We start from the raw sequence: 55,125 nt of genomic DNA on the forward strand, positions 1-55,125 counted from the left end.
CTGGTCTTCCTCCGTGGCGGCTTCGAGATCCCGGTGCCGGGACGGCCGCTGCTGATCCGCGCGGCGAACGTGCTGCGCCAGTACGACGAGGCCGAGGTGTCAGCCGTGTGGCGGCGGCTGTGCGCGCGGCTCGCGCCGGCCGACCCGGGGACGGGCTCGCGCGGCGGACTGCTGGTCGAGGGAACCTGCGACGAGATCGGACGCCGGCACGTGTGGGTCGCGCTCGGGCCCGAAGGGCCTCGCACGGTGACCTTCGCGACCCGGCTGGGTTCGCTGGAGCGCCCGTCGGACCTGGCCGAACGGCTGCCGAAGGCGCTCATCCACCGCAACGTCCCCGGCGAGCCGGTGCACGCCTTCCTGCGCGACTTCGACCGCGCCTGGGCGGCCGCCGCGCCCTACGCCTCGTACGGCGCCCGGCAGCGCTGGATCCGGACGGCGGGGGACCTCACGGCCGACTGGCCGGTGACGGACGGACCGGCACGGTGGCGCCAGGGGGAGATCACGGTGCGCTGGGAGGCACTGGCTCCGCGGGGATGACGCGGCGCCGGGGCCACCGAAGCACCGCCGGAGGAAGCATCACAGGGGAACGATCCCCGTGAGCCGTTCGTCGCATGGGCGGGGCGATCGCCGCGCCGGGCAATGACGGACGGGGAGAGGCGGGAAGCACTCCCTCTGTCGTTTCGCGCGCCGACATGGCAACATCCCCCCGACGACTGAATGTTACTGACGGTTAATCACGTGGGGGTCCGTCATGGGAGCAGGCAAGCGCGGGTTGCTCACGGCGGCCGTGGCCGTGGTCTGCGCGGTCACGGTACTGGCGGTGCCGGGCACCGCGTTCGCGGCGCCCACTCCCCCGTCGCCGCCTCCGGGCACGGCCGCGAGCGTCACCGTGGTGGTCACCGACCAGCAGCTCGAAGCCGTGCGCAAGAAGCTCGAGAGGCTCTACCGCGCGGCGGCCGTGGCCACCGAGGAGTACAACGCCGCCGAGGAGAAGGCGCAGAAGCAGTCGGCCGAGATCGTCCGGCTGGCGAAGAAGATCGTCGACGGCCGGGAGAAGCTGGCCGAGCTGAAGGCCCGCGCCGGCGCCGCGGCCGCCGCCCAGTACCGCGGTGGCGGGCTGCCGCCCGAGGCTCACCTCATGCTGAGCGACGATCCGCAGGACTTCCTCGACGGCGCGGGACGGGTGCGGCAGGGCGAGCACGCGACCAGAGGGCTGCTCGGCGAGAAGACCCGCGTCCAGCAGGACCTGGAGCAGTACGCGCAGGACGCGGACGCGCAGTGGAGGAAGCTGGAGGCGGGCCGCAGGGCGAAGGCCACGGCGCAGAAGAAGATCGAGAAGCAGATCGAGGCGGCCGAGAAGGTCGAGTCCGAGCTGGAGCAGGAGGAGAGGGAGCGCCTGCACCGGCTGGAGCGGCAGGCCGCCGACCGGGCCCAGGCGAGCTGGCTGGGCTCCGGCGCCCTCGCCGGGATCGACGGCAAGGCGACGCCCCAGGGCAGGAAGGCCGTGGCGTACGCCACCGCGCAGATCGGGAAGCCGTACCAGTGGGGCGCCGAGGGCCCGAACACGTACGACTGCTCCGGACTGACCTCGCAGGCCTGGATATCGGCCGGACTGGGCATGCCGCGCACCTCACAGGCGCAGTGGCAGCAGCTGACCCGGGTCGACGTGGGAGACATGCGCCCCGGTGACCTCATCATCTACTTCGGCGACGCAAGCCATGTGGGGATGTACGTCGGCGACGGCGTCATGGTGCACGCCCCGCGTCCCGGCCGGTCGGTGACGCTCGCGGGTGCCGGATCGATGCCGATCCTCGGGGTCGTACGGCCGGACCCCGCGGCGAACTGACCGTCGGGAGCCCAGCACGCCACCCCGCGCAGCACCAGCCCACAGCGCCCCGCTCCGCACCGCCTCACAGCCCCGCCGTGCCCACCCACGGCATCTCGATCCGCTCAACGGCCGGGCAGAGCAGGCAAAGTGACCCAAAGCACGTCGATCTTGCCGACAAACTCCCCGTGGACGTGACGTTCGTCATTTCCCCGTCACCTCCGGCCTGTCCAACTGCGGTAGCAAACGCGGCATATGACAGCGGCCGGCGGCACGGCGGCGTGGTTCACACCATTCCGCTGCGGCGCCGTCAACCGCTATCGTCCCCGTTCGAAGGGGCAGCCCCTGCTCGCACAGAGAGCCGCGAGCCGGGGACAGGGCCGAGATCCGTCGCCCCGCCATGCCCTCGGGGGGAGGGAAGGAACCCGTAACAATGCCCGCACCCGTACCGCGGCAGAGAGCGATCCCGGCCGCGGAAGGTGGTCAGGCGCCCGCCGCCGCACAGCAAGAAGGCTCCGCCCAGGTCTCCTCGGCGGCCGGCACGGCCGCCGCCGCGCGCCAGGCCACCGCCCCGTCCGGGCACAGCGCCGCGGACCGGACGGCCGGCACCGCGCCGGACCGGGCCGAGACGTCCGCCCACACCCACCTCACCCTGCTGCTGATCGAGGACGACCCCGGCGGGTCGCCGATCGTGCCGGACCTGCTCGACCCGTCCGGCAGACCTGTTCGCGTCCGCACCGCCCGCAACCTCACCGAGGCCGAGCGGCTGCTGACCGACGACGTCCACTGCATCCTGCTGGACCTCGCGCTGCCCGCGCCGGGCCGCACCGGCGACGACGAGCTGGCCGTGCTGAAGCGCGTGCTCGAGATCGCGCCCCGGCACGCCGTCCTCGCCCTGACCGGCGCCGACGACACCGAGCGCGGCGCGGAGGCGGTGCGCGTGGGCGCCCAGGACTATCTCGTCCGCGACGAGCTGGACGGCCGGCTGCTGAGCCGGGCGATCCGCTACGCGGTGGAGCGCAAGCGGTCCGACTCCGCCGAGCGGCGCCTCGCCGAGGGCCGCGTGCGCGCCCAGGAGAACCGCCGGCTGGAGCGCGGCCTGCTGCCGACGCCGCTGCTGGACGGCTCCCCGCTCCGGTTCGCCGCCCGCTACCGGCCCGGCCGCTCGCGTGCGCTGCTGGGAGGCGACTTCTACGACGTCGTCCGCACCCCGGACGGCACCGTGCACGCCATGATCGGCGACGTCTGCGGGCACGGCCCGGACGAGGCCGCCCTCGGCGTGGAGCTGCGCATCGCCTGGCGTGCGCTGACCCTGGCGGGGCTGTGCGGGGACCAGCTGCTCGGCACACTGCAGCAGGTGCTGGAGCACGAGCGCCCGGACGACGAGATCTTCGCGACCCTGTGCACGGTGGACATCGCGCCGGACGGCCGCCGGGCGGGCCTCTGCCTGGCCGGACACCCCTCGCCGCTGCTCGCCCGGCCGGGCATGCCCGCACGCCTGCTGCCGGACGACAACAACGGACCGGCGCTCGGACTGCTGCCGGGCGCCCGCTGGCCGCGGATGCAGATGGAGCTGGGCGCCGAGTGGAGCCTGATGCTCTACACCGACGGCCTGATCGAGGGCCGGGTCGGCGACACCGGCGAGCGGCTCGGCCAGGAGGGCATGGTGGACATGATCCGCAGGCAGCTCTCCGAGGGGCTGAGCGGCGAGCAGCTGCTGCGGACCGCCGTGAACGAGGTGCGGGACCTCAACGGGGGAGAGCTGACGGACGACGTGGCGGTACTGCTGCTGGACCGGGGGGCGTGAACCGCCCCCCCGGCCGGCCGCGCCGTCACCCGGAACGGGGGGACGGCCCGGCGTGCGTCAGCGGCCGCCGTTGTACGGGCCGTAGGGGCCGTCGCTGCTGGAGCCGCCCCGATGGGCGCGGCCGCCGCCGGGCAGGCCCCGCAGAGCCGGGCGGACGTCGACCATGTACACGATGGTCGCGATCAGTCCGATGATCGGCAGGAACGACAGGATGTTGAAGATCAGGTTCACCACGAAGGCGAGGGCGAGGATGATCAGCCAGAACGGCTTGGTCTTCTTGTCCGCCGCGCGGTAGGCGTCCTCACGACGCGTCGCGGCGTCGATCAGCGCGAAGCCGCTGAAAACGATCAGACCCATGCTCAGCAGCCACATGAACCCCGCGAAGCCCTGCATCAGCACAACGTCCACCACCCGATTCCGCTCGTCGTCTACGCCGTCACCGTACCCGCATCCCCCGGCCGGCTATCCGGAGAACGGGCCGGGACTCCGCAGAGTGCCCGGCCCGTCACACCATCCCGCTCCCGGCTTCCGCTCCCCGTGTCCTACTTCGCGGGCGGGGTCGTCTTCTTCGCGCTGGTCTTGCGCGCCGGGGCCTTCTTGGCGGCGGGCTTCTTCACCTCGGCACCGTTCGGGACACCGGCGGCCGGCTTGTCGTCCCTGACCTGGACCGGCTCGGGCCGGGCCGCGGGCTTCGGCTCCACGACCGGCTCGGCGACCGGCTCGGCAGCGGGCTCGACCGCCACGGCGATGTCCTCGATGCCCTCGGCGGCCTCGCCGCGCCAGGTCTTCACGGTCTGCTCGCCGCGCTCGGCGACCTTCTCGTAGGTCTCGCGGGCCTTGACCGCGTACTCGGCGGCGATGCCGACGCTGCGCAGCGCGAGGTCCTGGGCGTTCTCGCCGAGCTTCTTCAGGTCGGTGTCGAGCGAGCCGATGAGCTCGCCGACCTTGACCTGGAGGTTCTCCTGCGTCTCCCGGGCCCGGACGGTCGCCCGCTCCTGGACGGCCTTGGGGTCGGTGCTCCGCACCTTCTCGATGCGGGCCGGTGCCTCCGCACGCAGCTGCTCCACCAGCGCCGGCACCTTCTTGGCCTGCTGCAGCGCGAGATCGGCGGTACCGGCGGCGAAGTAGAGCGGGGTCGGGTCGCTGAGGGTCTTGCGCAGGTCGTCGGTGATGGCCATGGTGATGGTCCTCCCGGATATCGTTTCGGCTGAGGGTTGTATGTGCTCCGCGGCAGGCGGCCGGTGCCCTGGTCCGGCTCAGCCGGCCGTCCGCCGCGGATCGCTGTCACTGTCACTGTCGATGTCACCGGCCGCGCCGGGCCGGCTCCTGCCGGGCGTACCGCTGCGGGCCTTGTGGCTCCGGCGTATCACGGCATCGCTCTCCGGGACGTCCAACGCGCGGTCACCCGCATCTGCGGCCCCGGCCGCCTCGGACACCCCGGCCGCCTCCGCCACCTCTGCCGCATCCGCGTACTCGGCGCCGCCGAACCCGTTCTCCTTGCGGAACGACTCGTAGATCTGGAGCAGCACCTGCTTCTGACGCTCGGTCAGCGTGGGGTCGGCGATCAGCACGGCACGGGTCTCCATCTCGTCCCGGTCCCGCTCCGCGTCGAGGATGCCAGCCCGGACGTACAGCGTCTCGGCGGAGATCCGCAGCGCCTTGGCGACCTGCTGCAGCACCTCCGCGCTGGGCTTGCGCAGCCCGCGCTCGATCTGGCTGAGATAGGGATTGGACACCCCGGCAGCCTCGGCGAGCTGCCGCAGCGACAGCTGAGCGCTGCGCCGCTGCTCGCGCAGGTACTCACCGAGATTGCCGACGTTGAGCGAAGCCATGCCTCCACTGTGCCGCACCATGCTAACTATTGCAAGCAACCTGCTTGCAATAGTGCTCCACGGCACAGCACCGGGCTCGTGAGCCTGAGCACGCGCACGTTGAACCATCCGGACGGGCAGCACGTTGAGCCGATGGTCACCGACCGATGAAAGGACTGCCATGAGCCATCCGCATCAGGACGGGGCAGATTTCCAGATCCACACCGATCCGCCGATTCCGAGTGCTCGCGAGCTGGTGGACACGTACGGCGCCGACGCTGTCCGGGGTGCACTGCCCAGCAGCCTCCGACAATCCTTCGACACGGCGAACCCCTGGGCCAACATCGAAAGGGGTGAACAACTGGTCCAGACGCGAACGGACAGGCTGAACAACTTCGAACAGAACGTGCAGCAGGGCATCGACCGCCGGGGGTACACCCCTGCTGAAGCCGCAGCCGAGTGGACCCGATGGGCGCCCGTGCGACAGGAAATGCGGGATGCGGCGATTCGCTCCCTCGATGCAGTGCGAAACGCACACGACACCTACCGGACCCGCCTCGCCGAGCACGTCGAGAGGCACGGACAGACGTCGACGGTAGCGACCCGGCTGGGGCTTTACAGCACCGCACCTCTGAATACAGCGGCGGCCGCCGCCCTCGACTCGCAGCGGAACGGGCGAGGCAGGGAACGTGACCGGGATGGCCCGAGCGGCGGCAGCAGCCGTGCCCCCTTGGGATCGACCAGCGGCAACAAGCGACCACGCGGCAGAAGATGACGCCCCGGAGCCCGCGGGGCGCAACGGCAGACTGAGCGGTATGACTGCCGCAGCCGAAACCGCCGGGTCCGACCTCCGCCGCTACCTCCAGGAGGCCCGCGACGCCCTCCTGTGGAAACTCGACGGTCTCTCCGAGTACGACATCCGCCGCCCGATGACACCGACCGGTACCAACCTCCTGGGCCTGGTGAAGCATGCGGCCGGGGTGGAGCTGGGCTACCTCGGGGACACCTTCGGCCGCCCGTCCGGCGAGCCCCTGCCCTGGCTGGCGGACGCGGCGGAGACCAACGCGGACATGTGGGCCGCCACCGGGGAGTCGCGCGCGTTCGTGGTGGGGCTGTACCGCCGGGCGTGGGCGCACGCGGACGCGACGATCGCCGCCCTGCCGCTGGACACGGCCGGCAGGGTGCCGTGGTGGCCGGACGACCGGGACGGGCTGACCCTGCACCACGCCGTGGTCCGCGTGATCGCCGACACCCAGCGTCACGCCGGCCACGCCGACATCCTCCGCGAACTCCTGGACGGCTCCGTGGGAGAGCACGCGACCGCCACCAGCCTCCCGTCGACGGACCCGGCCTGGTGGGAGGCCTACCGCGGGCGGCTGGAGCGCGCGGCCCGGGAGGCGGACCGCCGGGCGTGACCGCCCCCCGGGGGGTCTCTCCGTCACCCCTTCACCGCCCCCGAGGTCAGCCCCTGGACGATGTGCCGGCTGGCGAAGGCGAAGAGGACCATGGTGGGGAGGATGGTGAGCACGGCCGCCGCGGACATCGAGCCCCAGTCGATGTTGAAGCTGGAGATGAAGCCGTTCAGAGCCGTCGGCACCGTCTTGTTGTCGTCGCTGTTCATCAGCGTCACCGACAGGAACAGCTCGTTCCAGCAGTTGACGAAGTTGAAGATGAACGCGGCCACGATCCCGGGCCGCATCACCGGCATCAGCACCCGTATCAGCGCCCCGAGACGCGACAGACCGTCGATCATGGCGGCCTCCTCCAGCGCGTCCGGGATGTTGGCGAAGAAGCCGCGCAGCATGACCGTGCAGAAGGGGACGCAGACGGCGATGTAGACGAGGATCAGGCCGAAGCGGTTGTCGACCAGCCGCAGGTCGGTCATCAGCAGGTACAGCGGGCCCAGCGCGATGAACGACGGGATCATCTGGGTGACCAGGGCCGCCATCAGCAGGGCCGACTTCGTGCGGAACTCGAACCGCGCGAGGACGTACGCCGACAGGGTCGAGATCGCCGTGGCGATCACGCCCGCGACCGTGGCCACCACCAGGCTGTTGACCAGGTACGTCCCGAAGTCCGCCTTGCCGAACAGACCTTGGTAGTTCTCCAGGGAGAACCGCTCGGGCCAGTAGGCGAGGGGGAAGGTGAAGATGTCGCCGGGCGCCTTGAGCGAGGTGACGGTGATCCAGTAGAGGGGGAAGAGGGAGAAGACCAGCCACAGGCCGAGGAACGTGAACTTGACCGCCCGGCCGGCCGTGGTTTCCTTGCCGATCACGCCCGCACCCCTCGCTTTCCGGTCTGCCGCTCCCGCGTCGCCAGCAGGAAGAACACCGCGAAGACCAGCAGGATGGCGACGACCAGGAGACCGAGGGCGGAGGCCTTGCCGTAGTCGCCCTGCTGCGTGATCTTGATCATCCAGGTGGTCACGATGTGCGTCTCGTTGTTCGGCCCGCCCCCGGTCATCCCGAAGATCAGGTCGGGGAAGTTGAAGATCCAGATGACGCGCAGCAGCACGGTGAGGGCCAGCGTCGTACGGATGTAGGGGATGGTGATCTGGAAGAGGGTCCGCGCCTTGCCCGCGCCGTCCAGTGCCGCCGCCTCGTACAGCTCGTCGGGGATCGACTGCAGCGCGGCCAGGATCATGATCGCGAAGAAGGTGACGCCGTACCAGACGTTGGCGATCAGGACGGCGATCATCGCGGTCTGCGGATCGGCCAGCCAGGCGATCGGCTCGTCGATGAGCCCCGCCTTCTGCAGCAGGTCGTTGACGACGCCGAACTCGCTGTTGAACAGCCAGCGGAACAGGATGCCGATGAGGAACCCGGAGATGGCCCACGGGAAGAAGATCAGCGCCTGGTAGAGCCCGCGGAGACGGAACCGCCGCCGCAGCCAGAGCGCGATCGCGAACCCGATCACCAGCTGCGGCACGATCGAACCCACCACCCAGAGCAGGGTGTTGTCGAGCACCGTGCTCCACGCGGGGTCGGTGAAGACGTCACGGAAGTTCTTCCAGCCCACCCAGGACGTGTCGGTGAGGTCGGTCAGGTTCCAGTTCCGGAACGCCATCTGGCTGCCGGCGATCATCGGGTAGTACGTGAAGACCGCCACGAAGACGGCCGCCGGTGCCATGAAAGCCGCGACGACCAGCCCGCGCCGGGTGGTGAACTCGCGCCGGCGCCCGGTCCGTCCGGGCGGGGCGCCCCCCTTCCGCGCGGGGGGCGCCTTGCGTACCTCGGAGGTGGACGTGGACATCGCTACTTCTTCCACTTCTCGGTCCAGTACGCGTCCCAGCCGGCCAGCAGCTCCTTCGGCGTCAGCTTGCCGAGGATCATCTTCTGCACGTCGGTGTCGGCGCGCTGCTGCCACTCCGCCCACCAGGCGACTCCGCGCGGCTGGGTGACGACGAGGTACCGGTCCGGATTCTCCGTCATGGTGACGTAGCTGGCCCACGGGCCGGTCCGGTAGAACTCGTCCTCGGCCGCCGACTTGAGGATCGGCACCAGGCTGTTCTTCTTGGTGAACGCCGTCGACGCCTCCCCCTCGGAGAGGAACTCGACCAGCTTCACCGCCGCCGCCTTGTTCTTGCTGCCGTCCGCCACGCCCCATCCGGCGGTGGCCAGCGGCTGCACGGTCTTGCCGCTGGGCCCTGCCATCAGCGGGGCGGTGCTCCACTGGTCCTGCTGGATCGACTTGGACTCCGAGACGGTGGCGATGACCTCGGGGTCCTGGAGCAGGAAGGCGGTCGAGCCGTTGGAGAAGCCCTCGACCATCTCCGGATAGCCCCAGGCCACCGACGACTTGGGCGAGGCCTCCTCGAACAGCTTCAGGTAGGTCTCCATCGCGTCCAGCGCGCCGGGCGCGGAGAAGATCGTGCTGCCGTCCTTCAGCAGGTAGCCGTTGGCCGGGTCGATGTCGTCGGCGACGTACGCCTCGATCGCGGCGGTGGCGTTGCTGTGCGCGTTGGCACCGCCCCGGAAGGCGTAGCCGTACCGGCGCTCGGACGGGTCGTGGATCTTCGAGGCCTGCTCGAGCAGTTCCTCCCAGGAGGCCGGCGGCTTGTCGAAACCGGCCTCCTCGATCAGGTCGGTGCGGTGGAAGAGGCTCAGCCCGTAGAAGCCGTAGGGCACGAAGTACGTCCTGCCCTCGCCGTCCTCGGAGGCCTGGACGGTGTTGTCGGTCAGGGCCTCCCAGCCCTTCCAGCCGGCGAGGTCCTTCTTCATGTCGTACAGCCAGCCGTTGTTCGACCACGGCCCGACGGTGATGTCCCGCACCTCCAGCACGTCGACGCCGCTGCCGGACTGGAGCATCTGCTGGATCTTCTGGTCGGCCTGTTCGGTGGGCGGCGAGACCAGGTTGACCCTGGTCTTCGGGTTCTGCTTCTCGAAGTCGGCTATCAGCTCCTTCAGCAGGTCGGAGCGGGCGGGGTTGGTCAGGCTCTCGACCATGTTGAGGGTGACTGTTCCGCTCTCACCGGGGCTCATGGTGGAACAGCCGGTCAGAACCATCGCGGCGGCGGTGCCGAGCGCGAGAGCTGCCGTCCTTCTTCTCATCGTGCTGACCTCTTCCTTCGGTGTACGGGGACGACGCCGGCGTGGGCCAGGGGAGTGCCGCCGGCGCGGGCTGGGCCTAGGAGGTGCGGTGCCGCTCGCGCGCCGCGCGGGCCCACTCGCCGAGCACGGGAACGCATCGCTCGGCGAAGTACTCGTAGTCCTCGGCGGTGTTGTAGACATGCGCGGAGAGCCGCACATAGCCGACACCGCCGAAACTGGTGAACGCGGCCTCGACGCCCAGTTCGGCGGCGGCCCGGTCCCGCAGGGCGTCGGCGGCCAGGCGGCTGTCGGCGAGGCCGTCGGGCAGCCTCACCAGCCGCATGCCGGGTACGGGCATGCCGACGTCGACGCGGGCGTCCGTGCCGGTCAGCCGGGTGACGGCGGCGCCCACGACCTGCTCGGCGTAGCCGGCCAGCTCGTCCATGTAGCGGCGGGCCGCGGGCCAGCCCCAGGTGCTGCCGACGAGGTCGAGGGCCGTCGCCGCGGCCAGGTAGTGGGTGGCGTCGACCGTGCCCTGCTGGTCGAAGCGGTCGGGGTAGGGGTCGTGGGCGCCCCAGGAGTCGATCAGCGGGTACAGCGCGTCGCGCAGCGGTCCACGCGCCACCAGGGCCGCCGTACCGCGCGGCGCGCAGCCCCACTTGTGCAGGTTGCCGGCCCAGAAGTCGCAGGTGAGACCATCGAGCGGGGCGGCGATCAGTCCGGGTGCGTGCGCGCCGTCGACGAGCAGCGGCACCCCGCGCCGCCGCAGCTCCGTCCCGAGCCGTCCGACCGGCAGCCGGCGGGCGGTCGCCGAGGTGATCTGGTCGGCCACCACGAGCGCCGTGCCCTCCCCCACCTCGGCCATCACGGCCTGGTACGCCCCCTCCTCGTCCGCGTCCAGCGGCACCCGGGCGGTGCGCACCCGGCCGCCCCAGCGGCGCGCCAGCCGCTCGGCGCCCATCGTCACGGCGCCGTAGCCGTGGTCGGTGACCACGATCTCGCCGCCGCGCCGCCGCTCCAGCCCGGCGTAGACGACGCTCACTCCGGCACTCGCGTTCGGCACCAGGGCGAGGTCGCCGGGGTCCGCGCCGAGGAAGGCAGCCAGAGCGACCCGGGCCGCCGCGAGCCGCGCCGGAAGCTCGGGGAACCACACCACCGGTGCGCGCTCCATCTCCGTGCGCAGTTCGTTCTGCCGCTGCTGTGCGGCGAGCGGTACGGCGCCGAACGAGCCGTGGTTGAGATGGCGCAGGGCGGGATCCAGCGACCAGGCCCGCGCCGCCGGCCGGCCGTCGGCCAGCAGCAGGGGACGCGGTGCGGTGGTGACCTCGGTCTCGCTCACATGACTCCCATCCGCGAGGGACACATCAGACCCTCAGGCCGAGACGTATGATGACTCGGGATGTTGGCACGCCTTTTTCGGCCATGACAAGCCCTGTGCAGCAAAGAAGTCGGATGACTTACGGCCGACACATCCAAGACATCTGATGACCCGCCTCGCTACAGTGCTCCGAGGGACGACGGGATCCGCCGGTCCCGCCAGGGGAGGAATCGGATGTCCGCAGTCGACAAGGCGTTCCACGGCCTACGGCACATGATCGCGACGGGGCGGCTCGGCGCCGGGGAGCGCATTCCCCCCGAGGCGGATCTCTGCGAGGAACTGGGCGTCTCCCGCGGCTCACTGCGCGAGGCGGTGCGCATGCTCGCGGCCCTGGGCGTGATCGAGCCGCGCCACGGCTCCGGCACCTATGTCTCCCAGCTCCGGCCCGAGGACCTCATCGGCAGCCTCTCGCTGACCCTGCAACTGCTGCCGCTGCCCGGCCTGCTGGAGGTCTACGAGATCCGGCGCGTCCTGGAGGCGCACGTCGCCGCCAAGGCCGCCGCCCGCGCGACACCCGGGACGATCGAGACCCTCTTCTCCCTCATCGAGGCCATGGAGGCCACCGAGGACCCCACCGAGGCCTCGGAGCTCGACCACCGCTTCCACGCCGAGATCGCCCGCGCGGGCGGCAACCCCACCCTCGCCTCGCTGCTCGCGGTCTTCCGCGCCCGCTCCCGCAAGTACCAGGTCTTCACCCTCCCCGAGGGCCCCGACCTGCGCCGCAAGAGCGACGCCGACCACCGCATCCTGGCCACCGCGATCGCCGACCGCGACCCCGGCACGGCAGCGGGCGCGGCCGAGGCCCACGTCGCCCAGACGGAACGCTGGCTGCGCGCGCTGATGCCGCCGGTGGAGGAGACGGAGCGGGACGACACCCCCTCCGCCTGACCGGGCCCACCCACTTTTTTGTGCGTACTTGGCGTCCGGCGCGGTGCGGGCGAACCTTGTGGTGAACCGACCGGGGCGCTCAGCGGAGGGAGGGAGTGCGGGCAGGCGTCGTCATGAGGCCGGAGGGCGGACCCCGCCCAGCTTCTCGAGGCGGCGATGGCCCCAGTCCGACAGGGGCGCCAGCGCCTCGGAGAGTTCACGGCCGAACCCGGTCAGCGAGTAGACCGTCTTCGGCGGCAGTACGTCGTGCACCTCCCGGTGCACCACGCCGTCCGCCTCCATCTCGCGCAACGCGTCGGTCAGCACCTTCTCACTGAGGCCGGGCACCCGTCGGCGCAGTTCGGCCGGACGGTGCGGACCGGACTCCAGCAGCCACAGCAGCGTGGTCTTCCACTTGCCCTCGATCACGGCGATCGCGGCGGTCACCCCGCAGACGTCCGGATCATGCCGCCGGTGCACCATGACGCGCCCCTTTCCTCATCAAATGACCTGCACTTCAACGGAGTCACCACCATGTCTTACACCACCGACCAGTCCGCCGCCGTGACCGTCCTCGGTCTCGGACCGATGGGCCGGGCACTGGCCGCGGCCTTCCTGGACGCGGGTCTGCACACCACCGTCTGGAACCGCACCCCGGGCCGGGACGGCGAACTGACCGCGCGGGGCGCGGTCCCGGCACCCACTCCCGAGGAGGCGGTCGCCGCAAGCCCGCTGACCGTCGTCTGCGTGGTGAACTACGACGCCTCGGACGCCGTACTGCGCCAGGCCGCCGTCACCACCGCGCTCAAGGGCCGGACGGTCGTGAACCTGAGCGCCGACACCCCGGAGCGCGCCCGTGACACGGCAGGCTGGGCCGGCCGGCACGGCATCCGCTACCTGGACGGCGCGATCATGACCCCCACGCCGGCCATCGGCACGGACGACGCGGTGTTCCTGCACAGCGGGCCCCGGGAGCTGTACGAAGAACACCGGCCGGTCCTGGCGGCGCTCGGCGGCACCCACACCCATCTCGGCGAGGACACGGGCCGGGCCGCGGCGTACGACATCGCGCTCCTCGACATCTTCTGGACGGCGATGGCCGGCTGTACGCACGCCCTCGCGCTGGCCCGCGCGGAAGGCGTCACCGGCGCGGAACTCGCTCCCTTCGCCCAGGGCATCGCCGCGATCCTGCCACCGATGTTCACCGAGTTCGCGGCCGACAGCGACACCGGCACGTACCCGGGCGAGCTCAACCCGATCACCTCGGCCGCGTCCACGATGACCCACATCGTGCACGCCTCCGAAGCCCACGGGATCGACGCGAGCGTCATGCGGGTGATCGAGGGCCAGGCCCGCCGGGGCATCGCCCTGGGGCACGGCACGGACGGGTTCAGCCGGGTGGGCGAGGTCATCGGCCGGCGCTGAACAGCCGCCCGCCCGCGGGTGCGCCGGTTCCGGCAGGTGCCTGGTCCTCCTGGACCAGGGCGCGGGCCAGACAGGGGTTCGCTGTGAAGCGGACCGGGAGACCCAGTGCTCCGGTGGCGACGGTCAGGGTCACCGCGTAGGAGTCCACCGCGCGGCGGACGTTGGGGGCGTCCAGGCCCGCGCCGGTCACGATGCGGTCGAGGTCGACGTACGCGGAGCGGACGATCTCCAGTCGGCGGTACGCCTGCCAGTCGTTCCGCCAGTCCCGGGTGTACTCGGATGGCAGCCGGCGCTCCCAGCGGCTGAACATCCGGTCACGGATCTCCGGGCGGGTCGGGGTGAGGTGCATGTGCCGGACCAGGTCGTAGAGGGGGTCGCCGATCAGGGCCATCTCCCAGTCGATGATGGTCAGCGCGTAGGGGTCGTCACGGCGTACCAGGTTCCACGGGTTCAGGTCGCCGTGCAGCAGGGACGGCTCACGGTGGCTCACCTCCTGCCGGGACAGGATCTGGTCCAGTCGCGCGGCGTCCGGCAGACCCAGTCGCCGGGCGAGTTGCCGCGACTTCCTGGGCAGCTCACGGACGAGACGGACGAGCTGGTCCGTGATCCACCGGTAGAAGCCCCGCTCTCCGGCCAGCGGATCCAACCGCCGGCAGTCCACCCGGGTCAGGGCGCAGAGCTGGTCCACGAGACCGTCCGCCTCGTGCGGCAGCAGCCCGTTCACGGGGTGGTTCGGAGGGCGGCCGATGTCCTGCGGGCCCACGTAGGTGTGGATGACGAAGCGGTCATGGGGGTAGCTCTCGCCCAGGGCCAGCGCTCTCGGCGCGGCCACGGCGACGGGGGCCTCCTCGATGCCGCGCAGCACGGCGTGTTCGCTGAGGAACCGCGGCTCCCTCCGGCACACTTCGGGCAGTCTGCGCCGTACGACGACAGGCTGGTCGACGCCCTGGACCCGCACCACGGTGTTGAGGTGAGCGGTGCCCTTGAAGACCCGTCCCGCCGGCGCCGCGCCCTCCACCGCGAGGGCGCCCAGGACGGCGGCCTCCGGGAAGTCCTCGGGCAGCGGCAGCCGCCGGTCCTGCCGCCAGCCGAAAGCCGGGTCCGCGGGACCGCGGCCGCCGCTGCCCCCGCCACGGCGGGACGTCAGCCAGCGGAACAGCGCGCCCTCGATCTCACGCGCCCCGGGCACACTCCGCAGCCGCAGCGGTACGGCGGCCGCCGCCAGCGCCCGGCCCACCTCCGCCGTCGCCTCGTCCAGGTTCTTCTGGGAGAACGCGGAGAACGATTGCTCCAGATTCCGGGCGGCCCGTATCACGTCCGGGAAGACGGACTGCGCCCGCTCGAAGGCCAGGTAGTGACCGAGGTCCTTCGCCAGTCCGTTGACGGCGGCGGGGCGAACGCGCCGCATGGCCTCCTCCCACGCGTCGATCACCTCCGGCCACTGGTGGTCCGGGTACCGCATGCGCACCAGATGGGTCGCCAGGTCGTGCAGCGGGTCGCCGTAGGTCGCCAGCTCCCAGTCGACGCAGACGAGCGGGAGCGTGCCGCCGCAGGAGACGATCAGGTTGTCGCGGTGCAGGTCGGCGTGGAGGAGGCTGTACGGCCGCCGCGCCATCACGGGTGCCCGCTCGGCCAGCCTGACCAAGGCGTCCTCCGGGATACCCAGTGCCGCGAACAGTCCACCGAAGACGGCCCGATTGGACTGCCGGATCTGCTGGTCCGCCAACCGCGCGAGCGTCCGCAGAAAGCCCTGGCTGTCGGTGTCGTTGCGGGGCCAGCCGGCCGGCAGCGGAGGCAGCGCGCTGCGCCGCACCTGGGCCATCTGGGCGAGCAGCCCGGCCAGCGCCTTGATGAGCAGCGTGTCCACGGGCTTCCCGATCCCGCAGACGCTGGACAGCGGTACGCCTTCCACATGGCTGTGGATGGCGAAACCGGCCCCCTTGGCGAGGCACCGCGGCACATGCGGCAGGATCCCCTCGACCGCGCCGAGGATCTCGTCCTCGTCGTCCCAGGTCCTGATCACGACCGGCACAACGTCGGACCGGCGGATCCGCACGGTCACGGGGGTTCCGGGCTCACGTCCGAGCAGCCGCGCCTCCGGCTCGGTCAGCGGGAGCACGTAGTTCCGGTTGTGGTGTCCGCTGCTGGCCACACCGCGCCGGGTGGCGAGTCCCACGAAGTCCCGGAGCCGGACGCCGGGCGCGGCGGGTCCCCCGAGGGCGGGTCGGGGAACAGGTGGTGCGCCCACTGGCCGCTCCGGGAGGTACGAGGGGGTCACATCTGAAGGTAGGCACGCGGCCTCCCCTCCCGCATGCGGAGTGCCGCGTGCGGGACCACGTCGGGGCGCGGTGTCACCCGTCTGCCCGACGCCGTGGAAGCCCGTTCGAGTCGGCTGATGTACCCCTGGGTACGAACGGAGGCGAGCGCTTGCTCAATCGGTGCGCGAATGGTAGCGCATGCCGGTCGAACCACCAGCGATCAGCATGACGCGAGCGGCCCGCTTCCCGCGCGGTCCGCCCGCTCGCCCCCGCCCTGCTGACAGGTCAGGCCTGACGCAGTTCGCGGACCAGCCGGAGGACGGGCTCCAGGGAGCCGACGACGGTGCCGGCGCCCGCGTCGCTCAGCAGCTTGCCCTTCTGCTCGTTGCGGGCGTAGCCGAGGAACGGTACGCCGGCCGCCCGCGCGGCGAGCAGATCGGACGGGGTGTCGCCGATCATCAGGGCGGCGGCGGGGGCGGCGCCGATCGCGTTCAGGGCGCGGTGGATGCAGTGGGGGTGGGGTTTGAGGTGGTTCAGTTCCTGGGTGCGGCCGTAGAAGTGGGGGGTGAAGCAGGGCACGAGGCCGCGGGAGGCGAGGTACCCGCGCACCACACGGGGGGAGTTGTTGGTGGTGATGGCCAGGCGGATGCCGACCGCGGTCAGGGTACGGATCAGCGGATCGGCGTACGGGGTCGGCATGGCGGAGGCGGTGGCCCGCAGCTCCTCCTGGGTCAGCCGCTCCTCCAGTTCCGCGACGAGATCGCTGCCGGGGTGCCGGCGGTCGACGGCGCGCAGGACGACATGCGGGTCCAGGGACTCGCGTTCGTCGTCCGTGAGCAGCCCGTGCAGACCTCGCCCCTCCAGCCAGGACGCCAGATCGCCTGCCACCCGCTCCGCGGAGTGGCCCGCGAACAGGCGGCAGATGGGGCCGTCGAAGTCCCACAGCACGACGCGGGCGTTTCCGATCAGGTCCCGCAGGTCACTCGGTTCCGGCTCCGGCTCCGGTTCCGGTTCCGGTTCTGTCCAGGTCTCGGCCTTCACCGCATCGGTCCGTGTCGTCTCAGAAGTCACTAGGAGAGTGTCAGGTCCGACGTGATGGTTTCCCAGAGGGCGTCGAACCACTTCTGTGATTCCTCCACGAACGCCTCGTCCCGCTGGCCCGCCTGTTTGAGGTAGGAGAAGAGCAGCGAGGTCGAGCCCAGGACGTCGTACATCTCCAGGGTGCGGCTCTCCCACTCCTCCTCGCGCCGCGTGAGCATGTAGTAGCCGAGCAGCGCCTCGTCCCCGTTGAGGAGGTACAGCTTCACGGGCGGGGTGAAGGGCAGCGCGCGGAACGAGACGCGTACGTCGATGCCGTGGGTGGCGCGCAGGGCGAGGAGGTTGTGCTGGAGCACGCGGGCCTGGGCGTTGCGCATCGCCAGCCAGCGCTCGTGCACCGGGTTCTCGCCGCCGTCGGCTTCGACGGGGACCGGGAAGGCCAGGTTGATGGAACGGGAGGGCAGGAGGATGCGTACGTCGACCGAGTCGGGGCGGATACGGCCCTCGTGAATGTGCCGGACCGGTTCGCTGAGCGCCAGCATGAGGCTTTCGGAGGTCAGGCAGAGCGCGTCGATCCGCACCCGGCCCGTCTCGAAGGCGCTCGCCAGGCGCGGCGCCAGGGCCACCATCGTCGGCTGGGGTTCCTCGCGGGCGGCCTGGGCGGGGGCGGGGTTCGCGATCCTCGGCGGGCTGCCCTTGCTGACGTTGCTGAGCAGGCCGTCGTCCTGGAGGGCGCGCAGCGCCTGACGGACGGTGCCGCGCTCGACACCGAACTCCTCGGCCAGCTCGGCCTGCGTGGGCAGCCGGTCGCCCGCCTTGAGCTCACCGGCCCGGATACGGTCCCGCAGGATGTCGGCGATCTCCTGCGGGGTGAGCCTGCTGCTGCCGTTCACTGCCACGTTCTCCTGGGTCACGACCAAACGCTACAACTTCGATCCATCTAACGGGAGTTGTTTGAAAGTTGTTTCCGAGTGGCAACCAAGTAGAGACAAGTGCTGCATAGTTGGTTGCCAACTCCGTCAGGTTGGTGTCACCGCTAAGGGGGGAAACACCATGCAGTTCCTCACTCTGGTCTCCGCGGTCCTCATCATCACCGTCCAGCAGCTCGTCGAGTGGAGGTTCGGGGTGGCCGGCCTGATCGGCCTGCTGATGCTCACCCTGGGCATCAGGGCCAACCGTCCGGGCATCAGCTCCGCCGGGGCGGTGCTGCTCGCGCTGCTGGTGTCGAGACCCGCCCTGTGAGAGGCCGCCCCGGCCCGGACACCCGGGGGAGACGTCAGCTCGTGAGCACCAGCTCCGAACTGATGGTCTCCCACAGTGCGTCGAACCACAGGTGCGACTGCTCCACGAACGTGGTGTCGCGCAGGCCGGGACCCTGCCCGAAGGCGAACAGCATGGACCGTACGCCCTGGGCGTCGTACATCTCCAGGCTCCTCTGGTCGATCAGCGCCTCACTGCGGGCCACCGTGTAGTAGGCGAACAGCGCCTCCACGTTGTTCAGCAGATACAGCTTCACCGGCGGGGTGAAGGGCAGCGCGCGGAACCGCACCCGTACGTCGATGCCGTGCGTCGCACGCAGGGCCTGCAGCTGGTGACGGAGCACCTGGCCCTGGGCGTTGCGCATCGACAGCCAGCGGGCGTGCAGCGGCCCTCCGGTGCCGTCGTGCCCCTTGACCGGCACCGGGAAGGCCAGGTCGATGTCCCGGCTGGGCAGCAGGACCCGCACGTCGACCTTGGCCGGTTTCAGTCGCCCCGCGTGGATCTGGCGCAACGGCTCCCCCATGGCGAGGGTCAGGGAGATGGCGGTCAGGCAGACGGCGTCGATCTCGACGTGCTCCGCCTCGAAGGCCGCGGCGATCCTGGGAGCGAGGGCGACCGTGGTGGGCAGCGGGGGTGCGGCGGGGCCGGCCCGACCCCCGACGGGGCGGTCGGCGACGGTCGCCGGAGCACCCTTGGAGACGTTGGTGAGCAACTGCTCGGACTGCAGAACGCGCAGCGCCCGGCGTATCGCGGGGCGCTCCACACCGAACTCGGCGGCGAGCCGGGCCTGCGTGGGGATGCGCTCGCCCGGTCGCAGCGCACCGGTCCGGATCCGTGCGCGCAGTTCATCGGCCACCTCGTGATGGGTCCGCTGTGGCCGCTGCGACGTATCCCGCGCCTTGACGGAGGCATGTTCCGGATCCACAGCCAAACCCTACAACTTCTCGCCATCTTCAGGGAGTTCGGCGGAGGGTGGTTATAAGCCTCTTCCAAGTGGAGATAACTAAAAACAAGTTGGTCACCAACTCGCACAACCTGGTCATCCCACTCAGGGGTTGGCCGCCAGGGTGGCGGTTGAGGGCCATGAACCAAGGGGGGACCGCCATGCCGCTCGTCGCCATCGCCCTCGCTGCCCTGGCCATCGGATTCGAACAGCTTGTCCAATGGAAATACGGGCCGATGGGCATCATCGCCTTCGTCGCCCTCACCGTGGGCATCAAGGCACGGAACGCCACGCTCAGCGGCATCGGCGCGGTCATCCTCGTGATGCTGCTCGCCCAGTCCGGCTGACAGCACCGCACCGACCACTGACCGGGCCCCCATCCGGAGGGGAGCCGGGAGCCCGGCAGAGGGCACTACCAGCACCACCAGCACCACCAGCACCACCAGCACCACCAGCACCATGTGTTCCACCCGCACAACAACCACAACCGAACAGCTCGCTACGGATGAGTGCTCACCCGTCGTCGGCGGAAGGAGGAAGCAGCAGGGGCGCGCACAGGGACACAGCGCTCAGAAGATGTCCGGGCACCACGGTCGCCTGGACGTACGCAGCAGGGCGTCGGCCTGACGGGCGGCGCCCGCTCGTTCTTCCCGCACCCGGCCCAGCGCCGCCAGCCGCACCGCCGACTCGTCCCCCAGCCACAGCACCGCCAGCTCGGCGACGTCCAGCGTCAGATCGGCGCTCCTGGTGGTCGGCACACAGGACCCGGCCCCGTCCGCCGACGCCTGAAGCCGGTACCGTCCCCCGGCGAACCCGCCGGCGTCGGCCACCTCCAGCACCAGCGACCCCGCCGCCTGGTACGTCCGCGCCTCCAGGGCCCGCACGACGTCCAGGATCCGCACCCAGAGCCAGTCCGCCTGGGTGGTCACGGCGGCCGCACGCGGGTCCGGCAGGAAGTGCGGGAGCAGATCGTCGGGGGCCCGCCAGCCGCTCTTCACCTTCACCACCCAGTCGATCGAGCACAGGTAGTGCCAGAGCGCGCGTTCGGCCGCCGGACTCACCGCGGTCAGCCACTTCACCCGCACGGTGTTCAACGGCTGTTTGGCATCGCCCCAGTTGTCGTCCGCCGTGTAGGCCACCATGCCCTCGACCTCGCCGCCGGCCGAGCGGTACACCGCGTAGAACGGCTCGTGGAAGCTCGGGTGGAAGCGCACGGCCCCGGTGGTGACCTTCCACCACAGCTCGTCACGGTCCACGGCACCCGGCAGCTCCCGGCACAGCCGCTCGTGCAGCCCGGGACCCAGCGTGCGGACGTCCTCCCCGTCCACCAGATCGATCCGCCCGCCCTCCTCCGGCCCGGACCAGCGCGGGTCGAGACCGGCGCGCGGCACGTCGACCGTCCACTCGGCCGCCGAGGTGGCCGGGCCGAAGCCGTAGCGCCCGTAGATCGGGTACTCGGCGGCGATCAGCGTGGCGACGACGTCCCCGCGCTCCCTGGCGGCGGCCAGGTCCCGCGCCATCATCCGGGTGAGCAGGCCGCGCCGCCGGTGGGTGGGGGCGACGGTGACGTTGGTGACGGCGTCGGCGGGGACGGCCGCCCCGCCGACCACCGTGAGTCGCTGCGCGAAGGAACGGAACGTCGCCACACACCGCCCGCCGTCGAAGGCCCCCACCGTCCGGCCGGGCGTGAACTGCGCCCGGCGCGCTTCGACGATCTCGTCGGGCAGCGTGGGTTCACGCAGGAACCCGATGTTCAACGCCCGGGTCCAGTCGGCGAAGCCGGAGTCGGTGACGGGGCGTACGTCGATGGCATCACGGGAGGTCATGGGCTCACGGTAGGTCGGCCGCGCGGCCGGTGTCGACGAGGTTTCCCCGTCCCCACCGGGGGCGCGGCCGGGCCCCCGGAAACGCCCCCGCCCCCCGTACGTCCCCCGCCGGCACTCACACGAGCAGGTCGTCGACCCGCGCCTCCCCTTCCCGGTAGCGGCGCGTGATCTCCGCACCGCACGCGTCGGCCGTACGCTGCAGCCGCTGCCGCCGCCGGGACACCTGCTGCTCGTACCGCACGAGCCGCCCCATCGCGGAGTGCAGCTCCCCGTCCGTGCGGGCGCCCAGGTCGGACAGCTCCACCTCGGCGAGCATCTCGGCCGCCAGCCGCCGGTACTTCTCGCTCTGCGGCGTCCCCAGCGTGACGTGACGGGCGGAGGAGCGGTGCCGGACCGGCCCGTCCCGCAGAATCTCCGACAGCCGATCCACGACGGCCGCGTCCCCCGTCGTGACCACCGCGGGCACGCCCTTCGGCGCCCGCCGTGCCAGCTCCGCCCGCAGGATGTCGATCCGCCCCTGGAGCAGCCTCCGCACATAGCTGAGATCGGCCTCGTCCCGCTGTGCGTCGCGGCGCACCGCGCGCAGCTCCGGCAGGCCGATCGCGGTCATATCCGCCCCCCGCCCCTCCTCGGGCAGCACCGGACTGTCGGTGCGCTGTGTGGGCGGCCGGCAGAACTCCCGCTCTCCGGCCCCCGATCGGTCCAACGGAACAACCGCGGGCGGCTGTCCGACTCCCGGTGTGCTCATGTGCTTCTACCGTCCCCTCGACCGGCGTGTGCCAGCATCGTGCCACCCCACGCGGCCGCTATGTGAGCGAGTGTCCCCGATCCGCCCCAGATGGGCGCTAAGGAGTAAAAATAGCCCGACCGGGGACCTGCGCGGGCCGGAGTCGGCCGGTTGTTCGCCGACCGGCATCATGGACGTATGCGAGCAGTGGTGCAGAGGGTCGACGGCGCATGCGTCGTGGTGGACGGCGAGACGGTGGGCGCGATCGAGGGCGAGGGACTGTGCGTCCTCGTCGGCGTCACCCACGAGGACACCAAGGAGAAGGCGGCGCAGCTCGCCCGCAAGCTCTGGTCGGTGCGGATGCTCCAGGACGAGAGGTCGTGCAGCGACGTCGGCGCCCCGCTCCTGGTCGTCAGCCAGTTCACCCTGTACGGCGACGCCCGCAAGGGCCGCCGCCCCACCTGGAACGCCGCCGCCCCCGGCGACCTCGCCGAGCCGCTGGTCGACGAGGTGGTCGCCCAGCTGCGCGCGCTGGGCGCGACGGTGGCGACGGGCCGCTTCGGCGCGCGGATGCGGGTGTCCCTGACCAACGACGGCCCGTTCACCGTCCTGCTGGAGATCTGAGCGCGCGGTTCTGCGGCAGAATGCCCTGGTGACATCGGAACACAGGGACGACTACCAGGAGCTGGTGGACGAGATCTNGCGGGGCCGCCCCCGGGGCGGGCCCGCGCGCACCTGCGGGCCCGCCCGCACGAGCCCGCGCACGCCTACGGGTCAGGGCTCGACGACGGTCTCCTGCGCGGCCGCCGTGTCCCCCGCGATCAGCCGCGCGTCCACCGGCACGTTCCGCTTCACCAGGGCCAGCGCCACCGGTCCGAGTTCGTGATGCCGTACGGACGTCGTGACGAACCCGATCTTCCGTCCGTCCGGGCCGTCGTCCGCCAGCCGGATCTCGGTGCCCGGCACCGGCAGGTGCACCTCGCTGCCGTCCAGGTGGAGGAAGACCAGCCGGCGCGGCGGCTTGCCGAGGTTCTGCACCCGGGCGACCGTCTCCTGCCCCCGGTAACAGCCCTTCTGCAGATGCACGGCGCCGCCGATCCACCCCAGTTCGTGCGGGATGGTGCGGTGATCGGTCTCGAAGCCGAGCCGGGGCCGCTGCTGCTCGACCCGCAGCGCCTCGTGCGCGAGCAGCCCGGCGGGCGGTCCGGCCTTCTCCGCGAACGACTCCAGTTCTCCCCGGGGCAGGAACAGCTCCCGTCCGTACGGCGTCTCGCGGACGGCGACGCCCTCCGGCACCTCCGTGATGGACCCGGCCGGCAGATGCACCACCGCGACGTCGGCGGTCCGGTCGGCGACCTCCACCCGGTAGAAGAACTTCATCGACTCCAGGTACCCGATCAGCGCGTTCTGGGTGCCGGGCTCGACATGCGCCCAGACCGTCTCGCCGTCGTCGACCAGATAGAGCGCGTGCTCGATGTGGCCGTGGGTGGAGAGGATCAGGGCCTCGGTGGCCTGGCCCGGCGGCAGATCACTGACGTGCTGGGTGAGCAGCAGATGCAGCCAGCCGAGCCGCTCCGGCCCGGTGACGGTGACGACCCCGCGGTGGGACAGGTCGACGAAACCGGTGCCGTCGGCGAGGGCGCGCTGTTCGCGGAAAAGGTCGCCGTAGTGGGCGGCCACGCCTTCGTCCACGCCCTCGGCGGGGACGGCGCCGGGCAGGGTCAGCAGGGGGCTCTTCATACGCCAAGCCTACGACTCGGCGGACGCGGCCTTCCCGGCGCAGTCCTCGCACCGGCCGAAGATCGCGAAGTGCTTCATGTCGGTGTCGAAACCGAACTGCTCACGCAGCTTGGCGGTGAAGCCGGCGGCGACCTCCACGTCCGCCTCGATGACGTCGGTGCAGTCCCGGCAGACCAGGTGCAGATGGTGGTGCCGGTCCGCGAGGTGGTAGGTCGGGGCGCCGTGCCCGAGGTGGGCGTGGCTGACCAGGCCCAGCTCCTCCAGCAGCTCCAGGGTGCGGTACACGGTGGAGATGTTGACCCCCGACGCCGTCTTGCGCACTTCCACGAGAATGGCGTCGGGAGTCGCGTGCTCCAGGGTGTCGACGGCTTCGAGCACGAGTTGCCGCTGCGGCGTCAGCCGGTAGCCGCGCTGCCTGAGGTCGCTCTTCCAGTCGGTGCTCACCACACCACGAGTCTAGGACCTACTTGAAGAAGGCGATCCCGTCGTCCGGCATGTCGTCGGGCAGGGCCTTGGCCCAGCGCTCGACCTCCTCGGGGGTGACGACCTTCTTCAGGTGCGCCGACATGTAGGGCCGCAGCTCGACCTCGGGCGTCTGCTTCTCACCGACCCACATCAGGTCGCTCTTCACATAGCCGTACAGCCGCTTGCCGCCGCTGTAGGGCCCCGACGCGGCGGTGCGCGCCACCGCGTCCGTGACCAGGTCGATCTGCGGCTTCCGGTCGGCCAGCTCGCCGTACCAGATCTCGATGACACCGTCGTCGCGGGTCATCGTCACCTCGACCTTGCGGCCGGCGTCGATCCGCCAGAAGCCGTGCTCGGACTCCAGCGGGCGGACCTTGTTGCCGTCATCGTCCAGCACCCACGTGTGGGAGCTGTACTCCAGGAAGTCCCGGCCGTCGTGGGCGAAGGTGACCTCCTGGCCGAAGTTGCACTTCTCGGCGCCGGGAAAGTCGTGCACACCCGCACCCGCCCAGTCGCCGAGCAGGAACGCGAGCGGGACAAGGTCCTTGTGCAGGTCGGACGGGATCTCGATCATGAGCGGAACTTCCTGGCGTCGGTGATCAGCGCTGGCCCTGGTACAGCTTCTTCACGGTCAGCCCGGCGAAGGCGAGAACGCCGACGGCGACGAGGACCAGCAGGATTTCGAAGAAGAGGATCACGGGGCGCTCCTTGAGCGGGGGTGCGAGGGTGTGCACAGGGCCGGGCCCCAGCTTACGCGGCGGGGGCCGGCCCCTGTCGTGCGAGGTCCGCCTCGCCGTGCCTCAGCCCAGCAACTGGCTCTGCAGCATCACCGTCTGGTGGAAGGGCACCGTGTGCGCGGTCCCCTTCCGGGACTGCAGCACGACGGCGAGCACGTCACCGGCGGCGAGGTACGCCTGCCGGTCGTGCTCGGCGCCGTAGGGCCTGGCCTCGTCGTAGACGGTGCGCTGGACGCCGGCGACTTCCGCCGTCTGCGGGAAGGTCTCGTCGCTGATGGCGCTCTCCGTGCCGGTCACGCGATACGCGGGTGCGGTGTACGGATAGAGCACACCGTGGAATCTGCCGTCCGCCACGGTCGCGGTGTCGAACCTCAGCAGGTAGATGCGGGTGCGGGTGCCGTCCTCGGTGGTCCAGCCGCGTGCCGAGATGTACCGGAGACCACCGTCGACGAGCTGCTGGCGGAAGGCGTCCCGGTCCGCCTTCCCCGCGATTTCCTCCAGGAAGACGTCCGTGGCCAGCCACCCGTCCGCACCACGCAGCGCCTTGTTCTCCTTCGCCCCCGCCGGAGCGGGCAGCAGGAGGGCGCGCAGGTCGGCGTGGTGGGAGCCGGCCGGGTTCGACTCGGCCTGCGGCCCGGGACTGCCGGAGGGAAGCGGCGGCTTCACCAGCCGCGGATAGTCCCACCGTCCGTCGGACTCGGTTGCCAGACCGGGTACGTCCGTACGCTCCATACGGGTGATCCCGTACGCCGTACCCGCGCCGGCCGCGACGAAGACGACGACGGCGGCGGTCCAGCGCAGGGCGGCGCGCAGCACCCGGCGGTCCTTGCGCACCGGCGGCTGTGTCCCGGCCGGCACGACCGGTCCCGAGGGAATCACCGGTGGCTCGGCGGGCGGGGCCGGGACAAAGGACTGCTGCTGCTCGGTCATACGGCCTTCCCCGGTTCGTCGATACGGTCGAGTTGCTCACGGACCAGGCCGGCGACGCTCTTGGTGTCGATGGGCGCCACGGCATCCGCTGTGACGGTGACCAGGACGTTGCCGACGTGGGCGGAGCAGAACATGGTGTCGATGGCCAGGTCCGCGCCCTTGGGCGGCAGGAAGCAGGCGGCGTTCTTGTGCCCCTTGATCTTCGGTCCCTTGCGCAGGATGTCCAGGGACTCGAGGAATTCGGTCTGGAACCGTGCGAGATCCCGTACGGCGGACCGGTTGTCCATCTGCGCGAGAACGATGCTCGCCGTGTAGGCGTCGTCCTGATAGATGCTGACCGACCCGCTGGTGTAGCTGCGCATCGCCATCCCGGTGATACGACGCCTGTCGACTTCCTTCTCCAGCCGTTTGCGCTGCGAGCGCGGCAGACCCCGCAGGGACTCCTTCTGCAGTGCGGTCGCCCGGGCACCACTGAGCTGGGCGTCCGAGCCGAACTCGCCGATGTCCGGCCCTCGTAGCCTGCCATCGTCGCCGTACGGGAGGAGCAGCCCCGCGAGGCCCTGCGGCGCCGGTACCTCCTCTCCGGCAGCGGTCCTGGGGAACTTCCACGACGGAACCCCGGGGTCCCGGTCGGCGCTCCTCACGGTCACGGCGGTGTAGCCCATACCGGCGACGACAGCACCGGCCAGCAGCACACATCCCACCACCGCGGCGACACGCGTGCCACGTCGCACGCGTCCGCGGCCCACCTCGTGCGACCGACCGGACTCGTCGGGTCTCTCACTCACAGTTGCTCCAACTGCCGCTTGGCCAGATTCACGATCGTCTTCCGGCTGACGGGCTCCAGCCCGGTCACCCACACGTCCACCGCGATGTCCCCACGCCAAGCATGCGCCCGGGCTCCGTACACAGGCACCTGCCCGGGCCCGGACTCCGGCTCGGTCATGACGTACGCCCGGCCGTTGCCGCTCCCAGGTATCTCCCAGTTCTTGTTCGCCACCGCCTCCGCCCAGCGCTGGGCGTCGTCGCTGGCATCGGCGGCCGCCGGGTAGTCCTCCTGGCGGAACTGGGCGAGGCGGATCTCCACGGTGTACGAGTTGTCGACCTCCCAGGCGGTCTCGACCGCCCGCCGGAACTCGTCCTGAAGGAGGTCTCCGAACGCCTCGTCGGGGTACGTGTAGTACTCGGCCAGGCCGGCAAGGTCCAGCCATCGGCCTGCTTCCCCCAGCCACTCCGCGTCCTTCGCGCCGCGCGGTTTCTTCAGGAGCAGCTTGCGCAGGTCGCCGTCTGTCCTCACACGCCGGTCCTGGGAGGCCGACAGGGGCTCGGGTCCCTCGCCCTTCGCCTGCGTGAGTACCGGCTGGGACAACGGTGGCAGCTTGGTCGGCTCACGGTCGGCCTGTACGAGATAGCCGGTGCAGGTACCGGCGACCAGCCCCAGCACCAGGGCGGCACCGATCAGCGCGGCGGTCCGCCCCCTTCGCCGGGGTCCACGGACCGCGTCCGGCGGCGCGAGGGCCGCGGCCCCGGCGGCCGGGACGGCCGGGGCCTCCGGCGCCGGGGCGGGCCGGGCTTCCGGCGCCGGGACGGTGTCCGGCTCGACGGCCGGCTCCGGTCTCGGCACATCCGCCGGTTCCGACACGTCCGCCGGTCCCGGCACATCGGCCGATCCCGGCGCATCCGGGGCTTCGGCTGTTTCTTCGGGTTGTTCCAAGACGTCCCCCCACAAAGGTGAAGCGCGCATTCCGAGTCCGCGCGCAGAGGAGACCCGTGGCCGGCGACCGAAGTTGCGGCGATCATGATTACGATTCGGTATGGCCAAGAAGCTTGTGATCAAGGTGACCGCGGGAACCGACGCTCCCGAACGCTGCTCGCAGGCGTTCACGGTGGCGGCGGTGGCCGCGGCGAGCGGTGTCGAGGTCTCCCTGTGGCTCACCGGGGAGTCCGCGTGGTTCGCGCTGCCGGACCGCGCCGCCGAGTTCGAGCTGCCGCACGCCGCCCCGCTGCCCGACCTGCTGGACTCGGTCCTGGCGGGCGGCCGGGTGACCCTGTGCACCCAGTGCGCGGCCCGCCGCGACATCACGGAGAAGGACGTCCTGGAGGGGGTACGCATCGCCGGGGCCCAGGTCTTCGTACAGGAGGCCATGACGGACGGCACCCAGGCGCTGGTCTACTGAGAACACCGGGCGGACTACCGGGGGCGTTTCCTGCCGTCCAGTTCGTCCCACCACTCGTCGGACTCCGGGTCGCCGGAGGGGTCGTCCCACCAGCGGTCGTCGGGGCCGCGCCGGTTGGCGACCACCGCGGCGAGCGGCGGGATGACCATGGCGACCAGGCACATCGCCACGGCGGCCGGCACCGACCAGAGCCGCACCACCCCCCACGCCAGGACGAACAGCCCGACGCAGGTGCCCATCATGACGAGGTACGTATGCCGCCTGCGCGCGTACATACGTCCAGCGTAGGTCCGGACATGCCGACGGGCCGCGTCCCGGGTGTCCGACCCGTGGGACGCGGCCCGTCGGCCGTCGCCGTGCCTCAGACCGCGATCGCGACCTCGGCCAGACCGCCCTGCTGGGCGACGACCGTGCGGTCGGCGGTGCCGCCGGGCACCAGGGCCCGGACCGTCCAGGTGCCCTCCGCCGCGTAGAAGCGGAACTGTCCGGTGGCGGACGTGGGGACCTCCGCCGTGAACTCGCCGGTCGAGTCCAGCAGACGGACGTAGCCCGTCACGGGCTCGCCGTCGCGGGTCACCGAACCCTGGATGGTGGTCTCACCGGGCTTGATCGTCGAGGCGTCCGGGCCGCCGGCCTTCGCACCGCACATGTCGTACTCCTGAGGGGTTCTGGAAAGGTCGGTGGGGAAGGGTTACTTGGCCGGGCCGAGCTCGATCGGCACGCCCACGAGCGAGCCGTACTCGGTCCAGGAGCCGTCGTAGTTCTTGACGTTCTGCACACCGAGCAGCTCGTGCAGCACGAACCAGGTCAGCGCGGAGCGCTCACCGATACGGCACAGGGCGATGGTGTCCTTGCCCAGGTCGACCTGCTCGTCCTCGTAGAGCGCCTTGAGCTCGTCGTCGGACTTGAAGGTGCCGTCGTCGTTGGCGTTCTTGGACCACGGGATGTTGCGGGAGCTCGGCACGTGGCCGGGGCGCTGCGACTGCTCCTGGGGCAGGTGGGCCGGGGCGAGCAGCTTGCCGGAGAACTCGTCGGGGGAACGCACGTCGACGATGTTCTGCGAACCGATCGCGGCCACGACGTCGTCGCGGAAGGCGCGGATGGACGCGTCCTGCGGCTTGGCCCGGTAGTCGGTCTTCGGACGCTCCGGCACCTCGTCGCCGGGGACCAGCTCGCGGGCGTCCAGCTCCCACTTCTTGCGGCCGCCGTCGAGCAGCTTGACGCTCTCGTGGCCGTACAGCTTGAAGTACCAGTAGGCGTACGACGCGAACCAGTTGTTGTTGCCGCCGTAGAGGACGACCGTGTGGTCGTTGCCGATGCCCTTGTCCGACAGGAGCTTCTCGAAGCCCGCCTGGTCGACGAAGTCACGGCGGACCGGGTCCTGGAGGTCCTTCGTCCAGTCGATCCGGATGGCGTTCTTGATGTGGTTCTTCTCGTAGGCGGACGTGTCCTCGTCCACCTCCACGATGGCGATGGTCGGGTCGTCCAGGTGCTCCTGGAGCCAGTCTGCGTCGACCAGGACGTCGCTGCGGCTCATGCTTTTCTCCTCCGGGGCAGGTGCGGCGGGGCGTGCGAGCGAGAGGTGCGCGGCCTGCGCGGGCCGGCGCACGGATGCCCTCAGCGGGGCGGGGTGGGGTGCGGACGTCGACGCGTCCGCTCAGAAAGGGCGACAGAGCATGGCGGCGACGCGACACAGGTCCACTGCCCGCCGCTTCGTGAGATCCGCCCGTCCCCTCGACTGGGGGACGCTTGTCTGCCGCTGCATGGGGTCGATCGTAAGGAGGACAGGGCAGGTGTGTCACCGGCGTGTCGCATCCTGAGACGAGATCGTCCGCCATTCGGGACAGAGGTCCCGGAAAGGCACGCCGCGTCCGCCCGGGACTCCCGGCCGCCCCTCGTCAGCCCGCCCTCTCATCTGCACTACGGACGCGCCCGTCTCGCCTGACGGACACGACCTCCGCCAAACCGTGCCTTACCCGACCAGACGGACGTCGGAACCCTTCACCGTGATGTCCACGCCGTTCCCGCCGGCCTCGACCTTGTCCAGGCGGATCCCGCCGGGCAGTCCGTCGATCGTCTGCTCGAAGTCCGTGATCCGCCGCACCCGCGACTCGGCCGGCGCGACCCCTCCGAACTCGGGCAGCGCGTCGGCCTTGACCCGTACGGTGTTGCCGTCCACGACCGTCACCGAGCTGAGCACGAAGACCGGTTCGGGCAGCTTGGTGCCCAGCACGGTGGCCTCGACGGCGACCTTGATCTTCCCGTTGCCGCCGTCGGAGAGACCGACGACCTCGGCGGTGACACCGGGGGCCACCTCGGTGGTCTCGGACTTGGCCGTCTTCAGCAACTCGTCGTAGGCGACGGTCGCCGTGCCGGTGGCGCTGTCGGCGACGGCGGAGCCGAAGTCGCTGGAGAACTCGACGCCGGTCATGTCGGCGCGCAGATCGCCGATGCGGATCTTCTCGGCGCCGTCACCGGTGGCGGCCTCGTAGCCCTCGATACCGACCTCGACCTCGTCGAGGGTGCCGCCGATCACCTGGGTCAGGAAGGGGAAGCCCTTGATGGACACATCGGGGGTGGTGGCGAGGTTCTCGTTCACCTTCAGCCGGTCCGCCGCCTCGCCTTCGGCGAGATTGACCGCGACACGGTCCACGATCACGAAGATCCCGCCCACGATCACGAGGACGATGAGCAGTATTCGCAGTGCGCGCATGCGATGTTTTCCCCCACCTGGGCTGTTACGACGGCATTCCCCGACGACCGGGTGGCCGTCCTGCGCGAGAGTAACGCGCGGCCGGGCGGCCTCCCGCGAATTGTCGATCACCTGTGACAGGCAGGCGGCGGAGGGAGCGGACCAGCCGGCCGCGTACCGCGGAAGGAGGCGGGGCGGGGGTGGCCGCCCGCAGCGGCGGGCGCGGACCCGGAACCCGCAGGCGCCGGACGCCCACGCCCCGCCCACCCGCGGACATCGACCGTCAACCGGCCACGCGGCCCAGCACGTACACCGCGGGGCCCGCTGTCGCCAGCGGCAGCGCGACGCCCGCCGTGAAGTGGACGAACCGCGAGGGATAGTCGTAGCTCGCGACCCGGTGGCCGATCAGCGCGCAGACGGCCGCGCCCGCGCCGAGACCCGCCCCCGGGGCTTCCATCCCCCCGACCGCGAACCCGGCCCCCGCCGCGGCCGCCACCGCGATCACCACGGACACCGCGGTCGGCAAAGGCAGCGCCCGCACCGCCACCGCCGCCGCCACGGCGACCGCGCCCACGGTCACCGCGTCCGCGTCCGCCGCCAGGTATCCGCCCGCCGCGATCGCCAGCGCCGCCGCGACGACCGTCGCCATCAGCCCGTACATCCGCTCGTCGGGATCCGCGTGCGACCTCAGCTGCATCACCAGTGCCAGCAGGACCCATACGCCGAGCGTCCCGAGGATCGCCGCAGGCGACCGGTCCGACGCCAGCAGCGCCGCGTCCGCGACCAGCGCACCCAGGAAGCCCAGCGCGATCCCCTGCCGGGCCGGCCACATCCCGTTCAGCCGGAACCAGCCCGCCGCCGTGACCGCCTGCAGCAGCACCAGCGGCACCAGCAGCGCGTACGTACCCAGCGCCGCTCCGCCCGCGAGCAGCAGTCCCAGCACCGCGGTGAGTACGGCCGGCTGCATTCCGGGCTCGATGACCGGCGAACGGCCCTCCGCCCGCGCCCGCTGCGCGTCGGTGACCCGCGCGTTGCCACCCAGGGTGGCCGGCCCGTAGTCCCGCCGCTGCGAGGGCTCCCCGCCGGCCACGGGTGCGGGTGCCGTGACCGGCGCGGACGCTGGTGCGGGTACGGGTACGGGTACAGGTGCCGGTTCCGGCACCGGCGGCTGCATCTGCGTCTCCCAGGTCTGCCCCTGCCACTGCTGGGTGTGCTGCTGATCGGCGTACGGATCGCCGTAGGCCTGCTGCTGCCCGGGCCACGCCTGCGGCGGCTGCTGACAGGGCTGCTGCGGGTGCTGCTGATAGGGCTGCGGCTGCTCCTGCTGATAGGGGTGCGGCTGCTGATAGGGCTGCGGCTGCTGATACGGCTCATACGGCTGGTGCGGCTCGTGGGACCCGTACGGCTGGTTCGTCATCGACACCCTCCTGCGAACGGCGGAAGCACCTCGACCGTGCCGCCGTCGGCCAGCCGTACCGCGTCGTGCGCGCGCTTGCCCACGGGATCACCGTCGACAAGGAACGAGCACCGCAGCAGTACACGCGTCAGTTCGCCGGAGTGCCGCGCACGGGCGGCGTCGAGCGCGCCGGCCAGCGTCTGCGCCTCGTACGCCTCCTCGGCCACCCCGGCCGCGGCCTTGGCGGCGGCCCAGTACCGCACCGTGACCTTTGCCATCTGCTCGTTCCTCGATCGGAAATCGGTTGACGGTGAACACCGTCAGGCTAGCCCGCCCGGGCGACCACCCAGTCCCCGATCCGCCCGAGCAGCGGCTCCGGCGCCGCGTTCTCCGCGTGACCCATGCCGGCCTCGACCCACAGTTCCCCGTGCTCCCCGGCGGCGGCCGCCAGCATCCGCGGGTGGTCGAGCGGGAAGTAGCCGTCCCGGTCCCCGTGCACGATCAGCAGCGGTGTGGGAGCGATCCGCGGCACCGCCTCGACCGGCGACAGCGGTACGGGGTCCCACCGCCGGTGATGGATCCGCGTACGCAGCCCGTACCTCCCGACCAGCCGGCCGGAGGGCCGGGTCACGAGCCAGTGCAGCCGCCGCATGGGGGCGGTGCCCCGGTAGAACCACCGCGCGGGCGCGCTCACCGACACCACGGCGTCCACTCCCGCCTCCCGGCCGGTCGCGGCATGCCGCAGCACCACGGAGCCCCCCATGGAGAACCCGACGGTGGCCACCCGCGCGTACCCCAGCGCACGGGCCCACCCCACCGCCGCCGCGAGGTCGAGGACCTCCCGGTCCCCCACGGTCGACCGCCCGCCCGACGCCCCGTGCCCCCGGAAGGAGAACGTCACGACACCCCCGTACCGCGCGAGGGCCCGTGCCACCCGTCGCACATGCGGCCGGTCCGCCTCCCCGGTGAATCCGTGCGCGACGACGAACACGAGATCGCACGCGGAAGCGGAAGACGAAGCGGAAGAGGAATCGGGCCCCGGTTCGTGTACGGCATCGATCGCCACACCGTCCTCGGTGCGCAGGAAGAGCCGCGACGGCGTACGGCCGCGCGTCACCTCACGCGTCGCGGGACACGGACCCGTGACGGACCGAAGGGTGGGCCGATCGGAGGATCGACCAGAGGCCTGATCGAGGGGCTGGTCGACCCCTGGACCGCTGGGTCGACCAGGGGGTTGATCCGTGGATCGCGCCACATGACCTGCCGGACCGGTGCTCATGTCGGCTATTCTGCTCCGAAGAGGACTCGGGCAGCGAAGCCCCCGGGTCCTTTTGTGCTTTCGGAAGCGTTGTATACGAACGCGGGAGACCGCGGGTGTACGAGGCCGTCGGACGCACGCAGCAATGCCGTAAACGTCCTCGCAGGGACCGAGGAGGAACCAGACGTTATGGGCGAGCGAACCGTGCACGACCACAGAACGGCCCCGAACCGAGCCATCCGGATCCTGGCAGGTGAGGAGAGTCGATGAGTTCTCTGCTGCTCCTGACCAACGCACTCCAGCCGTCGACGGAGGTGCTTCCCGCCCTCGGCCTGCTCCTGCACAACGTACGCGTGGCACCCGCGGAGGGTCCGGCCCTGGTCGACACCCCCGGTGCCGACGTCATCCTCGTCGACGGCCGCCGCGACCTTCCGCAGGTCCGCAGCCTCTGCCAGCTGCTGCGCTCCACCGGCCCCGGCTGCCCGCTCGTCCTGGTGGTCACGGAGGGCGGTCTCGCGGCCGTCACCGCCGACTGGGGCATCGACGACGTCCTGCTGGACACGGCGGGCCCCGCCGAGGTGGAGGCCCGGCTGCGCCTGGCCATGGGCCGCCAGCAGATCGTCAACGACGACTCCCCGATGGAGATCCGCAACGGCGACCTCTCCGTCGACGAGGCGACGTACTCCGCGAAACTCAAGGGCCGGATCCTCGACCTGACCTTCAAGGAATTCGAACTCCTGAAATATCTCGCGCAGCACCCCGGCCGGGTCTTCACCCGCGCCCAGCTTCTCCAGGAGGTCTGGGGTTACGACTACTTCGGCGGCACCCGCACGGTCGACGTGCACGTACGACGCCTGCGCGCCAAACTCGGCCCCGAGCACGAGTCGCTGATCGGCACCGTCCGGAACGTCGGTTATCGATTCGTTACGCCGGAAAAGGCGGAACGCGCGGCCGGCGAGACGAAGACCAAGGGCGACCGGCAAAAGGCGGCGGATACGGACGAGGCGCCCGCGGGAACCCCCGCCGAGGCACCGTCACGGACGTGACCGCCACACACATGAGCCTCGCGTCCGCGCATACGAGCCGTTTCCGCGCTGTTCGGAACCCTCTTCGCTCCCTGCCCGTCCCGGATATATCCGCGTAGACTCCGCGCGTGGCCAAGGTAACCAGGGATGATGTGGCGCGGCTGGCGGGTACGTCCACCGCCGTCGTCAGTTACGTCATCAACAACGGACCCCGGCCGGTTGCCCCGGCCACGCGCGAGCGCGTTCTCGGCGCGATCAAGGAGCTGGGGTACCGGCCCGACCGCGTCGCCCAGGCGATGGCGTCCCGGCGCACGGATCTCATAGGCCTGATCGTGCCGGACGCGCGCCAGCCCTTCTTCGGGGAGATGGCGCACGCGGTCGAACAGGCCGCGTCCGAGCGCGGGAAAATGGTGCTCGTCGGGAACTCCGACTACATCGGTGAGCGCGAGGTCCACTATCTGCGCGCCTTCCTCGGCATGCGCGTCTCCGGGCTGATCCTGGTCAGCCACGCGCTGAACGACCTGGCCGCCGCGGAGATCGACGCCTGGGACGCCCGGGTGGTCCTGCTGCACGAGCGCCCGGAGGCGATCGACGACGTCGCGGTCGTCACGGACGACCTCGGCGGCGCCCAGCTCGCCGTACGCCACCTGCTGGAGCACGGGAACGCGTACGTGGCCTGTGTCGGCGGCACGGCGGAGACCCCCGCCGTGGGCGACCCCGTCTCGGACCACGTCGAGGGCTGGCGGCGCGCGATGCAGGAGGCCGGCCTGCCGACCGAGGGCCGCCTCTTCGAGGCCCCGTACAACCGCTACGACGCCTACCGCATCGGGCTGGACATCCTCTCCGGACCCGACCGCCCGCCGGCCGTCTTCTGCTCCACCGACGACCAGGCGATCGGCATCCTGCGCGCCGCGCGGGAACTGCGCATCGACGTGCCGGGGGAGCTCGCGGTCGCCGGGTTCGACGACATCAAGGAGGCGGCGCTCGCCGACCCGCCCCTGACCACCGTCGCCTCCGACCGCCCGGCGATGGCCCGGTCGGCGGTCGACCTCGTCCTGGACGACGGCGTCCGGGTGGCGGGCTCGCGCCGCGAACGCCTGAAGGTGTTTCCCTCCCGCCTGGTGACCCGCCAGTCCTGCGGCTGCGCGTAACCGGCCCGCGCACGCCGCACGGCGGGCGCCCCGGCCCGGATCACCGCGCCAAGGGCCTCGCCCGTCCCGACACCGCGCCACCGACCCTTCGGCCGGACACCACACCGCGGGTGCCTGCCCTGCCGCGTGGACACCGCGCCGCAGGTGCCTGCACCGCCACCGCGCCTCTGACCTGCGTCCGGACACCGCAGCGCGGCTCCCTGCCCTGTCACCGCACCCTCGCCCTTCATATCGGGCATACACGGTTCTGTCGGGCTTCTCAGCGAGCACTCAGGGTGTTCTCATCGTCGGGCGCGAGGCTCGTGAACATGACCGAGAGCCCTCGCCCGAGCGGCGAGTCCGAGAGCAGCACGCACCAGGTGAACCCCGCGTGGCCGCCGCCGCCGGCGTACGCGCCGGAAGCCGCGGCGGCCCCCGCGCAGCCCTCGCACCATGTCCCGCGGCGAAGGCGCGCCCGTGGCCCCGCCACCCTGCTCGCCGCCGTGGCGATCGTCGCGGCGGCCGTCGGCGGCGGCACCGCCTACGGCATCCAGGAGCTGACCGGCGACGGCTCGGCCGCCTCCTCGAGTTCGACCAGCACCCACGTCGTACCGTCGAGCCAGAAGGGCACGGTCTCCGGTGTCGCCAGGGCGGTCGGTCCGAGCATCGTCGAGATCAGGGCGACCACCGGCACCGGCTCCTCCACCGGCTCCGGTGTGATCATCTCGGACGACGGTGAGATCATCACCAACAACCACGTCGTCGCCGGGGCCTCCTCGGTCAAGGTGCGCACCGACGACGGCACGGCGTACACGGCGAAGGTCGTCGGCACCGACAGCGGCAAGGACCTGGCGCTGATCAAGCTCGAGAACGCCTCCGGTCTGACGGAGGCCACGCTCGGTGAGTCCGACGGCGTGCAGGTAGGGGACCAGGTCGTGGCGATCGGCTCGCCCGAGGGCCTGACCGGCACGGTGACCAGCGGTATCGTCTCCGCGCTCGACCGGGACGTGACCGTCTCGACGGACCAGAGCCGGGGACAGCAGCGGGGTGGCGGCTGGCCGTTCGAGTACGACGGCCGCCAGTTCAACGGCGACACCGGCGGCTCGACCACCACGTACAAGGCGATCCAGACCGACGCCTCGCTGAACCCCGGCAACTCCGGCGGCGCGCTGATCGACATGAACGGCGACATCATCGGCGTCAACTCGGCGATGTACGCGCCCAGCGGCGCGGACTCCTCCGCGGCCGGCAGCGTGGGCCTGGGCTTCGCCATCCCGGTCGACACGGTCAAGGCCGATCTGCCGGCCCTGCGCTCCGGTGCGATGAACTGACGCGAGGCCGGGGAAACGTGCGACGCTGAGGACCCGGGAGACCGGACACCGGCCCTGTCTTCCCGCCCCGCCGCATCGCCGTCCTCCGCAGACAGCAGACAGCAGACAGAGGAACCCGACATCCGATGAACCCCGCCCCCGCAGAAGGCGACCGAGCCCCCCAGCGCGTCCTGATCGTCGACGACGAGCCGGCGGTGCGCGAAGCGCTCCAGCGCAGCCTGGCCTTCGAGGGGTACGGCACCGAGGTCGCCGTCGACGGCGCGGACGCCCTGGAGAAGACGGCGGCGTACCGGCCGGACCTGCTGGTCCTCGACATCCAGATGCCCCGCATGGACGGCCTCACCGCCGCCCGCCGCATCCGTGCCACCGGCGACACCACGCCCATCCTGATGCTGACGGCCCGCGACACCGTCGGCGACCGGGTGACGGGGCTGGACGCGGGGGCCGACGACTACCTGGTCAAGCCGTTCGAGCTGGACGAGCTGTTCGCCCGTATCCGCGCGCTGCTGCGCCGCAGCTCGTACGCGGCGGCGGTGGCCGCCTCGGCCGAGTCGGACGACGTGCTCACCTTCGCCGACCTGCGGATGAACCTGGTCACGCGGGAGGTCACGCGCGGCGACCGGCCCGTGGAGCTGACCCGCACGGAGTTCACCCTGCTGGAGATGTTCATGGCCCACCCGCGGCAGGTGCTCACCCGTGAGCAGATCCTGAAGGCGGTGTGGGGCTTCGACTTCGAACCGTCCTCCAACTCGCTCGACGTGTACGTCATGTACCTGCGCCGCAAGACCGAGGCGGGCGGCGAACCGCGTCTGGTACACACGGTGCGGGGGGTGGGGTACGCGCTGCGGCAGGGCTGGCCGGAGTGACCGGGCGGCGCGGAGCGGCCGGGCCGGTACGCCGTTTCCGCTCGCTCCCGATCCGTGCGCGGCTGTCCCTGCTGGTGGCGGCGGCGGTGGCGTTCGCGGTGGCGGCGGTCTCCGTGACCTGCTGGTTCATCGTGCAGGGGAAGCTGTACGACGAGATCGACGACGATCTGCGGTCGTCGGTCCTCACCCTCCAGCGGGAGGAGTTCGAGCAGCTCACCCACACCTGTGTCCAGGAGCCGTCCGACACGGGCACCATCGCCCCGCGCAGCAAGCAGTACGCCCAGCTGGTCGGCGCGGACGGCCGTGTCTGCGTGCTGCCCTACTCCGCGGCCGCGATCGCCGTCACGGACGGCGACGAGGAGGTGGCCGCGCACCCGGACCCGGAGGAGGGTGTCTTCCGCAACGGCACCGACAGCGAGGGCCGGCCGGTGCGCGTGCTGACGACGGCCGTCGTCATCGAGACCGGTCCGCTGGGCCGGGCCGTGGTCCAGGAGTACGCCTTCGCCGTCGCGGTGCCGCTCGACAACACCCGGTCCACACTCAACGAACTGGCCCTGCTCCTGCTGCTCGTCTCGGGAGTCGGCGTCCTCGGCTCCGCCGCCGCGGGTCTCGCCGTCGCCCGCGCCGGACTGCGCCCGGTCGACCGGCTCACCGAGGCCGTCGAGCACGTGGCCCGCACCGAGGATCTGGGCATCCGCATCCCCGTGGAGGACGACTCCGAGGACGAGATCGCCCGGCTCTCCCACTCCTTCAACTCGATGACGTCCGCGCTCGCCAGCTCCCGCGATCTGCAGCAGCAGCTCATCGCGGACGCCGGCCACGAGCTGCGCACCCCCCTCACGTCCCTGCGCACCAACATCGAACTCTTCAGCCGCAGCGAGGAGACGGGCCGCCCGCTGCCCGCCGAGGACCGCAAGGCCCTGCTGACCTCGGTCAAGGCACAGATGACCGAACTGGCCGCCCTCATCGGTGACCTGCAGGAGCTGTCCCGTCCGGACACCGATCCGCACGCCGGCCGCACCCAGATCGTCGCCTGGCACGACGCCGTCGAGTCGGCCCTGCGCCGCGCCCGGCTGCGCGGCCCGGAGCTGACCATCACGGCGGACCTTCACCCCTGGTACGTACGGGCGGAACCGGCCGCCCTGGAACGGGCGGTGGTCAACGTGCTCGACAACGCGGTGAAGTTCAGCCCGCCGGGCGGCACGGTCGAGGTCCGCCTCACCGGCGGCGTCCTCACCGTCCGCGACCACGGTCCCGGCATGCCCGCCGACGAACTCCCGTACGTCTTCGACCGCTTCTGGCGCTCTCCCGGCGCCCGCGCCCTCCCCGGCTCCGGCCTGGGCCTCTCCATCGTGGCGCGCACGGTCCACCAGGCCGGCGGCGAGGTCACCCTGGCCCCGGCCGAGGACACCGGCATGACCGCCACCATCCGCCTCCCGGGCGCCCCGACCCCGCCACCGGAGGCGCCGTGACCCGGCGGCGGCCCGGCGTCCCCGGGCCACCGGTGCGGCTCAGCCGGCCGGGGCCTCGTCGGGGTGGAGGGCGTCGAGGATGAGGGTGAGGCCGAAGGCGAACTCGTCGGCGTAGTCGTAGCCGGGCTTGAGCACCCGCTCGGTGGCCAGTTCGGTGAGGTGGGGGTAGGCGCCGGCGGGCATCTCGCGCACCAGGGCACCGGCGACCTGTTCCATCTCCGCCGTGTCCCCGAACGGCATGGCCAGCTCCTGGAGGACGAATCCGTACAGGTAGCTGTCGATCACCGAGAAGGCGTGCGCCGTCATCCCGACGGAGAAGCCCGCCGCGCGCAGCGCCCCGATGACCGCGTCGTGGTGACGCAGGGTCGCGGGGCCGGGCGTCGAGCGGGAATCCATGAGGCCGATGGCCCACGGATGGCGTCCGAGGACGGCGCGGGCGGAGTCCGCCCGGTGGCGCATCGCGCTCTTCCAGTCCGTGTCGCGCGGAGGCAGGTCGATCTCGCCGAACACCGCGTCCACCATGCCGTCGAGGATGTCCTCCCTGCCCGCCACGTGGTGGTAGAGCGACATCGCCTCGACCCCGAGCGGCTCGGCGATGGCCCGCATGGTGAGCGCGGCCGACCCCTTCTCGTCCGCCACCGCCACCGCCGTGCGGATCACGCGCTCGCGGCTGAGCGGGGTGCGCGCCGACGCCTTGCGCCGGCCCTTGCCTCCCTCGGGCATCCGCCCTCTCCCTCTCCCGTTCATTGACCAACTTACGGCATAAGGCTACCTTGCCTTACATCATAAGGTCGGCGATCCGGCGGAGGGGACTGTCATGGGGACTGATCGCATGCGCAAGGTCTGCGTCATCGGGGCTTCAGGGAAGCTGGGGCGGTACATGGTCCGGCACGCGCTCGAACGCGGTTACGAGGTGGTCGGCGTGTGCCGGGAGCGCAGCGTGCCGAAACTGGCGGAGTTCGAGGGCCGGATGACCGTCGTACCCGGGCCCACGAACGACCCGGACGTGATCCGGCGGGCGGTCGCGGGATGCGACGGGGTGCTGACCGTGCTGGTGCCCTGGGGCGTGCGGCAGTACGCGTCGGGCACGGCGCAGGCGGTGCTCGACCACGCACGCCCCGGCGCCCGCCTGGTGTTCTCCTGCGGCTGGCACATCACCCGCGACGGCAAGGACAGGTACTCACGGATGTTCCTGCTGGGCGTCCGGATCGCGTCCGTGCTCGCCAAGCTCCTCCGTGTGGTCGAGATCGACGACCAGGTGGAGGCGTGCCGGCGGGTGTTCGCCAGCGACACCCGGTGGACCGTGGTGCGCGGCAGCGACCTGGAGGAGGGGGAGAGCCAGGGCCTGCCCGTGTGGAGCCGGCACGTGGGCGATCCGGTCCTGGCCGGCAATCTGACCCGCCGGGTGGACTTCGCCCTGTTCATGGTGGAGGCCCTCACCGACGACTCGCTGGTCCAGGAGGCCCCGGCGATCGTCGGCTGTATGACGCCGAGTGCCCTCGCGCACGCCCCCGCCGCCGAGTGACGTCGTTCCGGGGCGGACTGTCGGTGTGCGGTGGTAGGTGTACCGGGTGAACACCGACCACGCCGATCCGGCGGACCTGGCCGCGATACGAGCGGCGTTCGAGGGCACGGAAGGACGGGAGCCCGCGCTGGGGTGGGACGCCGTGCGCGCCTTCGAGGCCGAGCACGGTGTCGTGCTGCCCGAGCCCTACCGGACCTTCGTCGCCGAGATCGCGGACGGCTCGGCCTCCGGACCGCCGCACTACGGGCTGCTGCCGCTGGCCCGGCTGCCCGACGACTGGGACGGCGAGGAGGAGGTGGAGCGTGATCCCAGCCGGCCGTTCCCCCTGACGGAAGCCTGGCTGTGGGAGGAGGAACAGGCCGGCCCGCGTGTCGCGGCTGCCTTCCCTGTGGACAACGCGGGGCGGGCGGCCCGTATGCCGCGATGGACATGGCGCGGGGCCGGTACGAGGCGTGTCGACGTCCTCGTACCGGCCCCGGCCGTGGCTGCTACTGCACGAGGGTGATGCGGTCCGCCGCCGGCGGGGCGATCGGGGCCGCCGGGGTCGAGTTGGCGGTCAGGTACTGCTCGAGGGCCGTCAGGTCGTCCTCGCCGACCAGGTCGCCCGTGCCTTCGCCCAGGGTCGGGAAGCCGTCGCCGCCGCCCGCGAGGAAGCTGTTCGTCGCGACGCGGTAGGTGGCGGCCGGGTCGATCGCGGAACCGTCGAGCCTGATGGAGTCCGTGACCACGCGGTCCGCGCCCGACCGGGTCAGGTCCAGGGTGTAGGTCAGCCCGGACGAGATCTGGAGGATCTTCGGGGCCGCCTCGTTCGGGCCGCTGACCTGCTCCTTCAGCGCCTGGATCAGCTGGGCGCCGGTGAAGTCCTGGAGGTTCACCGTGTTGGCGAACGGCTGGACGGTGAAGCCCTCGGCGAAGGTGACCACGCCGTCGCCCTCGGAGCCACTGGCCTCGTGGGTGAGCGAGGCACGGATGCCGCCCGGGTTCATCAGCGCGAGGTCGGTCTCCGGGTCCAGGGTCCTGCCGTACTCCAGCTGGGCGTCGGCGATCAGGTCACCGAGCGGGGATTCCACGCCGTCGCGGACGATGTCGCCGGAGATGTAGCCGATCGGGCGGTTGCCGATGGGCGCGGCGAGGGTGTTCCACCGGTCGATCAGGCGGGTCATGTCGGGCGCCCTGGGGACGCCCCGGGTGACGACGTGGTTCGCGGACTTCACGGCCGTACGGGCGATGTCACCCGTCCGGCGGTCGTACGTCAGCGTGGTGTCCGTGTAGAGGCGGCCGAAGGACGCGGCCGAGGTGACCGTGCGCGGCTTGCCGGACGGGTCGGGGATGGTGCAGGCGTACGCCGCGTGGGTGTGGCCGGTGACCAGCGCGTCCACGTCCGGCGTGACGTTCTCGGCGATGTCCGCGATCGGGCCCGAGATGCCGTCGCCGGCGCCCGGGGAGTCGCAGTCGTAGTTGTAGGAGGAGGAGGCCGGGAAGCCGCCCTCGTGGATGAGCGCCACGATGGACCTCACGCCCTTGCGGCGCAGTTCCGCGGCGTACTTGTTGATCGTCTCGACCTCGTCCTTGAAGGACAGGCCCTTCACGCCCTCGGCGGAGACGATGTCCGGGGTGCCCTCGAGGGTGACGCCGATGAAGCCGACCCTGACGCCCTGCTGCTTCCACACCCAGTAGGGCTTGAGAAGGGGCTTCCTGGTCTTCTCGTCGAGGACGTTGGCCGCCAGGTACGGGAAGTCGGCGCCCTCGAACTTCTTGTCGGTGTAGCAGCCGTCCACCGGGTGGCAGCCGCCGTTCTGGAGGCGGCCCAGCTCGCGCGCGCCCTCGTCGAACTCGTGGTTGCCGACCGAGGTGACGTCCAGGTCGAGCCTGTTCAGCGCCTCGATGGTGGGCTCGTCGTGGAAGAGACCCGAGATCAGCGGGGACGCGCCGACCATGTCGCCGCCGGCCGCGGTGATCGAGTAGCGGTTGCCCTTGCGGGCCTCGCGCAGGTGTGTGGCCAGGTACTCGACGCCGCCCGCGTCGATGGTCGTCGTCGTGCCGTCCGGCTGGAGTTCGGTGACCCGGCCGGAGGAGCCCGCCGGGGGTTCCAGGTTGCCGTGCAGGTCGTTGAAGGACAGCAGTTGCACGTCCTGGTAGCGGCCCGGCCGGTCGTGGTGGTGGCCGTGCGGCGTGCCCTTGCCCCCGTGGTGCTCGCCGGCGGTCGCCGACCCGGGCAGGGCGGCGGCGGCCAGCGCGCCGGCGGTGAGGACACCGGCGGCGGTCGCGAGAAGTCGGTTCGTACGGCGTCTGCGGCGCGGGTGGTTCGGGTGCTGCGCCGGGGATGTGGCTGGCATACGCCCCCCTGTGGGTCCGAGTGGGTACCGGCGCAGCCTAGAGTCAACGCGCGTAGCGCGACAGGCCATTCGGGGTTACATCCTGATGTGTTTTTCACCGACACCGTTGTCGTCCTTTGTGCGCCGCCCTTTCGCGCGATCCCCTTACCCTCGTACGCATGACCAGCGACGACTTCGCACGGCCCGGCCGGCCCCGCTCCCTCCAGACCCACGCCGCGCTCTCTCCCGAGCAGACCGAGGCGGTGCTCGCCCTGCTCGCCGAGGCCGCCCGGACCGACGGTCAGCAGGCGGTGTCCGAACAGGGGCGGCTGCAACTGCGCGGCGGGGAGCGGGAAGGGGTCTCGCACCTGCTGCTCCACGTCGACGGCGAACTCGTCGGATACGCCCAGCTGGAGGACACCGATCCGGTGGAACCGCCGGCCGCCGAACTGGTCGTGCACCCCTCCCACCGGGGCCACGGACACGGGAGGGCCCTCGGCAACGCGCTGCTCGCCGCCTCCGGCAAGCGGCTGCGGGTGTGGGCGCACGGCGGTCACGCCGCCGCCCGGCATCTGGCGCAGGTGCTCGGACTGACGCTCTTCCGCGAACTGCGGCAGATGCGCCGCCCGCTGGCCGGCCTCGCCGGGCTCGAGCCGGAGCTGCCCAAGGGCGTGCGGGTCCGTACGTATCTGCCCGGCCGGGACGACGCGGCCTGGCTCGCGGTGAACGCCGCCGCCTTCGCCCACCACCCCGAGCAGGGTTCCCTCACCCAGCGCGACCTCGACGACCGCAAGGCCGAACCGTGGTTCGACCCCGAGGGGTTCTTCCTCGCGGAGCGGGACGGCCGCCTCGTCGGCTTCCACTGGACCAAGGCGCACGAGGCGGAGGGGCTGGGCGAGGTGTACGTCCTCGGCGTGAGCCCCGACGCCCAGGGCGGCGGCCTCGGCAAGTCCCTCACCACGATCGGGCTGCGGTATCTGGCGGGCAGGGGACTGCCGACGGCCATGCTCTACGTGGACGCCGACAACAAGGCGGCGGTGTCCGTCTACGAGCGGCTGGGGTTCGTCACCCACGAGACCGATCTGATGTACCGGACCGAGACCTGAGCCGACGGCGCGCCGAGCCCCGTACCGGCTCCGTCGCGGCCGCCGCCCCCGTCAGCAGCACGGCACACAGCAGCACCGTCCAGCGGTCGTGGGCGACCGCCCACCTGGGGTCGCCGGGGTCCACGAAGAGAGCCCAGCTGTCGGGGGACAGCAGCGGCGCCAGGACCGCGGAGGCGAGCAGGAACCCGGCGACCGCCTGCCCCGGCCGGACGCTGTCCCCGCGGTGCACCGCCAGCGCCGCCCCGGTCAGGGCGAGGGCCAGGATCGTCGCCGCCTCGACGGTCGTCCCGGCCACCGGGGGGCGTACCGGCTCCGGGACGGCGAGCAGGGACGCGGTCCACCACACGGCGGCGACCGGGACGAGGAGGGCGAGGCGCAGCCCGTGACGGAGGGCGCGCCTGGTGGGGACGGCCGCCGTGATCTGCCGGGCCGGATCGTCCAGCAGGAAGGCCGCCCCCAGGGCGAAGGCCACGGCGGCCGCCCGCAGGGCGATCAGCGCCGACCACGGGCTCGGCTCGTCGTCCGTCAGCCCCGGGTAGGCGGCGAGCGACAGGCCGAGACCGGCGGCCGTCGCGATCATCCGCCAGGGCATGGTCCGTACGACCGGCCGCAGCAGCTCCGACGCCGACTGCGTCAGCGGCACCGGGGGTCTGCCGCCGGCCGGCGGCCGGACGCTCACCGACTCCCCGATCACTCGCACTCGTCCTCCCCCTCCGGCGCGTCCACGCCCAGCACCCCCGCGACCCGCTCGGTCGTCACGCCCGGGGCGGTCAGCTCGGCCCAGCCGTCCTTCACCTTCGCCGCGACCTCGTCCCGGGGCTGTCCCAGCAGGTCCACCACGAGTTCCGTGTGGGCGGTGGTCATCGACAGCGGCTCCGTCTGCGAGATGACGATCGCCGAGCCGGAGGCGCTGTCGTCCAGACGCACCCGCCGCAGATCGGCCACCGGGTCGGGCCGGCCGGCGAGGCCCAGCCACATCACGGTGACGATCCGGCCGTCGCACATCTCGCCCAGCGCCTCCTCCCCGCCGGTGACCAGCACACCGGCGACGGTGACGGCGAACTCCGGGACCCGGCTGCCGCCCCACGACGTGCCGACGGTCACCTCGTCCGGCCGGGCGGACGGGGCGAGCGCGGCGTCTCCGTCCAGGCCGTAACGCGCCTCGATCCGCTGCCGTACGGTCAGCGGCCGGTCCCCGGCGCCGCCTCCTCCGGCGCGGGAGCGCACGTCGTCCACGATCCCCGCCCAGTCGCCGGTACGCGGCCCCCACTCGGGGAAGGCGCAGTACGTGGTGCCGTCCCGTTCGACGCACTTCTGCGTCTTCTCCGGGGCGACGGTGGCCTGCTCGCGCGCCGCGGTCACCTCCTCCGGCACACCCCGGGACTGCCCCACCGCGCCGACCGTCGTCAGCGCCACCGCGCAGGCGACACACGCCTGGACGGTCCGCAGCCTGGCCCCGGAGACCAGCACCGCCAGCAGAGCCACGCTCAGGGCGAGGCCCGCGAGATAGAGGGCGTGCCAGCCGGCGGGGCGGCCGATCAGGTCGGACGGGAGCGTGGCGACACTGTTCTCGCCGACCGACGGCACCAGCCACCGTGTCCAGCCCTCGCCGGTGGGCTCCGCCGCGAGCGCGAAGAAGAAGAGGAGGAAGACGATCAGCAGCGGGGCGGCGAGAGGTACGGGCAGCAACCGGCCCAGCAGTACGCCGAACCCGCCGAACAGCAGCACCGACAGCGGCCCGACCAGGAGTTCGCCCGGGGAGCCGTGCCCGACGGCGCCCGGCTTGAGCGCCTCCCGGGTGAACTGGGCGCCCACGCACAGCGCGACGAGCAGCGCCACCGGCACGACGGACAGCAGATGCGCGACCGTACGGCGCCACGGCTGGACCATCAGCACGGACAGGTGCCGGTCGGTGTCGTGCCGGCGCGAGCGCAGCACGGCCTGGTGCACGCTCAGCAGCACCGCCAGGCCGACGAGCTGCGGCCCGTTCTGGGTGGCCCGGTCGACGTCCTGCAGCGCGGGGAAACCGTCGTAGGCGTCGAGGGCCCGCCACCCGATCCAGGCGGCATAGACCCCGAACGCGACCAGCACGGGCACCCGGAGCAGAAGTCTGCGGGTCTCGAAACCGGCCAGGACGAACACGGCCGCCCAGGAGGCGCGGCGTCCGGTCGTCACCGTGGCGGGGGCGGGACGCTCCGTCGTCGTGGTCATGCCGTCACCGCCGCGCTCGTGCCGTCGAGGGTCAGCAGGTAGCCGTCCTCCAGAGTGGGTTCGACCAGGTCGGCGCCGGTGGGCGGGTCGCCCACGTTGCGGAAGGTGCCCGTCCCGGTGCGCCATCCGGCCTTCGCGCCCGCGTCCCGCCCGGCGCTGCTCCACACCCGTCCGGCGGCCTGCGCGGTCAGCTCGGCGGGGGTGCCGTCGAAGCGGACGGTGCCGTCGGCCAGGACCACCACCCGGTTGCAGAGCATCGCCACGTCCTCCGTCTGGTGCGTGGACAGCAGCACCGTACGGTCCTCCCCGGCCCGCGCGATCAGCTCACGGAAGCGCATGCGCTGTTCGGGGTCGAGTCCGACGGTCGGCTCGTCGAGGACGACGAACCCGGGGTCCCCGACGAGCGCGGCCGCGAGCGCCACCCGCTGCCGCATTCCGCCGGACAGCTTCTTGATGCGCTTGCCGCGTACGTCGGCGAGCCCGGCCTCGTCGAGCGCCCGCCGCACCTCACGGTGCCGGGCGGCGCGGTCGGTGAGCTCCTTGAGGATCGCCACGTAGTCGACGAACTCGAAGGCGGTGAAGTCGGGGTGGAAGCCGGGGGTCTGCGGCAGGTAGCCGAGGTGGCGCCGCACCTCCTGCCGGCCGCGCGAGGTGGCGGGGTCGTGCCCGAGCACGGTGAACGCGCCCCGGTCTGCCGGTACGGCGGTGGCGAGCACCCGCAGCAGCGTCGTCTTGCCGGCCCCGTTGGGCCCGAGCAGCCCCGTGACACCGGTGGACAGGCTGAGTGAGACGTCGTCGAGGGCGCGGGTGCGTCCGTAGTGGAGGCTCAGCCCGGAGGCGGAGACAGTGGCGGTCATACGGAACTCCGTACAGGTAGAGGGGAGTCGAACGGGCGGAAGCGGTGGCGGGGCGGTGACGTGCACCGCGGGCCCCTGCGGGGAGCGGGGGCGGTCGGGTCGTCGCGCCCCCGGCGACGGGGAGCAGGAACAGTCGGGTCGTCACGTCCCCGGCAACGGGGAGCGAGGGCGGTCAAGTCGTCGCGTCCCCGGCGACGGGGAGCGAGGGCGGTCAGGTCGTGGCATCCCCGGCGACGGGGAGCAGGAACAGTCGGGTCGTCGCGTCCCCGGCAACGGGGAGCGAGGGCGGTCAGGTCGTGGCATCCCCGGCGACGGGGAGCAGGAACAGTCGGGTCGTGGCACCCCCGGCAACGGGGAGCAGAGGCGGTCAGGGCAGGGGCCGGGCGGCGTAGGACGCCGCGGCTCTCCGGCGGCGGGGATCCAGGCGGCCGGGCCCGCGGTGCCCCGGCTCGGGAGGGCCGGGGCATCCGGGCCCTTTCGCCCCGGCGTCCGGGAAGGCGCCGGGGAGGGTCAGGGTGCCTCCCCCCGGCCCACGTCGAAACGGTCACGGAGCAGGACGAGGAGTCCGGCGGCGAGTACGGCCACCGCCGCGGACACGCCCTGGCCCGCCGCGGTGAACGGGGCGAGCGGGCTGTCCTCACCGGCCCGTGCCGCGTCCGCCGTGAGCAGCAGCGCGATCCAGCCGCCGCCGACGAGCAGCGGCGCCGGTACCGGGCCCAGCCGGGCCGTGAGCGCGAGGGCGGTCGCGGTGAGCGCGAGGGCGGGCAGCAGCCAGGCCAGGGCGCGCAGCCCGTACCCGGGCAGGGCGAGGGTGGCGAGCCCGTTGAGGCAGAGCCCGGCGCCGAGTGCCGCCACCGTGCGGATCATCAGTAGCCGGAAGCCGTGCATCGGGGCGACGACCGCCATCTCGTACGTCGGGTCCAGGACGGGCCCGTACGACAGCGCGACCCCGACGAGGGGCAGCAGCGGTGCGAGCGCGAGGAAGAGGGTGGGCGAGCCGGTGGTGTCCTGGCCCGCGGCGACGGCCGCGGTGAGCAGGAGGACGGCGACGACCGCGCCGAGCCAGGAGCCGCGCAGCGCCGGGGTGGCCGCCAGCAGCCGTGCGGTGTGGTCGGCGACGCCGAGCCGCACGAGCAGGGACTCCAGGAGCCCCGGCCTCGGCGCGTCGAGTTCGGCGTCGAGGCGTTCCCAGCCCGCGTCGAGCCGGACGGGGTCGCCGGCCGCGGCGAGGACACTCCGGCAGTGGGCACAGGCGGTGAGGTGGGTGTCGGCCGACCACAGCATGGGCGGTTCCAGCTCGCCCCGGGCGTAGGCCCGCAGATCCTCTTCGGGTACGTGCCAGCCCGTTGTCGCGTTCGTCATGCCAGCGCCTCCCGGAGTTGCCTGCGGGCCCGCATCGCCCGTGTCTTGACCGTGCCCGGCGGGATGCCGAGCAGGACGGCTGCCTCGCGGGTGGTCAGCCCGTCGACGACCGTGGCCTGGAGCACCGCGCGCAGCTCCGGCGACAGCCGGACCAGGGCACCGGCGAGGTCCCCGTGCTCCACCCCGGCGAGTACGCGCTCCTCCGCCGACGCCTCGTCCCGGTGCCGCAGCCGTGCGAGGGTCTGCCGCAGCCGGCCGCGCGCGCCGGCGCCGCGCAGTGCGTCGACCAGCCGGCGCGAGGCGATCCGCCACAGCCATCCGGCGGCGTCCGCGCCGGCCGTCCCCTCCCGGTAGCGGGCCGTGCCGCGCCACACCGCGAGGAACGTCTCCTGGACCACGTCGTCGACGAGGCCCGCGTCGGCGCACCGGCTGCGCATGCGGGCGGTCAGCCACGGCGCGTACCGCCGGTACAGCTCCTCGAAGGCGCGCCGGTCCGCGTCCGCCGCGATCGCGCGCAGCAGCTCCCCGTCGCTTCTCGTTTCGCTCACGTCTCCTCATCGGACGCGCCCGGCCGACCGGTTCACAGGATGCCGGGTTGACTTTTCGCCCGCCCCGCACCACCCTTTCACTAGTCAACTAGTGAAAGGGTGGTTATCGAGTGGTCGACTACCGCATCGACCGGCACAGTGGGGTGGCCACCTACGTCCAGATCGTGCAGCAGACCAAACTGGCCCTGCGCCTAGGGCTGCTGGCGCCCGGCGACAAGCTGCCCACGGCCCGCGAGGTCGTCGAGGCCACCGCCGTCAACCCCAACACCGTGCTGAAGGCCTACCGCGAGCTGGAGCGTGAGGGCCTGGTCGAGGCGCGGCGCGGCCTCGGCACCTTCGTACAGCGTTCCCTGGGCACCACTCCCGCCGACTCCCCGCTGCCCGCCGAACTGGAGGCCTGGGTGTCCCGGGCCCGCGCGGCCGGACTGGAGCGGGAGGACGTCGCCGCGCTCTTCACCTCCGTACTCGAGACGTACTACCCGGCAGGCCCACCCGGCGCGGGGCCGGCACCCGGCCCGCCGGCAGCACCCGGCCCGACGCCGGCCCACCGCACAGAACCTCCGAAGACCTCTCAGGGAGACCCGTCATGACCGTCCCGGCCATCGAGGCAGACGCGCTGGGCAAGCGCTTCGGCCGACGCGCCGTCTGGGCGCTGCGCGACTGTTCCTTCAGGCTGCCCGCCGGACGCGTCTGCGCCGTCGTCGGACCCAACGGCGCGGGCAAGTCCACGCTGCTTACCCTCGCCGCCGGGCTGCTCGTCCCCACCGAGGGCACGGTCACCGTCCTCGGCACGGACCCGGCGACGGCCCGCCCCCGGGTGGGCTTCGTCGGCCAGGACAAGCCGCTGTACCCGCAGCTCAGCGTCGCCGAGACGCTGCTCATGGGCGCCGACCTGAATCCGGGCCGCTGGGACGCGGACACCGCCGGGCGGGTCGTGGCCGGCGGCGACCTGGACCCGCGGGCGCGGATCCGCACGCTCTCCGGCGGCCAGCGCACCCGGGTCGCCCTCGCCCTGGCTCTGGGCAAACGCCCCGAGCTGCTGCTCATGGACGAGCCGATGGCCGACCTCGATCCACTGGCCCGGCACGAACTGATGGGCGTACTGATGGGGCAGGCCGCCGAGCACGGCACGACGATCGTCATGTCCTCCCACGTAGTCGCCGAACTGGAGGACTCCTGCGACCATCTGCTGCTGATCGGCGGCGGCCGGGTCCGTCTCGCCGGCGAGATCGACGACCTGCTGGCGGCCCATACCCGCGTGGCCGCCCCCGCGGATACCGAGCTGACCCCGCACGCGGTCGTCGAGTCCCGCACCACCGGCCGCCAGCTCAGCGCGCTGCTGCGCCCGGCCGGACCGCTGCAGGGCGACTGGCGCACCAGCACGCCGTCCCTCGAGGAACTCGTCCTGTCCTACCTGCGCAACCCCGGCGCCCCCGCCCTCACCCCGGCGCCCGACACCACGGAGGCCGCCGCGTGAGCGCCACCCAGACCACCGCCCCGGCCACGCCCACCGCCGGCCCGGGCCCCGCGCCCGCCCCCCGGCAGCTGCGCTGGCTGATGCGGCTGCACCGCCCGGCCCTGCTCGCCGGTGCGGCGCTCGTACTGCTGACCGCCGCGGCGCTGCTGTGGCTCGGCGGCCCGCTCACCGACGCCTCGGAGACGGCCTGGCAGCAGTACAAGGCCTGCGACCACGACCCGAGCTGCTCCTACGAGCAGGAAGCCAACCGCTACAAGCAGGTCTACACCTACACGACCTACGCCGTGCTGGCCGTGCCGTTCCTGGTCGCCGCCTGGGCCGGCGGCTCGCTCACCGGCCGTGAGCTGGAGTCCGGCACGGCCCGCCTCGCCTGGACGCAGGGCGTCTCCCCGGCCCGCTGGCTGGCCTCCCGCCTCGCCTTCCCGGCCGCACTGATCCTCGCGGCGACCGGCCTGCTCGCCCTGCTGCACCGCCTGGCCTGGACCACGGCCGAGGGGCGCATCGACACCATCACCATGTCGTGGGACCACTTCCCCACCTTCTACGCCAACGGCACCCTCCCGGTGGCCTTCGCCCTGGCCGGGCTGGCCGCAGGCGTCCTCGCGGGGCTGCTGCTGCGCCGCGCGCCGGCCGCGCTCGCCACGGGCGCCGTCGCCCTCGGGGCGCTGTGGGCGGCCGTCCACGCCGTCCTGCCGCAGCTGTGGCCCGCGGCCACCAGGACCAGCAGCCTGACGTACGGCCCGAAGGGCTGGGGCATCGTGACCGGCCAGGGCGTGGTGACCGCCGACGGCGACCGGCTGGACCTCCCCTGCTACTCCAGCATGGCGCCCAGCTGCGAGGCGGCACTGTCCGACATGGGCGCCGTCAGCTTCTACCGCGACCTCCACCCCGCCGCCCACTACTGGCCGCTCCAACTGGTCGCCTCCGGCATCGTGCTCGCCGTCGCCGCCCTCCTGGCCTACACGGCCTTCCGCGTCCTGCGCCACCGCACCCCCTGACGTCCCTCCTACGGCCCCCGCCCGACCGCTTCACCTTCCACGGACCGGGGGCCACCCTCACACCCCACCCACCGGGCCCCACTGCGGGCGATCCCACCACCCCGCCCCGCCCCCTGCGGGCAGTCGTGCCTCCCCCGGTGCCTCGAAGGCCCGGAAGACACCCCCAGGGCGATGGGGGTCCCCCGCTCGAGCGCGGTCGAGGGTGGGGGAGAAACCGGGAATGGGGAGGCACCCCGCAGCCGCCGGGCCGCGCGACACCCCCGCCCAGCCCGACCGCCCCGCCGGCAGATACGCCGACCGGCACGCCCCTGACGGTGGACGCGAGCACAGCCGGAAGCGGGGAGCCCTCCCACCGCCGCACCGCACCACACCCCCGCGAGCCGCCGCCCGGCACCCCGCACGTCATGTCTCCGTAACCGCTGATTCAGACAGACTTGCGACGCTCGGCCAATGCATCCCGCCGTGCCAGACCCCGCACCGCCCCGACGGGTGAACGGGGGCACCGGTGCCGTCCCAGGGCCCCCACCGCTCCCTCCCCCGCGTTCCGACGCGCCCGTGACGCCCCCGGCACGGAAGAATGGGGCCATGAGCCAGCCCAACGCCCAGGCACAGGTACAGCACCCGCAGCCCTCCGTGGGCTCCATCGCCGCCCACCGCCCGCACACCCTGGCCGGAGTGGTCTCCGACCTGGAACCGGACATCGACGCGGACCTCGACGGTTACGAGGAGACGCCCACCGACGGCGCCCCCCTGCCCCAGGGCCGCTTCCTCGACCGGGAACGCAGCTGGCTCGCCTTCAACGAGCGCGTGCTGGAGCTCGCAGAGGACCCCGACACCCCCCTGCTGGAACGCGCGAACTTCCTCGCGATCTTCGCCAGCAACCTGGACGAGTTCTTCATGGTCCGCGTGGCCGGCCTGAAGCGCCGCATCGCCACCGGTGTCGCCACCCGCTCCGCCTCCGGCCTCCAGCCGCGCGAGGTGCTGGAGATGATCTGGGCCCGCTCCCGCGAACTGATGGCCCGGCACGCCGCCTGCTACCACGAGGACATCGCCCCCGCACTCGCGCAGGAGGGCATCCACCTGGTCCGCTGGAGCGAGCTGACGGAGAAGGAGCAGGCCCGGCTCTTCACCCTCTTCCGGCACCAGATCTTCCCGGTGCTGACCCCCCTGGCGGTCGACCCCGCGCACCCCTTCCCGTACATCTCCGGTCTGTCGCTGAACCTGGCCGTCGTCGTACGCAACCCCGTCACCGGCCACCGGCACTTCGCCCGGGTGAAGGTGCCGCCGCTGCTGTCCCGTTTCCTGGAGAGCTCCCCCGGCCGCTACGTCCCCATCGAGGATGTGATCGCGGCCCATCTGGAGGAGCTGTTCCCGGGCATGGAGGTGCTCCAGCACCACGCCTTCCGGCTGACCCGCAACGAGGACCTGGAGGTCGAGGAGGACGACGCGGAGAACCTGCTCCAGGCACTGGAGAAGGAGCTCATGCGGCGCCGCTTCGGACCGCCGGTGCGCCTGGAGGTAGAGGAGTCCATCGACCGTGAGGTGCTGGACCTGCTGGTGCGCGAGCTGAAGGTCAGCGAGGCGGAGGTCTACCCGCTGCCCGGCCCGCTCGACCTCACCGGCCTCTTCCGCATCCACAGCCTGGACCGGCCCGAGCTGAAGTACCCGAAGTTCGTCGCGGGCACCCACCGCGACCTGGCGGAGGTCGAGTCCGCGTCGGCCCCCGACATCTTCGCGGCCCTGCGCAGCCGGGACGTGCTGCTGCACCACCCCTACGACTCCTTCTCCACCTCCGTGCAGGCGTTCCTGGAGCAGGCGGCCGGCGACCCCGACGTCCTCGCCATCAAGCAGACCCTGTACCGGACGTCCGGTGACTCCCCCATAGTCGACGCGCTCATCGACGCCGCCGAGTCCGGCAAGCAGGTCCTCGTCCTGGTCGAGATCAAGGCCCGCTTCGACGAACACGCCAACATCAAGTGGGCGCGCAAGCTGGAGGAGGCGGGCTGCCACGTCGTCTACGGCCTGGTCGGCCTGAAGACCCACTGCAAGCTGTCCCTGGTGGTCCGTCAGGAGGGCGACACGCTACGGCGCTACAGCCACGTCGGCACCGGCAACTACCACCCGAAGACGGCCCGCCTCTACGAGGACCTCGGCGTGCTCACCGCCGACCCGCAGGTCGGCGCGGACCTCTCCGACCTGTTCAACCGCCTCTCCGGCTACTCCCGCCGCGAGACCTACCGACGGCTCCTCGTCGCCCCCAAGTCACTGCGCGACGGCCTGGTCTCGCGGATCGACAAGGAGGCCCGGCACCACCGTGCCGGGCGGCCCGCGTACGTACGGATCAAGGTCAACTCGATGGTCGACGAGGCGGTCATCGACGCCTGCTACCGGGCGTCGCAGGCGGGCGTCCCGGTGGACATCTGGGTGCGCGGCATCTGTGCCATCCGGCCGGGCGTGGAGGGGCTGTCGGAGAACGTCCGGGTACGGTCCGTCCTCGGCCGCTTCCTGGAGCACTCCCGCGTCTTCGCCTTCGGCAACGGCGGTGAGCCCGAGGTGTGGTTCGGCAGCGCCGACATGATGCACCGCAACCTCGACCGCCGAATAGAGGCACTGGTACGGATCACCGACCCGGCCCACCGCGCCGCGCTCAACCGGCTGCTGGAGACCGGCATGTCCGACACCACGGCCTCCTGGCACCTCGGCCCGGACGGCGAGTGGACGCGGCACTCGACGGACCTGGACGGCCAGCCCCTGCGCAATGTCCAGGAGATGCTCATAGACGCCCGGAGGCGCCGGCGTGGCACAGCGACACCTTGATCCGACGGACCCCGCGGCCGGTCCCGCGGACCCCGTACCGGCCGACGCGCTGGCCGGCTATCTGCGGGCCCGGGCCACCGAGTTCCTCCGCGCGCTGCGCCTCCACCGGGAGGCCGGCGCGGGTGCGGCCGCGTCGGAGGAGTCCGTCGAGGCGGCCCGCGCGCTGCGCCGCGCGGCCCGCCGGATCAGCGCCGGCCTCCACACCTTCCAGCCGGTGCTCGACCCCGACTGGTCGGAGGCGCTGCGCCCCGAACTGGCCTGGGTCTGCGGCACCCTGGCCCAGGAGCACGCCTGCGCCGCCCGTCTGGACCAGCTCCTCCTGGCCCTGCACCGCCTGTCCGGGGCGGCCCCCTTCCCCGCCCAGGCCCCGGCCCCCGTGCGCGGAGCGGCCACCGCATGCCGGCCGGCCGGCGGCCCCGAGCACTCCCCCGGGCCCGCCGGCACGGCGGCCCTCACCACCACGCCACCCCGCACCGACGTGCTCACCTCCGACGCGGACCGTGCCGCCCGGCCCGTCCCCGCCCCCGACCGGGGCGGTCTCACCGTCGGTGCCGCCAAGGCCGGCGCCCTGCTGGACCGGCAGCTGACGCTGGCCCGGACCCGGGCGCACTCCACCGCGCTGCAGGCCCTCGGCTCCTCCCGGTTCCACGGGGTCGCCGACAAGGTCGCCTTACTCGCCAGCGAGGTGCCGCTGTCCCCGGCGGCCGACGGCGCCGACCTGCGCCCGCAGGCCGACGCCGCGCGGGAACGGCTCGCCGCCGCCGTCGCCGCGCTGCCGCTGCTCACGGCGGGCAGCCCGTACAACGCGGAGGCGCTGATCCACGGGCTCTCCCCGGACCCCTCCCCGCACCCGCAGGACGCCCCCTGGCACCAGGTGCGCCTCCTCCTGCGCCTGCACCGCTACGCCCGCGAGGTCCTGGGCACCGCAACCGACACCGGCACCGGCCTCCGTCTCCGCGCCGCCGGCGAGGCCCTCGACCGGCACCGCAACGCCTC

General features: G+C 72.1%; 59 protein-coding genes (2 of these 59 cut by a window edge). 24 read left to right on the plus strand and 35 right to left on the minus strand.

The genetic code is table 11. The features are described 5' to 3' along the window. The 3 genes from HTV45_RS26905 to HTV45_RS26915 form a co-directional block, all read left to right on the plus strand. Positions 1–537 carry the 3' portion of a class I SAM-dependent methyltransferase gene (locus HTV45_RS26905; protein WP_215208477.1) on the plus strand. 285 nt of this gene lie to the left of the window's left edge, so the window shows 537 of its 822 coding nt (coding positions 286–822); its start codon lies beyond the left edge, outside the window; the stop codon is at positions 535–537. A 214-nt stretch (positions 538–751) separates the two neighbouring features. Next, entirely contained in the window at positions 752–1,846 is a 1,095-nt protein-coding gene (locus HTV45_RS26910) for an NlpC/P60 family protein (protein ID WP_215208478.1), read from the plus strand. 412 nt (positions 1,847–2,258) lie between these two features. Beyond that, positions 2,259–3,632, plus strand: a complete 1,374-nt coding sequence (locus tag HTV45_RS26915) for a PP2C family protein-serine/threonine phosphatase (RefSeq protein ID WP_215208479.1) — start codon at positions 2,259–2,261, stop codon at positions 3,630–3,632. A 57-nt stretch (positions 3,633–3,689) separates the two neighbouring features. Here the strand turns inward: HTV45_RS26915 and HTV45_RS26920 are convergent, their stop codons facing one another. The 3 genes from HTV45_RS26920 to HTV45_RS26930 form a co-directional block, all read right to left on the minus strand. Continuing rightward, complete coding sequence (locus HTV45_RS26920) at positions 3,690–4,025, minus strand: DUF2516 family protein (protein WP_215208552.1); 336 nt, start codon at positions 4,023–4,025, stop codon at positions 3,690–3,692. Positions 4,026–4,174: 149 nt separating this feature from the next. Continuing rightward, complete coding sequence (locus HTV45_RS26925; protein ID WP_215208480.1) at positions 4,175–4,810, minus strand: hypothetical protein; 636 nt, start codon at positions 4,808–4,810, stop codon at positions 4,175–4,177. Positions 4,811–4,888: 78 nt separating this feature from the next. Further along, positions 4,889–5,464 carry a helix-turn-helix domain-containing protein gene (locus HTV45_RS26930; protein ID WP_215208481.1) on the minus strand — a complete coding sequence of 192 codons (576 nt, stop codon included), beginning with the start codon at positions 5,462–5,464 and terminating at the stop codon, positions 4,889–4,891. A 160-nt stretch (positions 5,465–5,624) separates the two neighbouring features. Between HTV45_RS26930 and HTV45_RS26935 the strand changes: the two genes are divergently transcribed. Both HTV45_RS26935 and HTV45_RS26940 read left to right on the plus strand, forming a co-directional pair. Beyond that, a complete protein-coding gene (locus HTV45_RS26935; protein WP_215208482.1) occupies positions 5,625–6,218 on the plus strand; it encodes a hypothetical protein in 594 nt (197 codons plus the stop codon). 40 nt (positions 6,219–6,258) lie between these two features. After that, entirely contained in the window at positions 6,259–6,858 is a 600-nt protein-coding gene (locus HTV45_RS26940) for a DinB family protein (RefSeq protein WP_215208483.1), read from the plus strand. Between the two features lie 23 nt (positions 6,859–6,881). Here HTV45_RS26940 and HTV45_RS26945 read toward each other — a convergent pair whose 3' ends face one another. The 4 genes from HTV45_RS26945 to HTV45_RS26960 form a co-directional block, all read right to left on the minus strand. After that, positions 6,882–7,718, minus strand: a complete 837-nt coding sequence (locus HTV45_RS26945) for a carbohydrate ABC transporter permease (RefSeq protein WP_215208484.1) — start codon at positions 7,716–7,718, stop codon at positions 6,882–6,884. Continuing rightward, positions 7,715–8,695 carry a carbohydrate ABC transporter permease gene (locus HTV45_RS26950; protein WP_215208485.1) on the minus strand — a complete coding sequence of 327 codons (981 nt, stop codon included), beginning with the start codon at positions 8,693–8,695 and terminating at the stop codon, positions 7,715–7,717. The genes HTV45_RS26945 and HTV45_RS26950 overlap by 4 nt, the downstream gene beginning before the upstream one ends. Before the next feature lie 2 nt (positions 8,696–8,697). Further along, the gene (locus HTV45_RS26955) at positions 8,698–9,993 is read right to left on the minus strand and encodes a sugar ABC transporter substrate-binding protein (RefSeq protein WP_215208486.1); all 1,296 of its coding nucleotides are present in this window, start codon (positions 9,991–9,993) and stop codon (positions 8,698–8,700) included. Positions 9,994–10,069: 76 nt separating this feature from the next. Then, entirely contained in the window at positions 10,070–11,311 is a 1,242-nt protein-coding gene (locus HTV45_RS26960; RefSeq protein ID WP_215208487.1) for an aminotransferase class V-fold PLP-dependent enzyme, read from the minus strand. 213 nt (positions 11,312–11,524) lie between these two features. On the opposite strand from HTV45_RS26960, the gene HTV45_RS26965 reads away from it, so the two are divergent. Beyond that, positions 11,525–12,238 (plus strand): FadR/GntR family transcriptional regulator, encoded by a 714-nt coding sequence (locus tag HTV45_RS26965; protein ID WP_215208488.1) that lies wholly within the window; start codon positions 11,525–11,527, stop codon positions 12,236–12,238. A 111-nt stretch (positions 12,239–12,349) separates the two neighbouring features. Here the strand turns inward: HTV45_RS26965 and HTV45_RS26970 are convergent, their stop codons facing one another. Beyond that, positions 12,350–12,700 (minus strand): helix-turn-helix domain-containing protein, encoded by a 351-nt coding sequence (locus tag HTV45_RS26970; RefSeq protein WP_103541225.1) that lies wholly within the window; start codon positions 12,698–12,700, stop codon positions 12,350–12,352. A 51-nt stretch (positions 12,701–12,751) separates the two neighbouring features. On the opposite strand from HTV45_RS26970, the gene HTV45_RS26975 reads away from it, so the two are divergent. Further along, positions 12,752–13,642, plus strand: coding sequence for an NAD(P)-dependent oxidoreductase (locus HTV45_RS26975; RefSeq protein ID WP_215208489.1), 891 nt, complete (start codon positions 12,752–12,754; stop codon positions 13,640–13,642). Here HTV45_RS26975 and HTV45_RS26980 read toward each other — a convergent pair. The 3 genes from HTV45_RS26980 to HTV45_RS26990 form a co-directional block, all read right to left on the minus strand. After that, positions 13,626–15,794, minus strand: coding sequence for an aminoglycoside phosphotransferase family protein (locus HTV45_RS26980; protein ID WP_308309759.1), 2,169 nt, complete (start codon positions 15,792–15,794; stop codon positions 13,626–13,628). The two genes, HTV45_RS26975 and HTV45_RS26980, sit on opposite strands and share 17 nt — an antisense overlap. 391 nt (positions 15,795–16,185) lie before the next feature. Next, entirely contained in the window at positions 16,186–17,022 is an 837-nt protein-coding gene (locus HTV45_RS26985) for an HAD family hydrolase (protein ID WP_215208491.1), read from the minus strand. Beyond that, positions 16,971–17,858 carry a winged helix-turn-helix domain-containing protein gene (locus HTV45_RS26990; RefSeq protein WP_215208492.1) on the minus strand — a complete coding sequence of 296 codons (888 nt, stop codon included), beginning with the start codon at positions 17,856–17,858 and terminating at the stop codon, positions 16,971–16,973. Before HTV45_RS26990 ends, HTV45_RS26985 begins: the two co-directional genes overlap by 52 nt. A gap of 133 nt (positions 17,859–17,991) precedes the next feature. Here HTV45_RS26990 and HTV45_RS26995 point away from each other — a divergent pair, with 133 nt between their 5' ends. After that, positions 17,992–18,180, plus strand: coding sequence for a hypothetical protein (locus tag HTV45_RS26995; protein WP_215208493.1), 189 nt, complete (start codon positions 17,992–17,994; stop codon positions 18,178–18,180). A 34-nt stretch (positions 18,181–18,214) separates the two neighbouring features. Here the strand turns inward: HTV45_RS26995 and HTV45_RS27000 are convergent, their stop codons facing one another. Then, positions 18,215–19,129, minus strand: a complete 915-nt coding sequence (locus tag HTV45_RS27000; RefSeq protein ID WP_215208494.1) for a GntR family transcriptional regulator — start codon at positions 19,127–19,129, stop codon at positions 18,215–18,217. Between the two features lie 173 nt (positions 19,130–19,302). Here HTV45_RS27000 and HTV45_RS27005 point away from each other — a divergent pair, with 173 nt between their 5' ends. Further along, positions 19,303–19,488 carry a hypothetical protein gene (locus tag HTV45_RS27005; protein ID WP_215208553.1) on the plus strand — a complete coding sequence of 62 codons (186 nt, stop codon included), beginning with the start codon at positions 19,303–19,305 and terminating at the stop codon, positions 19,486–19,488. Between the two features lie 222 nt (positions 19,489–19,710). On the opposite strand, the gene HTV45_RS27010 is transcribed toward HTV45_RS27005, so the two are convergent. Then, a complete protein-coding gene (locus tag HTV45_RS27010) occupies positions 19,711–20,967 on the minus strand; it encodes a GNAT family N-acetyltransferase (protein WP_215208495.1) in 1,257 nt (418 codons plus the stop codon). Between the two features lie 115 nt (positions 20,968–21,082). Next, positions 21,083–21,715 (minus strand): aerial mycelium formation protein, encoded by a 633-nt coding sequence (locus HTV45_RS27015; RefSeq protein WP_215208496.1) that lies wholly within the window; start codon positions 21,713–21,715, stop codon positions 21,083–21,085. Between the two features lie 177 nt (positions 21,716–21,892). Between HTV45_RS27015 and dtd the strand changes: the two genes are divergently transcribed. Then, on the plus strand, positions 21,893–22,318 hold the full coding sequence (gene dtd, locus HTV45_RS27020; RefSeq protein ID WP_215208497.1) for a D-aminoacyl-tRNA deacylase: 426 nt from the start codon (positions 21,893–21,895) through the stop codon (positions 22,316–22,318). Positions 22,319–22,468: 150 nt separating this feature from the next. Here dtd and HTV45_RS27025 read toward each other — a convergent pair whose 3' ends face one another. From HTV45_RS27025 to HTV45_RS27050, 6 genes are all read right to left on the minus strand, one after another. Then, on the minus strand, positions 22,469–23,434 hold the full coding sequence (locus tag HTV45_RS27025) for a folate-binding protein YgfZ (RefSeq protein ID WP_215208498.1): 966 nt from the start codon (positions 23,432–23,434) through the stop codon (positions 22,469–22,471). A gap of 9 nt (positions 23,435–23,443) precedes the next feature. After that, positions 23,444–23,881, minus strand: coding sequence for a Fur family transcriptional regulator (locus HTV45_RS27030; protein ID WP_215208499.1), 438 nt, complete (start codon positions 23,879–23,881; stop codon positions 23,444–23,446). A 16-nt stretch (positions 23,882–23,897) separates the two neighbouring features. Continuing rightward, on the minus strand, positions 23,898–24,473 hold the full coding sequence (locus HTV45_RS27035; protein ID WP_215208500.1) for an FABP family protein: 576 nt from the start codon (positions 24,471–24,473) through the stop codon (positions 23,898–23,900). A 226-nt stretch (positions 24,474–24,699) separates the two neighbouring features. Continuing rightward, entirely contained in the window at positions 24,700–25,566 is an 867-nt protein-coding gene (locus HTV45_RS27040; protein WP_215208501.1) for a hypothetical protein, read from the minus strand. Next, positions 25,563–26,300 (minus strand): hypothetical protein, encoded by a 738-nt coding sequence (locus HTV45_RS27045; RefSeq protein ID WP_308309760.1) that lies wholly within the window; start codon positions 26,298–26,300, stop codon positions 25,563–25,565. The genes HTV45_RS27040 and HTV45_RS27045 overlap by 4 nt, the downstream gene beginning before the upstream one ends. A 50-nt stretch (positions 26,301–26,350) precedes the next feature. After that, a complete protein-coding gene (locus HTV45_RS27050) occupies positions 26,351–27,208 on the minus strand; it encodes a hypothetical protein (protein WP_308309761.1) in 858 nt (285 codons plus the stop codon). A gap of 172 nt (positions 27,209–27,380) precedes the next feature. Between HTV45_RS27050 and HTV45_RS27055 the strand changes: the two genes are divergently transcribed. Further along, positions 27,381–27,743: a DsrE family protein gene (locus HTV45_RS27055; protein ID WP_215208502.1), complete on the plus strand. Its 363-nt coding sequence runs from the start codon at positions 27,381–27,383 to the stop codon at positions 27,741–27,743. Between the two features lie 14 nt (positions 27,744–27,757). On the opposite strand, the gene HTV45_RS27060 is transcribed toward HTV45_RS27055, so the two are convergent. The 8 genes from HTV45_RS27060 to HTV45_RS27090 all read right to left on the minus strand — a co-directional run bounded on the left by HTV45_RS27060 (position 27,758) and on the right by HTV45_RS27090 (position 32,948). Beyond that, complete coding sequence (locus HTV45_RS27060) at positions 27,758–28,018, minus strand: DUF3099 domain-containing protein (protein WP_215208503.1); 261 nt, start codon at positions 28,016–28,018, stop codon at positions 27,758–27,760. 86 nt (positions 28,019–28,104) lie between these two features. Beyond that, positions 28,105–28,392, minus strand: a complete 288-nt coding sequence (locus HTV45_RS27065) for a DUF1416 domain-containing protein (RefSeq protein ID WP_040908647.1) — start codon at positions 28,390–28,392, stop codon at positions 28,105–28,107. Between the two features lie 42 nt (positions 28,393–28,434). After that, positions 28,435–29,280: a sulfurtransferase gene (locus tag HTV45_RS27070; RefSeq protein ID WP_215208504.1), complete on the minus strand. Its 846-nt coding sequence runs from the start codon at positions 29,278–29,280 to the stop codon at positions 28,435–28,437. A gap of 120 nt (positions 29,281–29,400) precedes the next feature. Further along, entirely contained in the window at positions 29,401–29,508 is a 108-nt protein-coding gene (locus HTV45_RS35235) for a putative leader peptide (protein ID WP_368860945.1), read from the minus strand. 207 nt (positions 29,509–29,715) lie between these two features. Further along, on the minus strand, positions 29,716–30,456 hold the full coding sequence (locus tag HTV45_RS27075; protein ID WP_215208505.1) for a DUF2993 domain-containing protein: 741 nt from the start codon (positions 30,454–30,456) through the stop codon (positions 29,716–29,718). 262 nt (positions 30,457–30,718) lie between these two features. Further along, positions 30,719–31,852, minus strand: coding sequence for a hypothetical protein (locus HTV45_RS27080; RefSeq protein ID WP_215208506.1), 1,134 nt, complete (start codon positions 31,850–31,852; stop codon positions 30,719–30,721). Next, positions 31,849–32,109 (minus strand): MoaD/ThiS family protein, encoded by a 261-nt coding sequence (locus tag HTV45_RS27085; RefSeq protein WP_215208507.1) that lies wholly within the window; start codon positions 32,107–32,109, stop codon positions 31,849–31,851. The genes HTV45_RS27080 and HTV45_RS27085 overlap by 4 nt, the downstream gene beginning before the upstream one ends. A gap of 47 nt (positions 32,110–32,156) precedes the next feature. Beyond that, the gene (locus HTV45_RS27090; RefSeq protein ID WP_308309762.1) at positions 32,157–32,948 is read right to left on the minus strand and encodes an alpha/beta fold hydrolase; all 792 of its coding nucleotides are present in this window, start codon (positions 32,946–32,948) and stop codon (positions 32,157–32,159) included. Between the two features lie 407 nt (positions 32,949–33,355). Here HTV45_RS27090 and HTV45_RS27095 point away from each other — a divergent pair, with 407 nt between their 5' ends. From HTV45_RS27095 to HTV45_RS27115, 5 genes are all read left to right on the plus strand, one after another. Continuing rightward, the gene (locus HTV45_RS27095) at positions 33,356–34,135 is read left to right on the plus strand and encodes a response regulator transcription factor (RefSeq protein ID WP_215208509.1); all 780 of its coding nucleotides are present in this window, start codon (positions 33,356–33,358) and stop codon (positions 34,133–34,135) included. 107 nt (positions 34,136–34,242) lie between these two features. Next, positions 34,243–35,265, plus strand: a complete 1,023-nt coding sequence (locus HTV45_RS27100) for a LacI family DNA-binding transcriptional regulator (RefSeq protein ID WP_215208510.1) — start codon at positions 34,243–34,245, stop codon at positions 35,263–35,265. A gap of 308 nt (positions 35,266–35,573) precedes the next feature. Next, complete coding sequence (locus HTV45_RS27105; protein ID WP_215208511.1) at positions 35,574–36,575, plus strand: S1C family serine protease; 1,002 nt, start codon at positions 35,574–35,576, stop codon at positions 36,573–36,575. A 125-nt stretch (positions 36,576–36,700) separates the two neighbouring features. Beyond that, positions 36,701–37,441, plus strand: a complete 741-nt coding sequence (locus tag HTV45_RS27110; protein ID WP_215208512.1) for a response regulator transcription factor — start codon at positions 36,701–36,703, stop codon at positions 37,439–37,441. Beyond that, positions 37,438–38,913 carry a cell wall metabolism sensor histidine kinase WalK gene (locus HTV45_RS27115; RefSeq protein ID WP_215208513.1) on the plus strand — a complete coding sequence of 492 codons (1,476 nt, stop codon included), beginning with the start codon at positions 37,438–37,440 and terminating at the stop codon, positions 38,911–38,913. Before HTV45_RS27110 ends, HTV45_RS27115 begins: the two co-directional genes overlap by 4 nt. A gap of 39 nt (positions 38,914–38,952) precedes the next feature. Here HTV45_RS27115 and HTV45_RS27120 read toward each other — a convergent pair whose 3' ends face one another. Next, a complete protein-coding gene (locus HTV45_RS27120) occupies positions 38,953–39,636 on the minus strand; it encodes a TetR/AcrR family transcriptional regulator (protein WP_215208514.1) in 684 nt (227 codons plus the stop codon). Between the two features lie 94 nt (positions 39,637–39,730). On the opposite strand from HTV45_RS27120, the gene HTV45_RS27125 reads away from it, so the two are divergent. Together HTV45_RS27125 and HTV45_RS35075 are read left to right on the plus strand one after the other, a co-directional pair. Continuing rightward, positions 39,731–40,438, plus strand: coding sequence for an NAD(P)-dependent oxidoreductase (locus HTV45_RS27125; RefSeq protein ID WP_215208515.1), 708 nt, complete (start codon positions 39,731–39,733; stop codon positions 40,436–40,438). A gap of 46 nt (positions 40,439–40,484) precedes the next feature. Next, on the plus strand, positions 40,485–40,943 hold the full coding sequence (locus tag HTV45_RS35075; RefSeq protein ID WP_215208516.1) for an SMI1/KNR4 family protein: 459 nt from the start codon (positions 40,485–40,487) through the stop codon (positions 40,941–40,943). Here the strand turns inward: HTV45_RS35075 and HTV45_RS27135 are convergent. After that, on the minus strand, positions 40,927–42,774 hold the full coding sequence (locus HTV45_RS27135; protein WP_215208517.1) for a bifunctional UDP-sugar hydrolase/5'-nucleotidase: 1,848 nt from the start codon (positions 42,772–42,774) through the stop codon (positions 40,927–40,929). The genes HTV45_RS35075 and HTV45_RS27135 overlap by 17 nt on opposite strands. Before the next feature lie 158 nt (positions 42,775–42,932). Here HTV45_RS27135 and mshD point away from each other — a divergent pair, with 158 nt between their 5' ends. Next, positions 42,933–43,859: a mycothiol synthase gene (gene mshD / locus HTV45_RS27140; protein ID WP_215208518.1), complete on the plus strand. Its 927-nt coding sequence runs from the start codon at positions 42,933–42,935 to the stop codon at positions 43,857–43,859. On the opposite strand, the gene HTV45_RS27145 is transcribed toward mshD, so the two are convergent. The 5 genes from HTV45_RS27145 to HTV45_RS27165 all read right to left on the minus strand — a co-directional run bounded on the left by HTV45_RS27145 (position 43,819) and on the right by HTV45_RS27165 (position 48,837). After that, positions 43,819–44,559, minus strand: coding sequence for an ABC transporter (locus HTV45_RS27145; RefSeq protein WP_308309763.1), 741 nt, complete (start codon positions 44,557–44,559; stop codon positions 43,819–43,821). The two genes, mshD and HTV45_RS27145, sit on opposite strands and share 41 nt — an antisense overlap. Continuing rightward, on the minus strand, positions 44,550–46,070 hold the full coding sequence (locus tag HTV45_RS27150) for an ABC transporter permease (protein ID WP_215208519.1): 1,521 nt from the start codon (positions 46,068–46,070) through the stop codon (positions 44,550–44,552). The genes HTV45_RS27145 and HTV45_RS27150 overlap by 10 nt, the downstream gene beginning before the upstream one ends. Further along, positions 46,067–46,927: an ABC transporter ATP-binding protein gene (locus HTV45_RS27155; protein WP_215208520.1), complete on the minus strand. Its 861-nt coding sequence runs from the start codon at positions 46,925–46,927 to the stop codon at positions 46,067–46,069. Before HTV45_RS27155 ends, HTV45_RS27150 begins: the two co-directional genes overlap by 4 nt. Positions 46,928–47,437: 510 nt before the next feature. Next, positions 47,438–48,289 carry a zf-HC2 domain-containing protein gene (locus tag HTV45_RS27160; protein WP_215208521.1) on the minus strand — a complete coding sequence of 284 codons (852 nt, stop codon included), beginning with the start codon at positions 48,287–48,289 and terminating at the stop codon, positions 47,438–47,440. Beyond that, positions 48,286–48,837: an RNA polymerase sigma factor gene (locus HTV45_RS27165; protein WP_215208522.1), complete on the minus strand. Its 552-nt coding sequence runs from the start codon at positions 48,835–48,837 to the stop codon at positions 48,286–48,288. Before HTV45_RS27165 ends, HTV45_RS27160 begins: the two co-directional genes overlap by 4 nt. Before the next feature lie 110 nt (positions 48,838–48,947). Here HTV45_RS27165 and HTV45_RS27170 point away from each other — a divergent pair, with 110 nt between their 5' ends. The 5 genes from HTV45_RS27170 to HTV45_RS27190 form a co-directional block, all read left to right on the plus strand. Next, positions 48,948–49,427, plus strand: coding sequence for a GntR family transcriptional regulator (locus HTV45_RS27170; RefSeq protein WP_215208523.1), 480 nt, complete (start codon positions 48,948–48,950; stop codon positions 49,425–49,427). Continuing rightward, positions 49,424–50,314, plus strand: a complete 891-nt coding sequence (locus HTV45_RS27175; RefSeq protein WP_215208524.1) for an ABC transporter ATP-binding protein — start codon at positions 49,424–49,426, stop codon at positions 50,312–50,314. Before HTV45_RS27170 ends, HTV45_RS27175 begins: the two co-directional genes overlap by 4 nt. After that, a complete protein-coding gene (locus tag HTV45_RS27180) occupies positions 50,311–51,312 on the plus strand; it encodes an ABC transporter permease (protein ID WP_215208525.1) in 1,002 nt (333 codons plus the stop codon). Before HTV45_RS27175 ends, HTV45_RS27180 begins: the two co-directional genes overlap by 4 nt. Before the next feature lie 585 nt (positions 51,313–51,897). After that, the gene (locus tag HTV45_RS27185) at positions 51,898–54,129 is read left to right on the plus strand and encodes an RNA degradosome polyphosphate kinase (RefSeq protein WP_215208526.1); all 2,232 of its coding nucleotides are present in this window, start codon (positions 51,898–51,900) and stop codon (positions 54,127–54,129) included. Further along, positions 54,110–55,125, plus strand: the 5' portion of a protein-coding gene (locus HTV45_RS27190) for a CHAD domain-containing protein (protein ID WP_215208527.1). The gene runs 190 nt beyond the window's last position; 1,016 of the gene's 1,206 nt are visible here — the first part of the coding sequence; the start codon lies at positions 54,110–54,112; the stop codon falls past the right edge of the window. Before HTV45_RS27185 ends, HTV45_RS27190 begins: the two co-directional genes overlap by 20 nt.

Source organism: Streptomyces sp. CHD11 (assembly GCF_018638295.1).
Lineage (GTDB): Bacteria > Actinomycetota > Actinomycetes > Streptomycetales > Streptomycetaceae > Streptomyces.

Excerpts from the sequence above, each read along its gene's own strand:
- HTV45_RS26910 (WP_215208478.1), top strand. The coding sequence starts at position 752 with ATGGGAGCAGGCAAGCGCGGGTTGCTCACGGCGGCCGTGGCCGTGGTC.
- HTV45_RS26915 (WP_215208479.1), top strand. The coding sequence starts at position 2,259 with ATGCCCGCACCCGTACCGCGGCAGAGAGCGATCCCGGCCGCGGAAGGT.
- HTV45_RS26920 (WP_215208552.1), bottom strand. The coding sequence starts at position 4,025 with ATGCAGGGCTTCGCGGGGTTCATGTGGCTGCTGAGCATGGGTCTGATC.
- HTV45_RS26925 (WP_215208480.1), bottom strand. The coding sequence starts at position 4,810 with ATGGCCATCACCGACGACCTGCGCAAGACCCTCAGCGACCCGACCCCG.
- HTV45_RS26930 (WP_215208481.1), bottom strand. The coding sequence starts at position 5,464 with ATGGCTTCGCTCAACGTCGGCAATCTCGGTGAGTACCTGCGCGAGCAG.
- HTV45_RS26935 (WP_215208482.1), top strand. The coding sequence starts at position 5,625 with ATGAGCCATCCGCATCAGGACGGGGCAGATTTCCAGATCCACACCGAT.
- HTV45_RS26940 (WP_215208483.1), top strand. The coding sequence starts at position 6,259 with ATGACTGCCGCAGCCGAAACCGCCGGGTCCGACCTCCGCCGCTACCTC.
- HTV45_RS26950 (WP_215208485.1), bottom strand. The coding sequence starts at position 8,695 with ATGTCCACGTCCACCTCCGAGGTACGCAAGGCGCCCCCCGCGCGGAAG.
- HTV45_RS26955 (WP_215208486.1), bottom strand. The coding sequence starts at position 9,993 with ATGAGAAGAAGGACGGCAGCTCTCGCGCTCGGCACCGCCGCCGCGATG.
- HTV45_RS26965 (WP_215208488.1), top strand. The coding sequence starts at position 11,525 with ATGTCCGCAGTCGACAAGGCGTTCCACGGCCTACGGCACATGATCGCG.
- HTV45_RS26970 (WP_103541225.1), bottom strand. The coding sequence starts at position 12,700 with ATGGTGCACCGGCGGCATGATCCGGACGTCTGCGGGGTGACCGCCGCG.
- HTV45_RS26975 (WP_215208489.1), top strand. The coding sequence starts at position 12,752 with ATGTCTTACACCACCGACCAGTCCGCCGCCGTGACCGTCCTCGGTCTC.
- HTV45_RS26995 (WP_215208493.1), top strand. The coding sequence starts at position 17,992 with ATGCAGTTCCTCACTCTGGTCTCCGCGGTCCTCATCATCACCGTCCAG.
- HTV45_RS27005 (WP_215208553.1), top strand. The coding sequence starts at position 19,303 with ATGCCGCTCGTCGCCATCGCCCTCGCTGCCCTGGCCATCGGATTCGAA.
- HTV45_RS27010 (WP_215208495.1), bottom strand. The coding sequence starts at position 20,967 with ATGACCTCCCGTGATGCCATCGACGTACGCCCCGTCACCGACTCCGGC.
- HTV45_RS27015 (WP_215208496.1), bottom strand. The coding sequence starts at position 21,715 with ATGAGCACACCGGGAGTCGGACAGCCGCCCGCGGTTGTTCCGTTGGAC.
- dtd (WP_215208497.1), top strand. The coding sequence starts at position 21,893 with ATGCGAGCAGTGGTGCAGAGGGTCGACGGCGCATGCGTCGTGGTGGAC.
- HTV45_RS27025 (WP_215208498.1), bottom strand. The coding sequence starts at position 23,434 with ATGAAGAGCCCCCTGCTGACCCTGCCCGGCGCCGTCCCCGCCGAGGGC.
- HTV45_RS27035 (WP_215208500.1), bottom strand. The coding sequence starts at position 24,473 with ATGATCGAGATCCCGTCCGACCTGCACAAGGACCTTGTCCCGCTCGCG.
- HTV45_RS27040 (WP_215208501.1), bottom strand. The coding sequence starts at position 25,566 with ATGACCGAGCAGCAGCAGTCCTTTGTCCCGGCCCCGCCCGCCGAGCCA.
- HTV45_RS27055 (WP_215208502.1), top strand. The coding sequence starts at position 27,381 with ATGGCCAAGAAGCTTGTGATCAAGGTGACCGCGGGAACCGACGCTCCC.
- HTV45_RS27060 (WP_215208503.1), bottom strand. The coding sequence starts at position 28,018 with ATGTACGCGCGCAGGCGGCATACGTACCTCGTCATGATGGGCACCTGC.
- HTV45_RS27065 (WP_040908647.1), bottom strand. The coding sequence starts at position 28,392 with ATGTGCGGTGCGAAGGCCGGCGGCCCGGACGCCTCGACGATCAAGCCC.
- HTV45_RS27070 (WP_215208504.1), bottom strand. The coding sequence starts at position 29,280 with ATGAGCCGCAGCGACGTCCTGGTCGACGCAGACTGGCTCCAGGAGCAC.
- HTV45_RS35235 (WP_368860945.1), bottom strand. The coding sequence starts at position 29,508 with ATGCAGCGGCAGACAAGCGTCCCCCAGTCGAGGGGACGGGCGGATCTC.
- HTV45_RS27075 (WP_215208505.1), bottom strand. The coding sequence starts at position 30,456 with ATGCGCGCACTGCGAATACTGCTCATCGTCCTCGTGATCGTGGGCGGG.
- HTV45_RS27080 (WP_215208506.1), bottom strand. The coding sequence starts at position 31,852 with ATGACGAACCAGCCGTACGGGTCCCACGAGCCGCACCAGCCGTATGAG.
- HTV45_RS27085 (WP_215208507.1), bottom strand. The coding sequence starts at position 32,109 with ATGGCAAAGGTCACGGTGCGGTACTGGGCCGCCGCCAAGGCCGCGGCC.
- HTV45_RS27095 (WP_215208509.1), top strand. The coding sequence starts at position 33,356 with ATGAGTTCTCTGCTGCTCCTGACCAACGCACTCCAGCCGTCGACGGAG.
- HTV45_RS27105 (WP_215208511.1), top strand. The coding sequence starts at position 35,574 with ATGACCGAGAGCCCTCGCCCGAGCGGCGAGTCCGAGAGCAGCACGCAC.
- HTV45_RS27110 (WP_215208512.1), top strand. The coding sequence starts at position 36,701 with ATGAACCCCGCCCCCGCAGAAGGCGACCGAGCCCCCCAGCGCGTCCTG.
- HTV45_RS27120 (WP_215208514.1), bottom strand. The coding sequence starts at position 39,636 with ATGCCCGAGGGAGGCAAGGGCCGGCGCAAGGCGTCGGCGCGCACCCCG.
- HTV45_RS27125 (WP_215208515.1), top strand. The coding sequence starts at position 39,731 with ATGGGGACTGATCGCATGCGCAAGGTCTGCGTCATCGGGGCTTCAGGG.
- HTV45_RS27135 (WP_215208517.1), bottom strand. The coding sequence starts at position 42,774 with ATGCCAGCCACATCCCCGGCGCAGCACCCGAACCACCCGCGCCGCAGA.
- mshD (WP_215208518.1), top strand. The coding sequence starts at position 42,933 with ATGACCAGCGACGACTTCGCACGGCCCGGCCGGCCCCGCTCCCTCCAG.
- HTV45_RS27150 (WP_215208519.1), bottom strand. The coding sequence starts at position 46,070 with ATGACCACGACGACGGAGCGTCCCGCCCCCGCCACGGTGACGACCGGA.
- HTV45_RS27155 (WP_215208520.1), bottom strand. The coding sequence starts at position 46,927 with ATGACCGCCACTGTCTCCGCCTCCGGGCTGAGCCTCCACTACGGACGC.
- HTV45_RS27160 (WP_215208521.1), bottom strand. The coding sequence starts at position 48,289 with ATGACGAACGCGACAACGGGCTGGCACGTACCCGAAGAGGATCTGCGG.
- HTV45_RS27175 (WP_215208524.1), top strand. The coding sequence starts at position 49,424 with ATGACCGTCCCGGCCATCGAGGCAGACGCGCTGGGCAAGCGCTTCGGC.
- HTV45_RS27185 (WP_215208526.1), top strand. The coding sequence starts at position 51,898 with ATGAGCCAGCCCAACGCCCAGGCACAGGTACAGCACCCGCAGCCCTCC.